Origin of the sequence: Azonexus caeni, from assembly GCF_048146105.1 — a bacterium.
Lineage (GTDB): Bacteria > Pseudomonadota > Gammaproteobacteria > Burkholderiales > Rhodocyclaceae > Azonexus > Azonexus aromaticus_B.
In genome coordinates, this window is record NZ_JBKJAD010000027.1 from 1 (window position 1) to 54,867 (window position 54,867).

Here is a 54,867-nt window from a genome sequence, read left to right on the forward strand (position 1 = left end):
AGTTCCGCAGCCGCCCGGCGCGCCGAGTAGCGCAAGGGACCGGGCGCAGCCCGGCGCCGACCTGGGGGTGGCTTTTTCTTTGGCTACTTTCTTTTTTCCACAAAAAAGAAAGTACGCCCGCCGGTCAGCGGCGGAAAACAGCGCTTCAGAAGCCAAAGCCGCTCCCTCAACAGCGGAACCCAGCGGTTCAGAAAACACGAACGCCCGCCCGTCAGACGCGAAAGTCAGAGGATCAGAACCTCCCATCCCCATCACATCCGGAAAATCCCGAACTTCGTCGCTTCCGCTGGCGCATTCATCGCCGCCGACAGCCCCAGTCCCAGCACGCGCCGCGTATCCGCCGGGTCGATGATGCCGTCGTCCCACAGCCGCGCCGAAGCGTAGTAGGGATGGCCCTGCGTCTCGTACTGCTCGCGGATTGGCGCCTTGAAGGCGGCTTCTTCCTCCGCCGACCAGCTGCCGCCCTTGGCCTCGATGCCGTCGCGCTTGACGGTGGCCAGCACACCGGCCGCCTGTTCGCCGCCCATCACCGAGATGCGCGCGTTCGGCCACATCCACAGGAAGCGGGGCGAGTAGGCACGGCCGCACATGCCGTAGTTGCCGGCGCCGAACGAGCCGCCGATGACGACGGTGAATTTCGGTACCTTGGCGGTGGCGACGGCGGTGACCATCTTGGCGCCGTCGCGCGCGATGCCGCCGTTTTCGTACTTGCGGCCGACCATGAAGCCGGTGATGTTCTGCAGGAAGACGAGCGGGATGCCGCGCTGGGCGCAGAGTTCGATGAAATGCGCGCCCTTGAGCGCCGATTCGGAAAACAAAATGCCGTTGTTGGCGACGATCCCCACCGGGTAGCCGTAGATGCGGGCGAAGCCGCAGACCAGCGTCGTGCCGTAGCGCGCCTTGAACTCGTCGAAGTCGGAACCATCGACGATGCGGGCGATGATCTCGCGCACGTCGAAGGGCTTCTTGGTGTCGGTCGGGATGACGCCGTATAACTCTTCCGGGCTGAACAGCGGCGCGCTCGGGGCGGTCAGGGTGACCGGCGGCGTCTTTTTCCAGTTCAGGTCGCGCACGATGCGCCGGGCGATGGCCAGCGCATGGGCATCGTTTTCGGCCAGATGGTCGGCAACGCCGGAGATGCGGGTATGCACGTCGGCGCCGCCGAGGTCTTCGGCGGTGACGACCTCGCCGGTCGCCGCCTTGACCAGCGGCGGGCCGCCGAGAAAGATGGTGCCCTGGTCGCGGACGATGATCGACTCGTCGCACATCGCCGGCACATAGGCGCCGCCGGCGGTGCACGAACCCATGACGGCGGCGATCTGCGGGATGCCGGCGGCCGACAGGTTGGCCTGGTTGAAGAAGATGCGCCCGAAGTGTTCCTTGTCCGGGAAGACCTCGTCCTGCATGGGCAGAAAGGCGCCGCCGGAATCGACCAGGTAGATGCAGGGCAGGCGGTTTTCCAGGGCGATTTCCTGGGCGCGCAGGTGTTTCTTGACGGTCAGCGGGTAGTAGGTGCCGCCCTTCACTGTCGCGTCGTTGGCGACGATCATGCATTCGACGCCTTCGACGCGGCCGATGCCGGCGATTACCGACGCTGCCGGCACGTCGCCGTCGTACATCCCGTAGGCGGCGAACTGGCCGATTTCGAGGAAGGGCGTGCCGGGATCGAGCAGGGCACTGACCCGTTCGCGCGGCAGCAGCTTGCCGCGCGCCAGGTGCTTCTGGCGCGCCGCTTCCGGGCCGCCGAGGGCGATCTTCTCGACTTTCTCACGGAGGTCGGCGACGACCGCCCGCATGGTCGTCGCGTTGGCCTGGAAGTCGGCCGAACGCGGGTTCAGTTGGGATTTCAGGATGCTCATGTCTCCTCGCTTCTTGTATTGGTGCGTTGCCTGAAAATGAAAAACGGAAAAGGCGCTACAACTGCCTTTCTTCCTTGAGCCATTTGCTGACCGGTTCGGGGCGGAAGGCTGCCATTGCCGCGAGCAGCGCTTCGGGGTCGCTGTCGCTGAGCGCCATCGCCCGGTTCTGTTCGCGCAGGAAGCCTTCTGCCGCGGCATGGTCGAACATCGCCAGCAGCGGGTCGTAGAAGCCGGCGACGTTGAGCAGGCCGATCGGTTTCACATGGAATCCGAGTTGCGCCCAGGTCAGGGTTTCGCAGTATTCCTCGAAGGTGCCGAAGCCGCCGGGCATGGCGATGAAGCCTTCGGCCAGCTCGGCCATCCGCGCCTTGCGGGTGTGCATCGAATCGACGACTTCGAGCCGGGTCAGTGTCCGGTGGTCCACCGGGCGACCTTCGACTTCCTTGCCCATCAAGGCTTGCGGGATGACGCCGATGACCGTGCCGCCGGCGTCGAGACAGGTATCGGCAACGGCACCCATGAGACCGACGTTGCCGCCGCCGTAGATGAGTTGGATGCCGCGGCCGGCGAGCAGGCGGCCCAGGTTTTCGGCCGCGGCGCGATAGACGGGTTTGTTGCCGGCGTTGGCGCCGCAGAAGACGCAGAGGCTTTTCATGAGGTTTCCTTGTTGGCGAGCCGCAGGACGACGAATTCCGGTGGGCAGTTGAAACGGATGGGCAGAATGCTGGTGCCGACGCCCGAACTCACCCAGGTCGGCACGGAGCTTCCGGGAATCCAGCCGTAAGCGTCTTCCCGGGCGGAGCGACCGGGGACGATCAGTGCGCCGACGAAAGGCAGGCGGATTTGTCCGCCGTGTGTGTGGCCGGCCAGGGCGACGCGGGTCGAGGCCGGCAGATCTGGTGCGTTGGCCGGGTCGTGCAGCATGGCGATGACGCCGGCGCCTTCCGGCACGGCGGCAAAGGCGGCTGCCGGTTCGGCATGGCCGGTCATGTCGTCGCCGATGCCGGCCAGCCAGAGTCCGCTTTCGGGCAGCTCGAGCGCTTCGTTTTCCAGCACGCGGATACCGACTTGCTCCAGCGCCCGCCGCACGCGCGGTCCATCGAAATGCCAGTCGTGGTTGCCGAGCGTTGCGAAAACGCCGAGCCTGGCATGCAGGCCGGCCAGGTCGGCGGCGAGATCTTCTGGGGCGACCTGGGTTCCGCCGAGGACGCCCTGGATCATGAAATCGCCCGGCAGCAGGATCAGGTCTGGGTTTGCCTCGTTGATGCGCTCGACCAGTCGACGCAGGGCGGCGCGCCCGACATGCGGGGCGCCGACGTGGAGGTCGCTGGCCATGGCGATGGTCAAGGGCTGCTTGAGCTTGGCTGTGCTCAGCGTCAGGTCGCGGCGCTGCACCTGGCCCGGCTCGATGGCCAGCGACCAACCGGCAAAAGCCAGCAAGCAGGCGTAGATGACCAGACGCAATGGCATCTCAGAAGCCGCCGCTTTCCAGCCAGCGCTCGATCTGCGGCAGGCGGTCGGCGCCGAAGAAGGCTTCGCCGTCGATGATCACGTGCGGCGAGCCGAAGACGCCGATGGCCAGCGCCTGCTCGCACTCGTCCTTGAGGCGGGCCTTGATTTCCGGGGCCTGCAGCGCGGCGGCAAGCGTTTCCCGGTCGATGCCGAGGCCGGCGGCGATGTCGAGAACGGTGTCGGGCGCGGAGATGTCGAGGTCGTCGACGAAGAAGGCGCGATAGACGGCGTGGGCAAAGCGCCGGGCCAGGCCGCAATCCTGGCCGTGCAGCCAGTAGTAGGCACGGGCGGCGTTCTGCGTCGGCAGCGGAAAGCGGCTGGGCGGGTTGTAGGGAACGCCGAGGAAGCGCGCCGAGCGGGCGAAGTCGTGCAGCATGTAACGGCCCTTGTTGCTGACGCCGTCGGCCGGCGGACGCGAGCCGGTGGCCTGGAAGATGACGCCGAGCAGGATCGGGTGCCAGCGCACTTTGCGCCCGAAGCGGGCGGCGACGTCGTCGATCTTCTCGGCCATCAGGTAGCCGTAGGGGCTGGAAAAATCGAACCAGAAATCGATAGTGTTCTTGTCGTTGGTTTCGCTCATCTTTGTCTCCTTGGGGTTGGGCGCGGTCGCCGGAATTCTCTGTCCGGTCGACCGCAGTTTGGCTTACTCGGCGGCGATCGAACGGCCGATCACCAGCCGCTGGATGTCGTTGGCGCCTTCGTAGATCTGGCAGATGCGCACGTCGCGGTAGATGCGTTCAACCGGAAAATCGCTGGTGTAGCCAACGCCGCCGTGGATCTGGATGGCGTCGGAAGCGATCTTCTCGGCGGCTTCGGAAGCGAACATCTTGGCCATCGAGGCTTCCTTCAGGCAGGGCTTGCCGGCGTCCTTGAGCTGGGCGGCGCGCCAGACCATCAGGCGGGCGGCGTCGAGCAGGGTGTTCATGTCGGCCAGCTTGAAGTTGACCGCCTGGTGCTCGATGATCGGCACGCCAAAGGTGACGCGCTCCTTGGCGTAGCGCACGGCAGCTTCGAACGCGGCGCGCGCCATGCCGATGCTCTGGGCGGCGATGCCGATGCGGCCGGCTTCGAGGTTGGAGAGGGCGATCTTGTAGCCTTCGCCTTCCTTGCCGAGCAGCGCGGAAGCCGGCACGCGGCAGTTTTCCAGGATGATCTGCACGGTGTCCGAGGCGTGCTGACCCATCTTGTCCTCGGTGCGGCCGACGACGAAGCCGGGCGTGCTGGTCGGGATCAGGAAGCAGGAAATGCCCTTCTTGCCGGCGGCCTTGTCGGTCACCGCGAAGACGATGGCCATGTGGGCGTGCTTGCCGGTGGTGATGAACTGCTTGACGCCGTTGAGCACGAAGAAGTCGCCATCCTTGTCGGCGCGCGTGGTGATCGCGGCGGCGTCCGACCCGGTGTGCGGTTCGGTCAGGCAGAAGCAGCCCCACTTCTCGCCGCGGGCCAGCGGCTTCAACCATTCTTCCTTTTGCGCGTCGCTGCCGTACTTCATCGTGATGCCGCAAGCCAGCGAGTTCTGCACCGAGACGATGGTCGAGGTGGCGCCGTCGCCGGCGGCGATTTCTTCCAGCGTCAGCACCAGCGACATGTAGTCCATGCCGGCACCGTCCCACTCTTCGGGCACGACCATGCCCATGGCGCCGAGTTCGCCGAGTTCCTTCAGGGCGTCGGCCGGGAAGGTATGGTTCTTGTCCCATTCGGCGGCGAAGGGGGCGAGGCGTTCCTGCGCGAAGGCGCGCATGGTGTCGCGGATCATTTCCTGTTCTTGCGTCAGAATCATGCTGTTTTCTCCAGAGTTGTTTTTTGTACGGTGGTCAGCCAGACGCCGGCAATCACCAGCAGGCCGCCAAAAAGTACCGGCAGGCCGAGCCGCTCGTCGAGCAGGACGGCCGCTTGCAGCACAGCGAAGACCGGTACCAGGTTGATGAAGACCGAGGCGTGGCCGGCGCCGAGTTGCTGCACGGCGGCGGTGAACCAGGTGTAGGCGATGGCGGTGCCGAAGACGGCGAGGAAGAACATGCTGCTCCACACCCGCCACGACCAGCCGGCCAGATCGACGTCGCCCTGGACCAGGGCGGCCAGGCCGAGCAGGAAGGCGCCGCTGAAGCTCGCGTAGAGCGTGGTCGCCAGCGCCGAGAAATGGCCGGTCGCCCGCCAGCCGATGAAGGTGTAGGCCGCCCAGCTCAGCACGCAGCCGACGATCAGCCACTCGCCGATGCCGACCGTGCCTTGAAGCAGGGCCAGCGGGTCGCCGTTGCCGATCACCGTCAGGCAGCCGGCGAGCGCGATTGCGCTGCCCAGCGCCTTGCGCCGGTTCATGCCTTCCTTGCCGATGGCCCAGGCGAGCAGCACGATGACCACCGGGTTGAGCGCGACAACGAGGGCGCCGCGCCCGGCCGGAATGTGCTGCAGCCCGAAAAAGAAGCACAGGCCGTAAAGGAAGATGCCAAAGAAACCGAGGGCCCAGACCAGTCCCCATTCCTGCCGGTCCTTGGGCAGCGCGATGCCGCCGCCGGAGACGAGCATGACGCCGCCGACCACCAGGCCGGCGACGACGAAGCGCAGCGCGGCGACGGCGAGCGGGGCACTGAGTTCCTGGGCGATCACTCGCCCGGCAATCCAGGTGCCGCCCCACATCGCCATCGCCGCCACCAGCTTGACGTAGGTCAGGGTCCGGGCCGCTTGCGGCACTTAGAGCATTTCCACGGCGAGGGCGGTCGCTTCGCCGCCGCCGATGCACAGCGAGGCGACGCCGCGCTTGAGCCCCTGTTTCTTCAATGCGCCAAGCAGGGTGACGACGATGCGGGCACCGGAAGCGCCGATCGGATGGCCGAGCGCGCAGGCGCCGCCATGCACGTTGACCTTGGCGGCGTCGAGCTTGAGATCGTGCAGCGCAGCCATCGTGACAACGGCGAAAGCTTCGTTGATTTCGTAGAGATCGACGCTTTCCGCGGTCCACCCGGTCTTGGCGAACAACTTCTGCATGGCGCCGACCGGTGCGGTGGGGAACAGTGCCGGAGCGTGCGCGTGGGTGGTGTGGGCGACGATACGGGCAAGCGGCGTGAGGCCGAGCTTTTCTGCTTGCGAGGCGCGCATCAGGACCATGGCGGCGGCGCCGTCGGAGATCGACGAGGAGTTGGCGGCGGTGACCGTGCCGTCCTTCTTGAAGGCCGGCTTGAGGGTCGGGATCTTGTCCACATTGACCGCGAACGGGCCTTCGTCCTTGTCGACGACGACATCGCCCTTGCGGCCGGCGACGGTGACCGGGGTGATTTCCCAGTCAAAGGAACCGTTGTTGCTGGCGGCGATGGCGCGGGTCGTCGATTGCATCGCATAGGCGTCCTGGGCTTCGCGGGTGAAGCCGTAAGTGGCCGCACACTCTTCGGCGAAGGTGCCCATCAGGCGGCCGCGGGTTTCCTTGCCGTAGGAATCTTCGAGGCCGTCGAGGAACATGTGGTCGAGCAACTGGCCGTGGCCGAGGCGATAGCCGCCGCGTGCCTTGGGCAGCAAGTAGGGGGCGTTGGTCATCGACTCCATGCCGCCGACGACGGCGATGTTGCAGGAACCGGCGAGCAGGCCGTCGTGACCGAGCATGGTGGCCTTCATCGCCGAACCGCAGACCTTGTGGATGGTGGCGCAGCCGGCCGACAGCGGCAGACCGGCCTGCAGCGCGGCCTGGCGGGCCGGGGCCTGGCCCTGGCCGGCTTGCAGGACGCAGCCCATGAGGACTTCTTCCACCAGGTTGGCGTCGATGCCGGCGCGGGCGACGGCGGCCTTGATCGCCTCGGCGCCGAGGTTGGCGGCGGTGAGGCCGGAGAAGCCTCCCTGGAAACTGCCCATCGCGGTGCGGGCGGCGGATACGATGACAATCGGTTCGTTCATGCTGTGTTCTCCTTGCGGATTGTTATGGGAATGGGGGTCAGTCCACCAGCGCCTTGAGCGCGGCGTCGTAGCGGGTCGGCAGGTCGTCCAGGCAGTCGACGGTGAAACCGAGGTCGTGCATCAGACCATCCTTGAGACCGTAGATCCAGCCATGGATGGTCAGTTTCTGGCCGCGCTTCCAGGCATCCTGGACGACGTAGGTCTGGCAGACGTTGGTCACCTGTTCGAGCACGTTGAGTTCGCACAGGCGGTCATAACGCTGGGTTTCGGGCAGGGTTTCGAGGTGGTTCGCGTGCTTGGCGTGCACGTCCTGGACGTGGCGCAGCCAGACATCGACCAGTCCGTTGCGATCCTTGTTCATCGCCGCCCGGACGCCGCCGCAGCCGTAGTGGCCGACGACCATGATGTGCTTGACCTTGAGCACATCGACTGCGTACTGCAGCACGGACTGGCAATTGAGGTCGGTGTGGACGACGATGTTGGCGATGTTGCGATGGACGAATACCTCGCCCGGCAGCAGGCCGACGATCTGGTTGGCCGGCACCCGCGAGTCGGAGCAGCCGATCCACATGAATTCGGGCGCCTGCAGCGTCGACAGCTTGTCGAAATACTGCGGGTCGACTTCCTGCATCTGGCGCGCCCAGGCGCGGTTGAAGTCGAACAGGTGGCAGAGGTTTTCGCTGCGGATTTCCTCTTCCGACCAGTTGTCGAGGTCGAGGGCGAGAAAGATCGTGCCTTCGATCGGCGTGTGGTAGTAGCTCGGCGCCTCAGTGAAACCCAGTTCGCGGTAGAGCCTGACCGCCATGCGCATGCTGGGCAGGGTATCGATCAGCAGCTTGCGGTAGCCGAGTTCCTTGGCCGCCTTGATCGCGGCCAGTGCCAGTCGGCGGCCGATGCCGAGACCACGGAAGTTCGGCTCGACGTAGAGGCGCTTCATTTCGCAGACCCCCGTCGCATCGGCGAGCGGCCGGATGCCGACGCAACCGGCGCCCTGACCGTCGTATTCGGCGAAGAACAGCCGGCCGTGCGGCGGTGCGTAGGCACCGGGCAACGAGGCCATTTCTTGGTCGAAATTCTGGAACGACAGGTCGACGCCCAGCCAGCCCGCGTAGTTGCGGAAGAATTGGCGGACGCGCTCGATTTCGTTGGCGTCGGCGGCGGTCATGGTGCGTAGGTTCAGTTTCATGCGGTGTGGCTCCTGATAGGGCGGCGCTGCGAAGACGCGCCGCGATGTGCGTTTACCCAGCCCGAGGCTGCGGTCAGGCGCACATTCTATCGTGCCGATAATTATGAATTCAGGAAGTCTCCAGCCATCTGTCAGGTCGTTTCGTTGAACAGCTCCCGGCCGATCAGCATGCGACGGATCTCCGAAGTCCCGGCGCCGATCTCGTAGAGCTTGGCGTCGCGCCAGAGGCGGCCGGTCGGGTATTCGTTGGTGTAGCCGACGCCGCCCAGTGTCTGGATCGCCTCGCCGGCCATCCAGGTTGCCTTTTCGGCGGAGTAGAGGATGGCGCCGGCAGCGTCCTTGCGCAGCGTCCGGCTGTGGTCGCTGCTGTCGCAGGCGCGGCCGACGGCATAGACATAGGCGCGGGTGGCCTGCCAGGTCGAGTACATGTCGGCGACCTTGCCCTGCATCAGCTGGAACTCGCCGATCGCCTGGCCGAACTGCTTGCGTTCGTGCAGGTAGGGGACGACGACGTCCATGCAGGCGGCCATGATGCCGAGCGGGCCGCCGCAGAGCACGGCGCGCTCGTAGTCGAGGCCGGACATCAGCACCCGGGTGCCGTTGCCGACGCCGCCCAGCACGTTCTCCTCCGGTACCTCGCAGTCGTCGAAGAACAACGGGAAGGTGTTGGAACCGCGCATGCCGAGCTTGTCGAGGTGGGTGCCGTGGGAAAAGCCCGGCATGCCTTTCTCGACGATGAAGGCGGTCATGCCCTTGGCGCCGGCCTCCGGATCGGTCTTGGCATAGACGACCAGGGTATCGGCGTCGCCGCCGTTGGTGATCCACATCTTGGCGCCATTGAGCACGTAGCGGTCGCCCTTCTTGTCGGCGCGCAGCTTCATCGAGACGACGTCGGAGCCGGCGTTCGGCTCGGACATCGCCAGCGCGCCGACGTGCTCGCCGGAAATCAGCTTGGGCAGGTATTTCTGCTTCTGCGCTTCGCTGCCGTTGCGACGGATCTGGTTCACGCACAGGTTCGAGTGGGCGCCGTAGGAGAGGCCGACCGAGGCGGAGGCGCGCGAGATTTCCTCAAGGGCGACGATATGCGCGAGATAACCGAGGTTGGTGCCGCCGTATTCTTCGCCGGCGGTCATGCCGAGCAGGCCCATGTCGCCGAATTTCTGCCACAGGTCGGCGGGGAATTCGTTGGCTCGGTCGATCTCGGCGGCGCGCGGCGCGATCTCGGCGTCGGCGAAGGCTTTCACCGCGTCGCGCAGCAGGTTGATGTCTTCGCCGAGGGCGAAGTCGAGGCTGGGAATGTTCATTGGTTTGTCTCCGGTTTGTTGTTGCTTGTCTTGCTATCCGATTTGCCGTGCATCGCCATGATCGTCTGCTGCATCAAGGCGCACAGGTTTTCCCTGCCGTCCCTGACGGCGAACACCTCGGCCTGGGTGACGATCAGCGTGCGCCCGGCGCGTACTAGCTTGCCGCGGGCGATCAGCTTGTCGCCGTCGGCCGGGGCGAGCAGGTTCATCTTGTATTCGACGGTGAGCACCGAGGCGCTGGCCGGCACCGTGGTCATCGCCGCGTAGCCGGCGGCCGAGTCGGCGATCATGCCGACGACGCCGCCATGGACGAAACCGTGCTGCTGCTCGATGCCGTCCCAGTGCGGAACGTGGATTTCGGTGCAGCCGTAATCGACGACCGGCATCGTCGCGCGGATCAGGTGCATGGCGCTTTGGCGCGCGAAACTGGCGAGAACGCGGGCAGCGAATCCGGGATCGGTCGGGGGGGCCATGGCGGTCAGGGTATTGAATTAATTTACGTTGACGTAAACGTAAACTAACCGGCAAAAAAAATCACGCATTTTTCCGGCGCGCCACTTCCTGCTGGCACTGCTGCTCGAACTGGCCAATCTCGGCGAGCACCGCCTCGATGTCTTCGCGCTGCTGTTCCAGTGCGGCGCGGCGCTTCTCGATGATGCGCAGGCATTCGAGCAGTTGCGGCGTTTCGTCCTCGGTCGAGTTGTACATGCCGATCAGGTCCTTGATCTCGGCCAGACTCAAGCCGAGGCGCTTGCCGCGCAGCGCCATCTTCAGGCGGGCGCGGTCGCGGCGGGTGAAGATGCGCTTCTGGCCCTCGCGCTGCGGCGCCAGGATGCCCTGGTCTTCCCAGAAACGGATGGTGCGCGGGGTGATCGCGAACTCGCGCGCGAGGTCGGAAATGCTGAAGGTGGCCGGCTGGCTCATCATGACTCCTTGGTTGCGGCGAAGTTAAGCAGATGGCGGGGCTTTTTTCAATCCGCTACCGTATGGTAACTTGCTCGAAAAACGAAAACGGAAAACCATGTCCCTGCATTATCCCTTTACAGAGATTCCCGCTGCCGGTGAGCAGCGTGAAGTCGCGCCCGGCATTTTCTGGCTGCGCATGCCGCTGCCTTTCCAGCTCGACCATATCAACCTCTGGCTGTTGCGCGACGGCGAGGGCTGGACCATCGTTGATACCGGCTTTCCCGACGACGGCGTGCGCGCCACCTGGCGCAGCATCCTCGATCGCCTTGATGGTCCGGTGAAGCGCTTGATCGTCACCCACTTCCATCCCGATCACCTCGGTCTGGCGACCTGGTTGATGGAACAGACCGGCGCGCCGCTGGCGATGACCAGCGCCGAGTTCCTGACCGCGCACGCGGTGTGGAACGAGGTCGGCGGCCATGGCGCCCAGTACATGGTCGAACAGTTCCGGCGGCATGGCCTGGACGCTGACCGCCTGGACAAGTTCGCCAGCCGTGGCTCGGGCTACCGGCGGGCAGTGCCGGGATTGCCGGCGCACTATCAGCGCTTGAAGGCGGGCGAGCCAGTAACGATCGACGGACAGGCCTGGAAAATTCTCATCGGCTATGGTCATTCGCCGGAACATCTGGCGCTTTACTGTGCCAAACTGGGCGTGTTAATTTCAGGCGACATGCTGCTGCCGAAAATCTCGACCAACATCAGCGTTTTTGCCGCGACGCCGGATGCCGATGCCCTGCGCTGGTATCTCGAATCGCTGACCGTGATGGCCGAGGAAATTCCGCCGCAGACATTGGTCCTGCCATCGCACGGTCTGCCCTTCACCGGGGTGCAGGCGCGTGTGGGTGCCTTGCATGCGCACCACGAAGAACGATTGCATGCGCTGGAGAATAGCTGTGAACAAGCGCCGCAGAGCGCAGCCGGGTTGCTTGACGTGTTGTTTGGTCGGGCGCTCGATACACACCAAACCATGTTCGCGATGGGTGAAGCGATTGCCCATCTGAACTATCTGGAACAGGCCGGACGATTGTCGAGGGAAATCGGCGACGACGGCGTGATTCGCTATTCGCGGTTGTCAATACAATCCGCCGCGCACTGACAGAGGGAGTTTCAAATGCCGCAGCAAACCGAAGAACAGGGCCTCAACCTGCCCAACCCGGCCGAAATGGCCAAGACCTATGCCGAAGTCGCCCAGCGCGCCTCGCGCATCATCACCCAGTACATGGAAAAGAAGGCCAAGGACGGGGTCGAGGCACCGTCCGACGAAATGGGTGTCGCCCGCGCCTTCATGGACCTGTCGGCTCGCCTGATGGCCAATCCCTACAAGCTGGCGCAGACCCAGATGAACATGATGTGGGATTACTTCTCGCTGTGGCAGGGATCGATGATGAAGATGCTCGGCATGCCGGGCGCCGCACCGGTTGCAGTGCCGCAGAAGGGCGACAAGCGCTTCAAGGACGAGGACTGGGAACAGCATTTCCTGTTCGATTTCGTCAAGCAGTCCTATTTGATCGCCGCCCGCCACATCCATGAGACGGTCTGCTGCACCGACGGCCTGGACGAAGCGACGCAGCAGAAGGTGAACTTCTTCACCCGCCAGTACATCGACGCGCTGTCGCCGTCCAATTTCGCCCTGACCAACCCGGAAGTCTTCCGCGAAACGGTCAAGAGCCACGGCCAGAACCTGATCAGGGGTCTGAACAACCTGCTGCACGACATGAACGAGGACGGTCAGTTGCGCATCCGGATGACCGACACCGCCGCCTTCGAGATGGGCCGGAACGTCGCGACGACGCCGGGCAAGGTGGTCTACCAGAACGAACTCTTCCAGCTGATCCAGTACAACCCGGGCACCACCGAGCAGTACAAGAAGCCCTTCCTGATCGTGCCGCCGTGGATCAACAAGTACTACATCCTCGATCTGCGCGAGAAGAATTCCTTCGTCAAATGGGCGACCGATCAGGGTCACACCACCTTCATCATCTCCTGGGTCAATCCAGACGAGAAGATGGCCCAGGTCGGCTTCGAAGATTACATGCTGAACGGTACGCTGGAAGCGATCACCCAGGTCTGCGCGCAGACCGGCGAGGACTCCGTTAACCTGGCCGCTTACTGCATCGGCGGCACGCTGACCATGTCCACGCTCGCCTACATGGCGGCGAAGAAGGACAAGCGCGTCAATTCGGCGACCTTCTTCACCACCATGCTCGATTTTTCCGAGCCGGGCGAACTCTCGGTCTTCCTCGACGAAGGGACGATCGAAGGTCTCGAGAAGAAGATGGAGAAGCGCGGCTTCCTCGAAGGTTCGGAAATGGCCGGCACCTTCAACATGCTGCGTGCCAACGACCTGATCTGGTCCTTCGTGGTCAACAACTACCTGATGGGCAAGGACCCCTTCCCCTTCGACCTGCTCTACTGGAACTCGGACTCGACGCGCATGCCGGCGGCGATGCACAGCTTCTACCTGCGCAACATGTACCTCGAGAACAAGCTCAAGGACCCCGGCGGCATCGAACTGGGCGGCGTCAAGATCGACATCCGCAAGGTCAAGACCCCGTGCTACTTCATCTCGACCATCGAAGACCACATCGCGCCGTGGAAGAGCACCTACATAGGCGCCCGTCTGCCGACCGGCAAGACCAAGTTCGTCCTCGGCGGTTCCGGTCACATTGCCGGCATCGTCAATCCGCCTGCAGCCAACAAGTACGGCTACTGGACCAACGACGCGACCGACGGCAACCTGCCGGAAAGCCCGGAGGATTTCCTGGCCGGCGCGACGCAGCACGCCGGTTCGTGGTGGACCCACTGGCAGGAATGGGTGACCGCACTACCCGGCGGTTCGGCCAAGGTGCCGGCCCGCGATCCGGCGGCCGGAGCGCTCAAGGCGCTGGAAGAGGCTCCGGGCAGCTACGTCAAGTTCCGTCTCGACGCGCAGAAGCAGGACTGAACCTTTCCGTCCTGCGGCAATCAACGAGGGAGGCGCAAGCCTCCCTTTTTGCTGGCTGTTACAACTGCTAACAGCCCGGATCGGTGGCCGTGCTAGTCTGCAAAAGCCGGACAGGACCGGCGACAGGAGGTAAAACGATGAAACGAACGATGATTGCCCTGTGTGCCGTCAGTCTGGCATTCACAGGTTGTGCCAACATGGATGAAACGCAACGCCATACCGGAACCGGTGCGGCGATTGGCGCCGTTGCCGGTGCCGTACTCGGCGCCGCCACGTCCAGCAGGTCTGACCGCGGCAAGGGCGCGGTGATCGGCGCCGCCGCCGGCGCGGCGATCGGTGCCGGGGGTGGTTACCTGTGGTCGAAGCGCATGCAGGAGCAGAAGGCGGCGATGGAGCAGGCGACACAGGGCACCGGCGTCGAAGTGACGCAGACGGCCGATAATCGCCTCAAGCTCGAGATTCCCAGCGATGTTTCCTTCGATTCCGGCAGCTACGCGATCCGGCCATCGTTGCGGCCGGTGCTCGACAAGCTGGCTGCCGGCCTTGCCGAACACGCGGTGACGCGGGTGACGATCGTCGGCCATACCGACAGTTCCGGCTCGGACAAGGTCAACAATCCCTTGTCGGTGAAGCGGGCGGAGGCGGTGCGCGACTATCTGGTACCGCGCGGTGTGGCGGCGTCGCGGATCGCAGTCGATGGGCGCGGAGCGCGTGAGCCGCTGGCCGACAACGCGACGGCGGAAGGCCGGGCGAAGAACCGGCGGGTTGAAATCTTCATTGCCGAGGGCCAGGCAGCCAACTGAGCCGAGCTTCCCCGGTCACCCGGCCCGCCGCGCGCGGGCCGCTCAGTTTCCGGGTAGCGGCAGGCGTGGCAGGGTTGGCCACTCGATCGCGTCGAGCATGTTCTTGACGATCAGGCCAAGCTCGGTGTCACCGGTGATTTCGAGTTCGCGGTTGAAGAACAGGGTGTCGGGGTCTTCCTGGCGTGCCAGCAGTTGCAGGTAGGCCGACAGGTTGGCGGCGAAGGCCAAGTCCGGTTCGCGTTGCACGCTGAAGACCGGCCGGAACAGGCCGTTGCGGAAGGTGTAGTGGGCCACGCCACCGGTGTCGAGGACGCTGACCCGGAACAGCTTGTCCTCCAGCGCGCCGAGTTCGCTTTCCGGCAGCAGCTTGAGCTTGAGGGCGGCGTTGAGTGCCGTCACCAGAGCCAGCGAATGCGGCCACTGCGGCAGCTTGTGGCCGATTTCGGCGATCAGCGCCGGCAGCCGGAAACGGGGAATGACGAAATGCGGGCTCATGCGGGGGCTCCGGTGCGGGCGGGTGGCGGGATGTGATGCGTGGCGATCCCGGCGTCGCCGAACCAGTAACCGTCGACCAGACCGCATTCGCTCCACGCCGCCGTATCGACGGTGGGCGTCTGGCCGTTCCGGGCGGCGGCGAAGGCGGCGATGATTTCGTCGATCCGGTTCTTCTGCGGGCTGAGACGGACGATGTCGATGCCAAGTTCGCGCAGCGTCGGCATCTCGCCGAGCAGGCAGTAGGTCTGCGCCGACATCGTCTGGATCCCGTTGATGGTCAGGAAGGCCTGGCCTTCGCGGGTCTTCAGCGTCAGTCCTTCGGCATGGTCGAGACACTTGAACTGGCAGTCGTCCTTGTTCAGCTCGTAATGGCGGGCGGTGAAGCAGCGTGCGGAGAAGGCGAGCGGAATCTTGCCGAAGGCGAACACTTCCGTTTCGACACCGGCCGGGCGGCTGGCGTGCAGCGTTTCGATCAGCGCGCGCGAGGCTTCCAGCGGCGGCACCCAGCGCTTCATGCCGTAGCGGGCGAAGGTGGCGAGGGTGGCTTCGTTGTAGATGTTGAGGTGCGGGCCGGCGACGAAATCCTGACCGGAGACCAGATTGATCGCCCCGAGATCGTTGGCTTCGACCTTGCAGCCGGCTTCATCGACGATACGGCGCAGCGCCTTGAGGTCGCTTTCCGATTCGAGCAGCGCCTGCGCCGAAATGACGACTTCCTTGCCGGCATCGGTCAGGTCGCGAGCCAGGCCAATCCAGTCGGCGGTGCGCAACTGCTGGCGGCGCGAGCAGACGACTTCGCCGACGTGGATGATGTCGAGTGCCGGGTTCTCCGCCATCGCCGCGTAGAACTCCATGACTTCTGCCTTGGGCCAGAACCAGAGCAGGGGGCCGAGCGACAGTTTCATGCTTATCTCCAGGGCCGGTTGTAGGCGCCCAGCGTTGCCTGGTTGCCTTCGGAAACCTTGGCCAGTTCGGCCTGCCAGGCCGGCTTGACGTGGTAGCGTTCGGCGCCGTCGCGCAGCGCGTCGAGCGCGGCGCGCAGGGTGCGGGTGACCTGGGTGACGTAGGTCGGGCTGCGCTGGCGGCCTTCGACCTTGATCGCGCGCACGCCGATCTTGACGATCTCCGGTAGGATTTCCAGGACGTTGAGGCTGGTCGGTTCTTCCAGCGCGTAGTAGGTTTCGCCGCGCACGTCGAAGCGGCCCTTGCACAGCGTCGGGTAGCCGGCCGGTTCGCTGTCGCCGAAACGGTCGATCAGAATGCCGTTGAGGCGGGTTTCCATGGCGCCCGGTTGCTTGTCCCACTTGACGTACTTGGCCGGCGAGCAGGCGCCGACGGTATTGGGCGATTCGCCGCAGGCGTAGGACGACAGCCAGCAGCGGCCCTCGTTCATCACGCACAGGCTGCCGAAGCCGAAGACCTCGATTTCCACCTCGGTGTTGCGGATGACGTTCTCGACCTGGGCCAGCGTCAGCACGCGCGGCAGGACGGCGCGGCGGATGCCGAACTCGCGGCGGCAGAAGTTGATTGCTTCGTAGCTGGTGGCCGAGCCCTGCACCGACAGGTGCAGGCGCTGCTGCGGGTGGCGCCGGCTGGCGTAGTCGAGTAGCCCGACATCGGCCAGGATGATCGCGTCGACGCCGAGGTCGACCGCGGCGTCGACCGCCTTGTGCCAGTCGCCGACACGGCCGGCCTGGGGGAAGGTGTTGATCGCCAGCAAGACCTCGCGGCCCCTGGCGTGGGCATAACGGACGCCGTCGCCCATGGTCTTCGGATCGAAGTTGAGGCCGGCGAAATTGCGCGCGTTGGTATCGTTCTTGAAGCCGAGGTAGACGGCATCGGCGCCATTGTCGACGGCGGCCTTGAGGGCCGGCAGGCTGCCGGCCGGACAGACGAGGTCGGGCAGTTGGGGCATGGCGGGTTCCAGGCAGGTGAAGCAGAGAAGTATAGCGGCTCGCATCCGGCTGCCGTTGATCCGCATCAAAAGCCAGGCTCGTGCTAGGATTGAGCAACGTAACGTTCGCCCGGAACTCAGCTTCATGTCCGACCATCGTGTTCTCGTCGTCGATGACGAAGCCATCAACCTGATGCTGATCGAGGATTTTCTCGAGCAGGAGAAGTTGGCGCTCGAGTTGTTCGCCGACCCGCTCGCCGCCTGGCAGCGTCTGGCGGCGCCCGACAGCGATTTCGCACTGGTCGTGCTCGATCGCATGATGCCGGGGATGGACGGCATCGAGTTCCTGCGCCGGGTCAAGGCGGAGAGGCGCTTCGCCGATGTGCCGGTGATCATGCAGACGGCAGCGTCGGCGCCGGAACAGGTGCGCGAGGGTCTGGAGGCCGGCGCCTACTACTACCTGACCAAGCCCTATGCGCCGGAAGCGCTGATCTCGATCGTCCGCGCGGCGCTCGAGGACCGTCGCGCCCGCGTTTCTCTGCGCACGCTCGCGGCGCACATCGAGGAAGCACAGAAGCTACTCGTCTGCGCCGAATACGGCTTTTCCACGCTGGAGGAAATCTCTTGTCTGGTGCCGGTGCTGGCCGGCATCTGCCCGGAGCCCGATCGCGTCGCCCCCGGTCTGTCGGACCTCATGGTCAATGCGGTCGAACATGGCAATCTGGGGATTTCCTACCGCGAGAAGTCGCTGCTCAAATGGGACGGCGACTGGGAAGGCGAAATCCGCAAGCGGCTCGTTCAGCCCGAATTCCGCGAGCGGCGGGCAAGCGTACGCATCGAGCGGACAGCGTCGGCGATTTCCTTCCGTATCGCCGACCAGGGGCGCGGTTTCGACTGGCGCAAATTCCTCGATTTCGACCCCGAGCGCGTCTTCGACCCCAACGGCCGGGGAATTGCCATGGCGCGGATGACCAGTTTCAGCCGCCTGCAGTACGAAGGTTGCGGCAACGTCGTCGTTGCCACCGTCGATTTGCCCGCGGCGGCGTAAGCGGCTTCAGCGGGTAACGATAGTCGGCTGGTAACCGAGGCTGCTGCGGAAGCGATCGGCGACCACCTGTGCCTCGGTGCGCGAGGCGTAAGGGCCGAGCTGCAGGCGGTGCAGCCCGTTGGCGCGCAGAATGTGCATGCGGGCATCGACCCAGTCGAGTTCTCTTTCCAGATGCAGTTTCAGATTATCGGCGTTGTCGGCATTGGCGAAAGCGCCAAGCTGCAGGTATACCCCGGACGGCAGGGCGGTTTCGACGACCGGTGCCGGAGGTGGTGCGGCACTGGGAGCGGCTGGCGGCGCCACCTGAGCATAGGTGGTGCTGGTTTCCTGGCCGGGGATGATCGCCTCGACTTCGACTTCACCGCTGCCGCCCTGAACCAGTCCGAGCTTGTAGGCGGCGGTGTAGGAGAGGTCGATGATGCGGCTGGCGTGGAAAGGACCGCGATCGATGACGCGGACCACCACCGAGCGGCCGTTCTGCACGTTGCTGACGCGCACGTAGGAAGGCAGGGCCAGCGTTGGATGGGCGGCGGTCATGGCGAACATGTCGTAGGGTTCGCCGATCGAGGTCTTCTGTCCGTGGAACTTCTTGCCGTACCAGCTGGCGATGCCGCGCGCCTTGTAAGGGCGCACGCTGGTGTTCGGCACATAACTGGTGCCGAACACTTCGTAGGGGCGTAGCGCCGGTTTGTGCAGCGGTTCCCAGCGCGGGACCGCGTCAGGGGTCTGTTCAAGGTTTTCCGGAATTTCGTCGCCCGGGCCGTCGTCCTTGTAATAGCCGCCGCCCCAGCGTCGGTTGGGCGCTGCCTGGCCGGTCGGTCGCGCGGTGCTGGCTGTTGGCCGCTCGTTCCTGGCCACGGGTTCGGGTGTGCTGCCGCAGGCGGCAAGTACGAAACACGGAAGAAGCAGGCGCCAGATGTTTTTCATTTCTTGACCAGCATGCGGTGGGTGTGAATGCTCATCAGGATGCCGATGCCCAGCATCAGTGTGATCAGCGCGGTGCCGCCGTAGCTGATGAAGGGCAGCGGTACGCCGACGACTGGCAGGATACCCGAGACCATGCCCATGTTGACGAAGGCGTAGATGAAGAAGACCAGGGTCAGCGCGCTGGCCAGCAGGCGGGAGAACAGGGTCGGTGCGGCGGCGGCGATCATCAGACCGCGGCCGATCAGCAGTGTGAACAGGAAGAGCAGGATGCCGTTGCCGAGCAGGCCCCATTCCTCGGAAAAAACGGCGAAGATGAAGTCGGTGTGCTTTTCCGGAATGAACTCGAGGTGGGTCTGGGTGCCCTTCAGCCAGCCCTTGCCGAGGCCGCCGCCGGAACCGATGGCGATCGTGGACTGGATGATGTGATAGCCGGCGCCGAGGGGGTCGGAACTCGGGTCGAGCAGGGTCAGCACACGCCGCCGCTGGTAGTCGTGCAGCATGTTCCAGGCGAAAGGCATGGCGGCGCCAGCGGCGGCGCCCAGCCCGAACATCACCTTCCAGGGCAGGCCGGCGAAGAAGATGACGAAGAAGCCGGCGGCGCCGATCAGCAGCGAGGTGCCGAGGTCGGGTTGCTTGAGGATGAGGGCGATCGGCAGGAGCAGGATGCCGCTGGCGATGGCGAAGTGCTTGGCGCGCAACATCGATTCGTACTTGTGGAAATACCAGGCGAGCATCAGCGGCATCGCGATCTTCATGATCTCGGATGGCTGGATGCGCACGAAGCCGAGCGACAGCCAACGCCGCGAGCCGTTGACGACGATGCCGAACAGCGCGACGCCAATGAGCAGCACCAGACCCAGCAGGTAGAGCGGTACCGCCCAGCGCATCAGCGACTGCGGTGGCGTGCGGGCGACGGCGAACATGACGGCGGTGGAAGCGGCGATATTGACCAGTTGCCGATCCAGCTTCCAGAAACCGTCGCTGGCGGTGGCGGAATAGATCGTCGCCAGGCCGATCGTCATCAGTGCCATGACGATCAGGAACAGTGGCATGTCGAGGTGCGCCGTCAGGTTCTGGATGATGCGCCGAAGCAGTTTCATTGCGCTATTCCTCGATCGTTGCGGCGCCTTCGTCGCCGTTTTCCTCGCCGGAATCGACTTCCGGCGCCGGGCCGCCCGGCAGTTTGCCGATCAGGTAGTAGTCGAAGACCTGGCGCGCGATGGGCGCCGCCGACTGGGCGCCGAAGCCGCCGTTTTCGACCATCACGGCGACGACGATCTTCGGCTTGTCCACCGGCGCGAAGGCGACGTACCAGGAGTGGTCGCGCAGGCGCTCGCGAAGTTGGCCGGCGACGTATTTCTGCCCGCCTTTCAGGCTGAAGACCTGGGCAGTCCCGGTCTTGCCGCCGGATTCGTAGGCCGCGCCAGCGAAAGCGCGGGCGCCGGTACCTTCGCGGACGACGCCGGCCATGGCGCGCTTGATGACTTCGACGTGCTCGGGTTTCAGGGGCGCCTGGCGGATCGGTTGCGGTTCGACGATGCGGACCTCGCCGCTGGTCGGGTTGGTGATGCTATGCACCAGGTGCGGGCGGAAGACCTTGCCGTAATTGACGATGTTGGCAAGCGCGTGCGCCATGTGCAGCGTCGAATAGGCGTTGTAACCCTGGCCGATGCCGACCGAAATGGTTTCGCCGGAGTACCATTTTTGCTGCTCGCGCTTCTTGAAGCGCTTCTGCTTCCATTCCGGTGACGGCAGGATGCCAGTCGCTTCGCCGGGAATGTCGATCTCGGTACGTCGTCCGAGGCCGATTTCACTCATGAAACGGGCGATGTTGTCGATCCCCATGTCGTTGGCCAGGGTGTAGTAGTAGGTGTTGCAGGAAACGACGATCGATTTGTGCATATCGACCATGCCGTGCCCGCCGACCTTGTCGTCCATGAAGCGGCGATTGCCGAAGTTGAAATAGCCCGGGTCGGCGATCGTCTGGTTCGGCGTGCGTTTGCCGGTTGATAACGCGGCCAGGGCCATCAGCGGCTTGAAGGTCGAGCCTGGGGGGTAGGTCGAATAGATCGCCCGGTTGAGCAGCGGCTTGTCCGGGTGGTTGTTCAGTTCGTCCCAATCGTCGTAGCGGATGCCGTCGACGAACAGGTTGGGGTCAAAGGCGGGTGAGGAGACAAGGGCGAGTACGGCGCCGTTGCTCGGATCGATCGCTGTCAGCGCGCCACGGCGCCCGCCGAAGGCCTGTTCGGCGACCGACTGCAGACGGGCATCGAGGGTCAGGGTCAGGTTGTTGCCGGGGATCGGCGCGGTTTGCGAAAGGACGCGCACGGCTCGGCCGCCGGCATCAACTTCGACCTGTTCGTAGCCTGCCGTGCCGTGCAGTTCGAACTCGTAATTGGCTTCCAGGCCGACCTTGCCGATGTGCTCGGTGCCCTTGTAATTGGCATCGTGCCCACTGGTCTCGATCATTTCCTTGTCCTTGGTATTGATCCGGCTGATGTAGCCGATGGCGTGGGCGGCCAGGGTGTTTTCGGGATACTGGCGGAACAGTCGGGCCTTCACCTCGACGCCGGGGAAGCGATAGCGCTGCGCGGCAAAGCGGGCGACTTCCTCGTCGGTGAGGCGGGTGCGGATCGGGATCGACTCGAAGTTCTTCGATTCCTCGAGCAGGCGCTTGAAACGGCGTCGATCCTTGAGCTGGATTTCGACGATTTCCCCCAGGCGGTCAATGGTTTCTTCGAGTCCGAGGGTTTTCGAAGGGGTGATTTCCAGCGTGAAAGCGGAGTAGTTGCGGGCCAGGATGACGCCGTTGCGGTCGACGATGTTGCCGCGATTGGGCATCACCGGGACCAGCGAGATGCGATTGCTTTCAGCCCGGGTGCTGTAATACTCGTGCTGCAGGATCTGCAGGTAGAAGAAACGGCCGAAGAGCAGGGCGAAACAGGTCAGGACGAAGGCGCCGGCGAACAGAACCCGGCGGCGGAAACGGTCGGGATCCTGTTCTCCCTGATGGAATTCGCTCATGGTCGGGGGTCAGAGCGGGCGGTTGGCGTCCCTTTCCACCGGCTGGTACTGGGGCAGCAGCAACAGGAAGGTGGCGGGAATCCAGAGCAGGGTGGCGCTCAGCGGGCCGATCAGGTAACCCCAGCCGGGGAAATCGGCGCCAGTCGGCAGGCGCATCAGCAACTGGATGACCTGGCAGGCGAGCAGCAGCGGAAAGATCTGCAGTGCCTGCTGGGCCAGCGGGAACCACAGGATGCGGCGCGATTGGCCGGCGGCGAAATAAGCGAGCAGGACATAGGCGAAACAGTGCTGGCCGAGGACCGCGCCATCAGCGACATCCATCGCCAGGCCGAGGAAGAAGGCCCAGCCCATGCCGACTCGACGGGTTTCGCGGATACACCAGAAACAGAGGACCAGCGCGACCCAATCCGGGATGCCTGGCCAATGGGCGGTCGGCAGAAAGTTGGCAAGGAGTGCGGCGAACAGGCTGGCGACGATGAACCAGGGGCGGACCGGCAGCAGGATGCGCGAGGAGGAGAAGGTCGGTTGCATCATTTCTTTTCCGCTTGGCCCGGCGTGCCGCTGTTGCCGGCGCGGCCCGGCGAATCCGGCGGTGGCGGCGGCTGGGAAGCGCGCGGGGCGAGGACCAGGACTTCGCCGAAGTTCTCGACGGCGGCGATCGGCGCGCAACGGATGCGGGCAAAAGCGTAGGAGTTGTCGCGCTCGATGCTGACCACCTTGGCCACCGGGAAGCCGGCCAGGTAGACGCCGTCCAGGCCCGAGGTGACGAGCAGGTCGCCTTCGCGGATGTCGGCGTTGGCGGGAATGTAGCGCAGTTCGAGTTCGCCGCTGCCGAGGCCGAAGACGACCGAGCGCTGGCCGCTGCGCACGACCTGAACGGGTACCGTCTGGTCCTTGTCGGTGATCAGGGTGATTTCAGCGGAGAACGGGAAGACCCGGGTCACCTGGCCGACCACGCCGGCCTCGTCGATCGCCGGCTGGCCAGCGACGATACCCGATTGCTGGCCCTTGTCGATGACGATGCGGCGGGTGAACGGATCGCGTGCCGTGTACATGATGCGCGCCACTTCGCCGCGCGCCGGTTCCCGCTCCTTGACGGCGAGGAGCTTGCGTAGGCGGTCGTTCTCGCTTTCCAGTTGCTCCAGGCGCAGCAGATTGGGGGCGGTCTGTAGCTGGGCCTGCTTCAGGCTACGGTTTTCCTCGAGCAACTTGTCCAGTCCGCGCAAATAGTCGCCGGCATTGTCGACCAGGCCGCCGGGCATCTGGGCGACGCGCTGGATCGGATCGGTGATCAGAGCGACGGTCTGGCGCAGCAGATCGAGGCTGCGCAAACGGAGGTCGACAAAAAACAGCGCCAATGACAGCGCCACGTAGAAAGTCAGAAGGGCCAGCGGTGCTGGCCCTCGCTTGAAGAAGGGAGGTGGTGCGTGGTCGGAGCCGGCCATCGCTTAGTCCTGCAAGCGGGTGGTTGACCGGTCAGTCCGAGGCAAAGATGCTGCCCAGCTTGTCCATCTTTTCCAGCGCCATGCCGCAACCACGGGCAACGCAGGTCAAGGGTTCGTCGGCAACGATCACCGGCAGACCGGTTTCTTCCATCAGCAGACGGTCAAGGTCGCGCAGCAGCGCGCCGCCGCCGGTCAGGACCATGCCCTTTTCGGCGATGTCGGCGCCGAGTTCGGGCGGCGTCTTTTCCAGGGCGGACTTGACCGCGGAAATGATCTGGTTGAGCGGGTCGGTCAGCGCTTCGAGGATTTCGTTCGACGAAATCGTGAACTTGCGTGGGATGCCTTCGGCCTTGTTGATGCCGGAGACTTCCATTTCCTTGATCTCGGCGCCCGGGAAGGCGGAGCCGATGTTCTTCTTGATGTTCTCGGCGGTGTTCTCGCCGATCATCATGCCGTAGTTGCGGCTGATGTAATTGATGATCGCCTCGTCGAGCTTGTCGCCGCCGACGCGCACCGAGCCTGCGTAGACCATGCCGCCGAGCGAGATGACGCCGACTTCGGTGGTGCCGCCGCCGATGTCGACGACCATCGAGCCGGTTGCTTCGGCGACCGGCAGGCCGGCGCCGATGGCGGCCGCCATCGGCTCCTCGATCAGATACACCTGACTGGCGCCGGCGCCGAGCGCCGATTCGCGGATGGCGCGGCGTTCGACCTGGGTCGAGCCCGACGGCACGCAGATGATGATGCGCGGGCTGGGCGAGAACAGCTTGGAATCGTGCGCCTTCTTGATGAACTGCTTGAGCATCTGCTCGGTCACCGTGAAGTCGGCGATCACGCCATCCTTCATGGGCCGGATGACAGTGATGCTGCCGGGTGCCTTGCCAAGCATTTCCTTGGCTTCGCGGCCGACGGCCTGGATGGTTTTCTTGGCGTTGGGGCCGCCTTCGAGGCGGATCGCAACGACCGACGGCTCATCGAGGACGATCGAGCGGCCACGCACGTAAATCAGCGTATTGGCCGTGCCGAGGTCGATGGCAAGGTCGTTGGAAAAATACTTGGAGAGGAATCCGAACATCTGTTGAGCTCCGCGTTGGGGGGTGCGGTAGATAAAGCTTTTATGATACCTTACAACGCTTTCGTTTATAAGGCTTTGTGCGCTGCAAAAAGCCTTTTTCAAGCCATGTCGCTCACTACAGAACAGGTTCTGCGGATTGCCCATCTCGCCCGCATCGAGGTCAGCGAAACCGAAGCGCTGACCACGCAAGCCCACCTCAACGGCATCTTCGCGCTGATCGAGCAGATGCAGGCGGTCGATACGCGGGGCATCGAGCCGATGGCCCACGCTCAGGATCTCGGCCAGCGCCTGCGCGATGACGTCGTCAGCGAGCCCGACCGGCGCGCCGCCTTTCAGGCCGTCGCCCCGGAAACCGAAGCCGGTCTCTACCTCGTGCCGAAGGTGATCGAATGATTAGCCGGAGTTTGAAACAACTGTCGCAAGCACTGGCGGCGAAGGAAATTTCCAGCGTCGAACTGAGCGCGCTGTTCCTCGACCGCATCGCCCGCCTCAATCCCGAGATCAACGCCTTCATCACCGTCGACCGGGAGAAGACGCTGGCCATGGCGGCGGCTGCCGACCAGCGCCTGGCGGCGGGTACCGGCGGTGCGCTGACCGGCATCCCGATCGCCCAGAAGGACATCTTCTGCGCCGAAGGCTGGACGACGACCTGCGGTTCGAAGATGCTCGCCAACTTCGTTGCTCCCTACGACGCGACGGTGATCGCGAAAATGCATGGCGAGGCTGGCCTGGTCTCGCTGGGCAAGACCAACATGGACGAGTTCGCGATGGGCTCGTCGAACGAAAGCTCGCATTTCGGTCCGGTGAAGAATCCCTGGGATCGCGCGCGGGTGCCCGGCGGTTCGTCCGGCGGTTCGGCGGCGGCGATCGCTGCACGACTGGCGCCGGCAGCCACCGGCACCGATACCGGCGGCTCGATCCGCCAGCCGGCGGCGCTGTGCAACCTGACCGGTCTCAAGCCGACCTACGGCGTCGTCTCGCGCTACGGCATGATCGCCTACGCCTCGTCGCTCGATCAGGGCGGCCCGATGGCCGGCTCGGCGGAAGACTGCGCGCTGCTGCTCAACGCGATGGCCGGTTTCGATTCCCGCGATTCGACGTCGCTCGACCGACCGGCCGAGGATTACACGCGCGACCTCGAACAACCGCTGGCCGGCCTGCGCATCGGCCTGCCCAAGGAGTTCTTCGCCGCCGGTTGCGATGCCGGCGTAATGGCCGCGGTGCAAGAAGCGATCCGCGAATACGAGCGGCTCGGGGCGACCGTCGTCGACGTCTCGCTGCCCAATTCCCACCTCTCGGTGCCGGCTTACTACGTGATCGCGCCGGCCGAGGCAAGCTCCAACCTGAGCCGCTTCGACGGCGTCCGCTACGGCTATCGCGCGCCGGACTACGGCAGCCTCGACGACATGTACGCGAAGACCCGCGCCCAGGGCTTCGGCGGTGAGGTAAAGCGGCGCATCCTGATCGGTACCTACGTCCTGTCGCACGGTTACTACGACGCCTATTACCTGCAGGCGCAACGCATCCGTCGTCTGATCGCCGACGATTTCACGGCCGCCTTCGCATCCTGCGACGTCATCCTCGGGCCGACTTCCCCGTCGACCGCCTTCCGTCTCGGCGAAAAGTCGACCGACCCGGTGCAGATGTATCTGTCCGACATCTATACCGTCGCCGTCAACCTTGCCGGCCTGCCCGGCATGTCGATTCCCTGCGGTTTTGCCGACGGCCTGCCGGTCGGTCTGCAACTGATCGGCAATTACTTCGGCGAGGCCCGTCTGCTCAACGTTGCACACCGCTTTCAACAGGCGACCGACTGGCACCTGCGTCGTCCGGCAGGCATCGAATGAAGCTGCGCTTCACTCTCGCCCTGGCGGTTGCCTTGCTGGCCGCTTGCGCGACGCCGCCGGAGCATGCTCCCGAGGCGACGCCGCCGGCACCGGCGGAATCCGCGCCGACCGCAGGAAAGTCGCCGGAGTTCAAGAATTCGACCTTGAAGTACCTGGCCAAGCGCAATCTGAAACCGCAGCCGACGCGCCCGCTCAACGTGCGTTCCCGTTGCTCGCACAAGGACGCGATCGGCACCGTGACCCGCCTCAACCTGCTGGTCAAGGAAGCCGACGTCAAGGCCTTCGATGTTCAGGTCAGCATGAAGGGGCGGGGTGCCTGTCGCTTCAATGCCCAGGATTTCAAGCAGGATGCCAGGCTGCCGCAGGTCCTGTTGCGGCACAAGACCCAGAACGATTGCACGGTGCGCATGTGGGAGCAGGGCAAGGAGGTGACGATCGCCTTCAACAGTTGTCCGCAGGCCTGCGAAGGCCAGGCGTTCCAGTACCTGTGGCCGGTCATCGTCGATGCGAAGACCGGACGTTGTCATTGAACGGATGAAACCATGAACCAGTGGGAAGTCGTAATCGGCATCGAGACCCATGCCCAGCTCTCGAGTGTTTCCAAGATATTCTCCGGCGCCTCCACCGCTTTCGGCGCTGCGCCCAACACCCAGGCCTGCGCCGTCGACCTGGCGCTGCCCGGCGTCCTGCCAGTGCTCAACCGCAAGGCGGTCGAATGCGCGATTCGCTTCGGTCTGGCGATCGGCGCGCATGTCGCACCGAAATCGGTGTTTGCGCGCAAGAACTACTTCTACCCGGATTTGCCGAAGGGTTACCAGATCAGCCAGTTCGAACTACCGGTGGTGCAGGGCGGGGCGATCACCGTCGCCGTCGGTAGCGGCGACAAGGCCTACGAGAAGACGGTCAACCTGACCCGCGCCCACCTCGAGGAGGATGCCGGCAAGTCGCTGCACGAAGATTTTCACGGCAAATCCGGCATCGACCTCAACCGTGCCGGTACGCCGCTGCTCGAAATCGTCACCGAGCCGGACATGCGCTCAAGCGACGAGGCCGTCGCCTACGCCCGGGCGTTGCACGCGCTGCTACGCTGGATCGGCATCTGCGACGGCAACATGCAGGAAGGCTCGTTCCGCTGCGACGCCAACGTCTCGGTGCGCCGCCCTGGCGCGCCTTACGGTACCCGGCGCGAGATCAAGAACCTCAATTCCTTCCGCTTCCTGAAGGAAGCGATCGATTTCGAAGTGCAGTGGCAGATCAACGAGATCGAGGAAGGTCGCGCCATCCAGCAGGCCACCGTGCTGTTCGACCCGGATAGCGGCGAGACCCGGATGATGCGCAGCAAGGAAGACGCGCACGACTACCGCTACTTCCCCGATCCCGACCTCCTGCCGTTGCTCATTCCGGCTGACTGGATCGACCGCGTGCGTGGCGAATTGCCCGAGCTGCCGAACCAGAAGCGGCAGCGCTTCATCGCCCTGTTCGGCCTCTCCGCCTACGACGCGACGACGCTGACTGCCAGCCAGGAGATTGCCGCCTATTTCGAAGCTGTCGTCGGCATTGCCGGTGCGGCCAACGCCAAGCCTTGCGCCAACTGGGTGATGGTCGATCTGGCCGCCCGCCTCAACAAGGAAGGTCGCGAGATCGGCGAGTCGCCGGTCAGTGCGGCGCAACTGGGTGGGCTGATCCAGCGCATCGCCGACAACACCATTTCCAACAACATCGCCAAGAAGGTTTTCGAGGCATTGTGGAATGGCGAGGGCGCGAGCGCCGACGAGGTGATCGAGAAACAGGGGTTGCGCCAGATTACCGATAGCGGGGCCATCGCCGCGCTGGTTGACGAAGTCATCGCCGCCAATCCGGGCAATGTCGCCGAATATCGGGCCGGCAAGGAAAAGGCGTTCAACGCCCTGGTCGGTCAGGTGATGAAGGCGGCCAAGGGCAAGGCCAACCCGCAGCAGGTCAACGCGCTGTTGAAGGAGAAACTGGCCGGCTGAGCGAGCGGCGGCCGGTCAGCTCGTAGTAGCGCTGGCGGTCGCCGTCGTATTTGGCGTGGATCTTGGCCAGTTCCTTGCGTTTGACCTCGATCAGTTCCTGCTGCAGACGGATCTCATGATTGACCGTGCGCAGGTCGCTGGCCAATCCCGATGGCATCGCTGAGCGCTTGTAGAATTCGGCCTCGGCGGTCAGCTTGTTGAGTCGCTTCTGCAACTCGGTGATTTTCTCGGTGGCATCGCGGATCGTCAGGTTGACGTCGCCTTCCGCCTTGCTCTGCGCCATGTCGATGTCTTCCGGCGTGGCGTAGGTGGAGAGCAAGGCGGCGTCCATGCGCCGTCGTTCCAGCCTTTGTTCCTCCAGTTGCTGCTGACGTTTCGCAGCGATTGCGGCGGCGGCCTTTTCTTCCGGCGTCATGGCGGCGGCGACTTCCCGGATCGGATTGCCGGCCCGGTCAAAAACGCGGTAAGCCCGTCCCCGACATTGCGCCGGCAGGGTGTCACCGCAGGCACGGCGACCGTTGCCCGGGTCGGTGCAGCAGTAGTACTCCTCAGCACCCCAGCTCGGGGCGCTCAGAACGATCAGCAGGAGGGCAAAGGGAAGTTTAGGCATCGACACCGTAGCGTTCACGGTAGAGGGCGACGGCGGCCCGGTGCGCGTCGAACTCCGGATGATTCCCAAGATAGGTCATCAAGTCGCGCAGGCCCGCGACTGCGATCACCGGGATGCCGTAGTCGCGCTGCACTTCCTGAACCGCGGACAGCTCGCCCTGGCCGCGTTCCTGGCGGTCGAGAGCGATCAGTACGCCTGCCGGTGTGGCACCGGCAGCGCGGATAAGTTCCACCGATTCGCGGACCGAGGTGCCAGCCGAGATCACGTCATCGACGATCAGCACGCGCCCGGCCAGCGGCGCGCCGACGATGCTGCCGCCTTCGCCATGATCCTTGGCTTCCTTGCGGTTGAAAGCGAACGGGTAATTGCTGCCGCCCGCAGCGAGCGCGATGGCAATGGCGGCGACCAGCGGAATGCCTTTGTAGGCCGGGCCGAACAGCATGTCGAAGGCGACGCCGCCGGTCTGCGCCGCTTTCGCGTAGAATCCGGCGAGCCGCCCGAGCGACGCGCCGTCATTGAACAGGCCGGCGTTGAAGAAATAAGGCGACTGCCGCCCGGCCTTGGTGGTGAATTCGCCAAAGCGGAGCACCTTGCAGGCGACGGCGAATTCGATGAATTCCTGACGAAAATCCATAAATCTCCAGTATCAGTCGGAAAAACGACCGAGAGTCCCGCAATGTTACGCATCATCTCCCTGAACCTCAATGGCATCCGCTCCGCGTGGAGCAAAAACGTCGAGCCCTGGCTGGCTGCGCAACAGGCGGATATTGTCTGCTTTCAGGAACTGAAGGCGCAAGCCGCCGATCTGAGTCCGGACATGCTGGCGCCGCAAGGCATGCATGCCTTCTATCACTGCGCCGAAAAGAAGGGTTACAGCGGTGTCGGCATCTGGACGCGGGCGGCGCCGCGCGGCGTCATCGAAGGCTTCGACGGCGGCGAATTCGATGCCGAAGGGCGCTATCTGCGCGTCGATTTCGGCAACCTGTCGGTCATCTCCCTTTACTTGCCTTCCGGTTCTTCGTCGCCCGAGCGCCAGGAGGCGAAGTTCCGCTTCCTCGACGTCTTCCTGCCGCAGATGCAGGCCTTGCGCGCGGAAGGGCGGGAAATCGTGCTCTGTGGCGACTGGAACATCGCCCACCGTGAGATCGACCTGAAGAACTGGAAGTCGAACCAGAAGAACTCGGGTTTCCTGCCGGAAGAGCGCGCCTGGCTGACCCGGGTGTTCGACGAACTCGGCTGGGTCGATGTCTATCGCCGCCTCTATCCCGAGCAAGGCGAGGCCGCCTATACCTGGTGGAGCAATCGCGGCCAGGCCTGGGCCAAGAACGTCGGCTGGCGGATCGATTACCAGATCGCCACCCCGGGGATCGCCGCCACTGCCCGTCAGGGCTCGGTTTACAAGGAGCAGCGTTTTTCCGACCACGCGCCGCTGGTTGTCGATTACGACTACCGGATTACGGACAATGCGATTTGATTTACGCCAGCGGAAGGGATAACCTGTAATCCCTGAACAACCGCTCCAAGACGAGGTTTCGAATGTCTGAACAAATGACCGCCGCGAACAAGGAAAAACTGGTTTCGGACCTGAAGGTCGTGATCGCCGATACCGAAGAACTGCTGCGTGCGACGACCGGCATGGCCGGCGAGAAGGTCGGGGAGTTGCGCGAACGCCTGGGGGTCCGCCTGCGTGACGCCAAGGACCGCATGCTCGACCTCGAACAGGCGCTGGTCGACAAGACCAAGGCAGCCGCTCGCGCCACCGACGACTTCGTACATGACCAACCGTGGAAGGCCGTCGGCGTTGCTGCTGCGCTCGGTCTGGCGCTGGGCGTGCTGATCGGCCGTCGCTGAACGGATGACCGGATCCGAAAGTGGCGAAGACGGCCGGGAAGGCCTCTTTGCCGCATTGAAGAACAGTGCCGCGACGCTGCTGTCGATCGGGCGGACGCGGGCCGAGTTGCTCGTCCTTGAAATCGAGGAGGAGAAATACCGGCTGATCGCGCTGTGGTCGAAGGCCATCGGCGCCGCCTTCCTGCTCACGCTGGCCGTGATCATGGCGGTGTTCAGCCTCGCCCTGGCTTTCTGGGAGCAGCGCGTCCTGGTTTTTGGTGCCTTCGCCCTGCTCTTCTTCCTCGGCGCGGCTGCGCTGATTCTCGCCCTGCGCCGCCAGGTCAGGGCGCCGAGCCAGTTGTTCCGCAGCAGCCTCGCCGAACTCGATACCGATCTTGCGCAATTGCGCGGTCAGCGCCGGGAATGAACGAGAAGCGGCTCGAACTGGCGGCTCGGCGGGGCGCTCTCGGTGTCCGCATCGCCGGCCAGCGGGAAGCCCTGGCCCGCCATGCGCGCGGCTTGTCTCCCCTGTTTGCCGGGGGCGATGCCGCCCTGCGCGGCATCGACTGGCTCAAGTTGCATCCGGGGGCGGTGTTCGCCGCCGTCGCTGCGGCTGTTGTCTTGCGTCCGCGCCGCGTTTGGCGCTGGGCGGCGCGCGGCGTTTTCGTCTGGCGGGGCTGGCAGAAGCTGCGCAGTCTGTTGCACTGACCGTGGCGGAGCGTGTCGCAGCGTCCAGTCCCGGCTGGTTCCGGCAACTGCTGTCTTCGCAACGGCGCGAAGCCCGGCGCGTGATCGTCGAATTGATGGCGACGCGTGGCCTGATGCCCTTGTTGATGAAGGCGCGCAACGGCGACCCCTGGACGGCCGAGGAACGCCGCATCCTGATCGAACATCTGCGCCGTCTGGCGCACCTGTCGCCCTACCTGATCGGTCTTTTGCTGCCAGGCTCCATTGTCCTGCTGCCGATCTACGCCTGGTGGCTGGATCGGCGCCGGATCAACCGGCGGGATTAGCTGCGGATTGGGCAGCTGGCGACTCGTTCCAGGGGGCGACGCGCAGCAACAGGAACATGCCGGGGAAGGCAAACAGGAAGCAGAGCCAGAAGAAGCTGTTCCAGCCCAGCGCTTCGACCAGCCAGCCGGCGCTGGCGTTGATGAAGGTGCGCGGCACGGCCATCAGGCTGGTGAACAAGGCCAGTTGGGTGGCCGTGTAGGCCGGGTGGGTGGTTCTTGCCATGAAGGCGACGAAAGCCGTCGTGCCCAGACCGGCGCCGATCGCTTCGCCGGCGATGACGATGGCCAGCGTCGCCAGGCGGGCCGGAGTCGATTCGCCGGGGCCGATCCAGGCCATCCAGACGAAACCGAGGATGGTGACGATCTGGACGACGCCGAACAGCCACAGGGCACGGTTGATGCCCAGTTTGACCATCCAGATGCCGCCCAGGATGCCGCCGGCGACCATCGGCCAGAGGCCGGCGTTCTTGGCGATGATACCGATCTCGGTCTTGCTGTAGCCCATCTCCAGATAGAAGGGGGTGGCCAGCGCCGTGCACAGCGAGTCGCCGAGCTTGTAGAAGAACAGGAAGGCGAGCACCAGCAACGCCGATTGCACGCCATGGCGGCCGAAAAATTCGCGGAAGGGCTCGACCACGGCGTCGCGCAGCGTGCGCGGTGTACCGGTGGCGGCGCGCGGTTCGCCGACGGCCAGCGTCATCAGCAGGCCGGGGATCATGAAGGCGGCGGTGATCATGAAAACCTGGCTCCACGGCAGGTGGTCGGCGAGGATCAGCGACAGCGAGCCGGGCACCAGGCCGGCGATGCGGTAGGCATTGACGTGGATCGCGTTGCCCAGGCCGAGCTCCTCGTCAGGCAGGATTTCGCGGCGGAAGGCGTCGAGGGCGATGTCCTGGGTGGCGGACAGGAAAGCCAGCGTCGCGGTCAGGCCGACGATCAACATCAGGTCGGTGCGCGGCGAGAGTTGGCCGAGCCAGCCGATGGCGGCGACCAGGCCGAGCTGCGAGACGAACATCCAGCTACGGCGCCGGCCCAGCCAGGGCAGGATGCCGTAGCGGTCGAGCAGCGGCGCCCAGAGGAACTTCCAGGTGTAGGGAAACTGGATCAGGGTGAAGGCGCCGATGGTGCGCAGCGACAGCCCCTCCGTCTTCAACCAGGCCGGTACCAGGTTGAGCAGCAGGTAGAGCGGCAAGCCGGAGGCGAAACCGGTGAAGATGCAGATTAGCATCCGCCTGTTCCACAACGCGGCCAGCCAGGCGGGCATCAGTGCGGGCGGGTCAGGCGGTAGACGGCGAGGCTGCCGAGGAAGTTCAGGTCGCGGGCCGTTTCGGCCTGGACAATCTCCCCGGCTTCGTCGAGCACCCGGCGCTCGACGATGATCAGCCCCATCTGTTCGCACAGCGCCTCGAAATCGAGCAGCGTGAAGAAGCGCACGTTGGGCGAGTCGTACCACTGGTAAGGCAGGTCTTCCGAGACCGGCATGCGGCCGTCGAGGACCGAACGCAGGTTGCGCCAGTAGGCGAAGTTGGGGAAGGAAACGACCGCTTCGCGGCCGACGCGCAGCATCTCCCGCAGGATGCCCTCGGTGTGGCGCACCGTCTGCAGGGTGCGCGACAACACGACGTGGTCGAAGGCGTCGTCGGCGAAATCCTTCAGGCCGTTTTCGAGGTTGCTCTGGATCACGTTGATGCCGTTGCGCATCGCCGCCAGCACGTTGGCGTCTTCGATATCGACGCCCCAGCCGTGCACGTTGCGGGTGTCGATCAGGTGCTTGAGCAGGGCGCCGTCGCCGCAGCCGAGGTCGAGCACCCGGTGACCGGGTTCGACCCAGGCGGCGATGACGTCGAAGTCGGGGCGGCCGAGGGTATGGGTCATGACTTGATGTTCCCCAGGAAGGCGGCGACCAGGCCGTGGTATTGCGGGTCTTCCATCAGGAAGGAGTCGTGGCCGAAGTTGAGGTCGATTTCGGCGTAGGAAACCTTGCGCCCGTTGGCCAGCAGCGCCGCGACGATTTCCCGCGAGCGGGCCGGCGAGAAGCGCCAGTCGGTGGTGAACGAGGCGACGAAGAAATTGGTGTCGCGATGCGTGCGCGCCATCGTCCTGACCAGATCGCCGTCGTCGAGGCGGGCCGGGTCGAAGTAGTCGAGCGCCTTGGTCATCAGCAGATAGGTGTTGGCGTCGAAGTAGCCGGCAAACTTGTCGCCTTGGTAGCGCAGGTAGGATTCGACCTCGAATTCGACGTCGTAGTCGAAGGAGAACGAGCCGTTCCTCAGTTCGCGGCCGAATTTCTCGCCCATCTGGTCGTCGGACAGGTAGGTGATGTGACCCAGCATGCGCGCCAGGCGCAGGCCGCGCACCGGCCGCGTGCCGTGTTCGTAGAAATGGCCGCCGTGGAAGTCGGGATCGGTGAGGATGGCCTGGCGGGCGACGTCGTTGAAGGCGATGTTCTGCGCGGTCAGTTTCGGCGCCGAGGCGATGATCAGCGCGTTGCGTACCCGTTCCGGGTAGGAAATGGTCCAGCGCAGCGCCTGCATGCCGCCCAGACTGCCGCCCATCACCGCTGCCCAGCGGTCGATGCCGAAGACGTCGGCGAGGCGTGCCTGGGCATTCACCCAGTCACTGACCGCGACGATCGGGAAATCGGCGCCCCAGGGCTTGCCGGTGGCTGGGTTGATCGACGACGGGCCGGTCGAGCCGTGGCAGCCGCCAGGATTGTTCAAGCCGACGACGAAGAAGCGGTCGGTGTCGAGCGGGCGGCCGGGGCCGATGATGTTGTCCCACCAGCCGATGTTGTGCGGCTGGTCCGCGTAGTGGCCGGCGACGTGGTGATGGCCGGAAAGCGCATGGCAGACCAGGATGGCGTTGGATTTGTCAGCGTTCAGCGTGCCGTAGGTCTCGACGGCCAGGTCGTAGGACGGCAGGACGCCGCCGCTGCGCAGGTGTAGCGGTTCGCTGAAATGGATGCGTTGCGCCTCGACGACGCCGACGGACTGTCCCGGCATGATGCTCCCGAAAACAAAAAACCCAGTTGGCCGAAACGCGAACTGGGCGGTTCCCGTTTTAGCTGCATTTTTGAGCGCCCGCAATCAGAGTACAAATCGGCGCTGCCGGATGATTTCGGCAGAAGGAAGATAACCAGCCCTCCGGCAAATGTCAATTCGAGGCAATTGCCGGGTTCAGGCGTCGTGACGGCTTATCCGGTCGCGTACTTTTGGTACCATTGTCACCCGGGGATTGATGAAGATTGGGGAGAAGCATGATCGAGCAGCGGCGACATCAGCGCATCCGTTTCGGGGTTTCGCCCCCGGTCAGGATCGGCTTTGGGGGTAAGGCTGGCGAGGGTTCCGTCGAGAACCTGTCGATGTCCGGCTTGATGTTGCGCAGCCCGGAGCCGCTCGAGATCGGCCGTCTGGTCGGCTGCGAGTTTTCGCTGTTCGGTTCGCCGTTGATCGACATTGCGGTCAATATTGTCAGCCGGATCGGCGATGGGCTGTATGGTGCCCGCTTCCAGATCGGCTTGATCAATCAGGTGCTGATCGAGGATGCGATCCGCGATGCCCTGGCTTCCGGAAAGGCTTCAGTGCTTTCTGTCCACGAACTGAGTGGGCGCAAGGTGATGCGTATCGTCGGCGGCCTCAATGGTGCCCTGCGCAATGACTTCATGCATGCCTTGATCCGGGTCGGCGTCGAGGAGCTCGATGTCGGGGGGGTGACGCTGGTCGAGCAGGCAGGACTGGCGCTCTGTCTGGTGGCGACCGACCGGCACGGGGTAAGCATCACCAGTCGTTCCGACTGCTTTGCCGACGCCTGGGCGCAGGCCGTGCCGACGTCGGGAAGCCACTGATCCGTGCACATGAAGCGGCGGCGCTATCTTTCCGTGCTGGTTTGCATGCTGCCGTTTGGCACGCTGCTGGCCGAGGACGAGTTGTTTTTCGCCGAGTTGCCGGTGGTCGCCTCGGTCAGCCGCCTGCCGCAGCGGCTCGCCGATGCGCCGGCTTCGGTGACGGTGATCGACCGGGAGATGATCCGTGCTTCCGGCTATCGCTCGCTCAACGATCTGTTCCGTCTGGTGCCGGGTTTCCAGACCTTTGCCCACAGCGACGTCGGCGCCCGGGTCAATTACCACGGCATCACCGACGACAACGATTTTTCACCACGGGTCCAGGTGCTGATCGACGGTCGCTCGCTGCATTCGCCGTTGTTCCGGGGTGGGGTCAATTGGGCACTGATTCCCGTCGCCCTCGAGGATATCGAGCGCATCGAGGTGGTGCGCGGCAGCAACAGCGTTTCCTACGGGACCAATGCCTTCCTCGGCGTCGTCAATATCGTCACCATCGATCCCTCGCTGGTACGCGGTGTTTCGGTTTCCGCCAGCCGTGGCACGCAGGGGGTCAACGATTACTCGGTGCGTGGCGGTGGCAAGCTGGGTGAGACCGGGAATTTCCGCCTGAGCTACCAGCAGACCAGCGACGATGGCCTGAAAGGCAATTACGACTGGGAGGATAGCTACCGCAATCGTCGCTTCGACGCCCGTTTCGACTACGCGGTGAATCTCCGGGACAGCCTGGAGTTCTCGCTGGGCAAGGTCGAGGGACGCTTCCTGTCTGGCTCGCTCGACAAGGTCACCCGCCTTTCGGATCCCTGCGACGATCCCCTGCGCAACCGCGACGAATCCTCCACCTGGATGCAGGCGCGCTGGCTGCGGGCGCTTTCCGAAACTGCCGATTTCTCGCTGCGCTACACCTTCAGCGAAGATCGCGGCGACAATGCCTATCGTATCGATCCGGTCACTTGCGGCGTGGTTCCCTACCCTAAGGTGAACGAATCCGGTGACTGGGGGCGGCGGCACGAAATCGAGGCCACCCACAATTTCGTGCCAATGGCAAAGACGCGTCTGGTCTGGGGGGCGAGTTGGCGACATGACGAAATGTCCTCGCAGACCATGATGCGCGGGCGGGGGACGGAGGCGCGCCAGGTCTGGCGCGCCTTCGCCAACGGCGAGTGGAAGCCCTCAACTTGGCTGACCGCCAATCTCGGTGCGTCGAACGAATACGACACGCTGGCCGGCAACCACTTGTCGCCGCGCGCCAGCATCGCCTTCCACCTGACGCCGGAAAATACCCTGCGGCTTGGTTACACCCAGGCTTGGCGGACGGCGAGCATCCTGGCCTATCGCGGCAATTATGTGGCAGTCGATGGCAGCGAGACCATATTCAGCGGAAATTCAAGGCTTCCCGCCGAACGCCTGGATAGCTGGGAAGTCGCTTATCTCGGCAACTGGCGCCAGTGGCGGATGAGCCTGGATGTCCGGCATTTCCGGGAAACCGTCCGCGATCGGTTGATGGCGGTACGGCCGGCGAAGGACGCGCCGGACTCCGAGCAATCGATTCAGGACATCCGGATTGCCGGCTACGAGTTGCAGTGGCGCTGGCAGCCGCTGGAGTCGACGCGGCTGCTGATAAATCATGCGAGCTTGCGGGTAAACAGCGAACTGTCGGGCAACGGTTGGGTGCTGGTGGCGACCGAGGACAGCAGTTTTCATGGCCTCGCCGCGATCAAGGGCGGTGGCGGTTTCGAACCGGAGTACGCGGTCTACCAGCGCCTTGCCGAGGGTTCTGCGCCGCGTCGCTCCTCATCGCTGATGTGGATGCAGAAACTGCCGGCCGGCTTCGATTTCTCGGTGATGCGCTACTGGGTCGATGCGATCAAGTGGACCCGCAATACCGACGCTGAAAAGTACCAGCGGACCGACGCCCGTCTGGCTTACAACTTCAAGTTTGCCGGGCAGCGCGGCGAACTTGCCTATACCGCGCAGTCGCTCGAGGGCAGGCACGCCGAGCAGCGCAAGAGCGGCACGAAGCCGAATGGCCGTTACGTAGACCAACGGCACTGGATCACCCTGCGCCTCGATTTCTGAATTTGCCCCTCAGGCACGCATGCCGCGCATGACGGCGCCTTCGAACCAGGCTTCGAAAGGTTCGCGTGGGCCGACCGCCTTGCCCAGCGCGTAGGCGATGCCGAGTTTGCGCAGGTGCTCGAGCGACGGGGTGTCGTCCACATCCTCGGCAATCGAGAAAATCTGCTGTTCGGCGGTGATTTCGAGGATGGCTCGCAGCAGCGCGGTCGAACTGAGACCGTCGCTGATGTCCCGGGTCAGGCTCTGGCTGAGCCTGACATAGGCCGGCTGGAGGGTGCGGAGCTGGGTGAAGGAGGCGACCCCGCCGCCGAATTCGGTCAGCGCGACCTGACAGCCAAGTTCGCGCATGCGCCGCGAGAACTCGATCAGCAGGCTGGTATGGTGGGTGCTGACTTCCTCTGGGAACATCAGGCATAGCCCTTCTCCCCGGATGCCGGCGGCGGCCAGGTTGCCGGCAATGAAGTCACCGGTCCTGGCGCTGGTGATGGCAGCCCGCGACAGCGGCACCATGCACTGCATCTTCAGTTGCTGGCCCTGTGCCCTGGCCAGCGAGCGGATTGCCGTCTCCAGGAAATGATGGTCGAAGACCGTTGCCATGTCGTAGCGCTCGGCGGCGTCGATCAGCGCGCTCAGAGCGATCGGTGCCTGCCCCGCCTCGTTGAGGCGGGCGCTGATTTCGGCCATCGGCCCGTGCGGTACGCCCGGTTGCAGCGGACGGACGGGAATCGCCTCGACGATCAAGCGGCCTTCGGACAGGGCGCTGGCCAGCCGGCTGGCCCAGTTGCCACGGTCGCGCCGGCGGTCGGTCGGCGCCGCAGGCGCCATCTCGCAGACCCGGTTGCGGCCGCTTTCCTTGGCCTGCAGGCAGGCCGCGTCGCTCAGGGCGAAGATTTCATGAACGTCGCGCACGTCGCGGGTGACCGGCGTCAGACCGATGCTGGCACCGATGGCGAAGATCTTGTCCTGCCAGACGAAGCGGTATTCGGCCGAGAGCGCGCAGATGTCCTGCGCCACCTGGCGAGCCTTGGCCAGGCTGCAGTTGGCCAGCATGATGCCGAATTCGTCGCCGCCCAGGCGGGCCAGCGTGTCTTCCTCGCGCAGGCGTCCCTGGAAGAGGAGGGCGATCTGGCGCAGCAGTTCGTCGCCGGCGATATGGCCGCAGGCATCGTTGACCGCCTTGAAGCGGTCGAGGTCGATGTAGAGCACGCTGAATTCGTCGCCGCCGGCATGGACGGCGGCCAGCGCCTTGTCGAGGCGCAGTTCGAATTCGCGCCGGTTGACCAGCCCGGTCAGCGCGTCGTGGCGAGCCTGGAAGACAAGTTGGGCGGTGGCTTCCTCGATCCGTGTCTGCATCGACTGATGGGCTTCCTCGATATGGCTGGCCATCTCGTTGAAGCCATCTTCGAGTACCCGCAGCTCGCCGCTCGAACTGGCCTGGACGCGGGTGTCGAAGCGTCCAGCCGACATGTTGCGGACGGCGGCGGCGAGTCGTTGCAGCGGGCGCGCCAGGTGGTCGGCCATGGCGATGGCGAGGGCGCCCATCAGGCCGAGGCCGCAGAGTACGGCGATGAAACCTTGCAGCACCAGTTCCTGCTGGCGGACCTGCAGCTCTTCCTTGTCCAGTTCAATGAAGACGTGACCGATGGTTTCCTGGGGGTTCTCGTCGAGGCCGGCGATGTCGAACAGCGGGTCGCTGTCGCTCTGGCTGCGCACGACCGGCGCACCAAAGGCAATCCAGGTGTCGCCCTCGCCGACCAGGGCGGGGGCGTTCAAGCGTTGACGAATGGTTTCAGCGGAAAGTGAGACGCGTCCGCTGACGGCCAGGGTGCGTCCCTTCGGATTGACGATGATCGCCGCTTTGATCCCGGGTTCCTGCATGGCGGCCTGGACCAGACCGTAAACGCTGTCCATCTGACCGGCAATGATGCCGTATTCACTGATCGGCGCCAGGTAGCGGACGGTGGCCAGCCCTTTGGCGCGTAGTTGGTTTTCCAGGGTGTTGATGCCGGTGATGGCGAAATAGACGACGAGCAGCGTGGTGATCAGGGCGCTGGGCAGCAGCGTCAGAACCAGCAGGCGTTGGCGCAGGGTCAGGTTCTTCATGGATTGACTTCACTGGCAAGCAGTTTCTGGAACAGATCGCTCTCCTCCGGCAGGCGGAGGCCGAAGGCGTCGGCGACGCTGCGGTTGATGTCGATCGAGAATTTTGATGGGGTGGCCGGTAACGGCAGGTGGGTACCATGTGCGATGAGCAGTTCGGCGGCCTGGCGGCCAATCTGCAGTGGCGTCGAGTACAGCGCGGCGAGCGCGCCAGCCTTGACCATCGCGGGCGAGAAGGCGATCACCGGTCGCCGGTGGCGGTACGAGGTGATCAGGATGGGTTTGATCGTGTTACGCGAATAGAGCAGAGGATCGGGCAGGGCGAGCAGTACTTCGCTGCGCTGCATCAGCGCTTCCAGTGTCGGCAGGATGTACTCCTCGCCGTTGGCGAACTCGCTGACCGGTTGCAGGCGCTGGCCGGCGAGGGCGGTGCGCAGGCTGTCGGCCTGTTGGCGCGACTGCTCGCTGAGCAGCAAACCGACCCGCTGCAGCTCGGGAAAGAGCAGGCGCAGCAGGCGAGCCTGGCGCTGCGCCGGTTGATCGAGATAGATCGCCGAGACCGCCGGCGGGCGGCTGGTGCCGATTTGATTCTGATAGGCGTGCTCGGTCAGCAGGGTGGCGAGGACGGGCACCTTCGGCGAACTCGCCAGCGTCTTGCGCAAAGCCTCGCTGCCAGCGGTGACGATCAGTGCGACCGGTTGGCGCTCCGGAGCATGTGGTTCGGTATCGACATAACTGATCTGCCAATTGCTGCCTTTGAGCCGCTGTTGCAGGCCGCTCGCGAATTCCTGATAGGGGGCGCTGCTGTCGGCCAGGACGATGGCGATCTCCCCTGCCCGCGCAACCAGCGCAAGCAGGGAAAAAATCAGGAGAATCAATGCCGAACGCAACATGCAATAACTATAGGGGTTTGCGTGATGCCATGGCAATAAGCGTTTACCGTCAGGCGCTTGCCGGCCAGAGGATCTTTTCCAGCAGTGGCAGGCCTTCGCTGATCGCCACCGGTCCCGGGGTCAGGACGATTGCCGACTTGATCTCGTGCAGGCGCCCCTGCTTGACCGCCGGGATGGCTTCCCAGCCCGGGCGGGCGGCGACGCGTTCGGGGCGGAAGTGCTTGCCGCACCAGGAGCCGACGATGATGTCCGGGGCGGCGGCGATCACTTCTTCCGGCGTCGGCCGCCGGTCGGCGGCGAGCGGCGAGCGGGCGCGTTCGGCGAAGACGTCCTCGCCGCCGGCGATTTCGATCAGTTCGGAAACCCAGCGCAGGCCGCTGATCAGCGGTTCGTCCCATTCCTCGAAGTAGACGCGCGGCCGCTGGCCGCCGCGGGCGATACGCTCGGCGGCGAGTGCCCGGGCTGCGGCAATCTGTGCTTCCAGTCCGGCGACCAGCGCCTGCGCGCGATCCTCGGCGCCGACCAGACGGCCGAGCGTTTCGATCATCGCCAGGATGTCGTCGACGCTGCGCATGTTCAAGGCGTAAACCGGTATTCCGGCCTTGATCAGGTCGCGGGCGATGTCGGCCTGCAGGTCGGAGAAGGTCAGCACCAGGTCGGGTTCGACGGCGAGGATCTTGGCGATGTCGCCGCTGGTGAAGGCGAAGACCTTGGGCTTTTCCTTGCGTGCCTGCGGCGGCCGCACGGTGTAGCCGCTGATGCCGACGATGCGCTCCTGTTCGCCCAGGGCGTAGAGGACTTCGACGGTTTCGGTGGTCAGGCAGACGATGCGTTGGGGGAGGCGGGACATGATGTTCTCACTTGGGGCGACGGCTGCGTGCGACATCGAGGTGGTCGCAGAGTTTCGCCGTACCGTCGAGAATGCGCGGCGTGTGCCGCTGCATGATGTCCGGGTTGATGTGGAAGAGGTTGCCGCGCTGGACGGCGGTCATCCGCTTCCACTGCCGCCAGTCGTCCAGCCATTCCGGTTTGGCGTCGCCCATGCCGGTGGCGACGATGGCTTCCGGATCGGCTTCGATCACGGCTTCTAGGCTGACCCGCGGCGCCATCTGGTCGAGTTGGCCGAAAACGTTGTCGCCGCCGCAGATGCGCATCGCGTCGCTGATGATTTGCGGACCGCCGACGGTGACCAGCGGCGCCTTCCATACCTGGTAGAAAGTCCGCACCTTGGGTTTGCCCGCGTTGGCCGCGCGCAGTGCCGCCAGGCGCTCGCGGAAGCGGCGGGCTTCCGCGTTGGCGATGGCCTCGGTGCCGGCCAGTCGGCCGTAGCGTTCGACCTGGCCGGCAATATCGTCCATATGGTTGGGCTGCGAGACGAAAACGGTCAGGCCGAGCGCCCGCAGCTTGTCGGCCTGCGCCATGTTGTTGCCGCTTTCCCAGACCAGCACCACGTCAGGCTTGAGGGCGACGACGGCTTCCAGGTCGATGCGCGAATAGCCGCCGACGCGCGGCACCTTTTTCGCCGCCGCCGGGTAGTCGCTGTAATCGACGGTGCCGACCAGCTTGCCGCCGGCACCGGCGGCGTAAAGGGTCTCGGCGATGTGCGGGGCGAGGGCGACGATGCGCCGTGCCGGCTCACGCAGGTAGACGTCGCGGCCGCTGTCGTCACGCACGACGATTTCGGCGTGGGCGCCGCCCAGGCAGGCGGCGGCAAGCAGGGCAAAGAGACGATGTTTCATGCAGGCTTCCACGCCTTGAGCGCGTCGGCCAGACGTTGCCAGCCGGCTTCGTCGGGCGGTAGGCCGACGCGTAGTAGCGGGTTCGATTCGTAACGGCGGCTGAGGATGGCGCGGCGCGCCAGGTGTTCGTGCAGTTCGGCGGTGCTCGGCGCGTTCAGCGTCGCGAACAGCGGCGTCGCCTTGACCTCGCCGAGCGGCGCCAGCAACTGGCGCAGACGTTCGCCGTCGGCCTGCAGGCGTTGGCGCGTTGCCGTTTGCCAGTCACAGTCGGCCAGCGCCAGCATTGCCGCCGCCCGCGACGGGCCGGCGATGCTCCATGGGCCGATCGCCTCGGCCAGCTTCGCCAGCAGCTCGGGGGCAGCGAACAGGAAGCCGACGCGCAGTCCGGCCAGGCCGAAGAACTTGCCCAGCGAGCGGAACACGATCAGGTTAGGGGCGTCCGCCGTGCCGGCCAGCGGCGTCAGGCTATGCTCGGGTGTGGCGTCGACGAACGCCTCGTCGACGATCAGCCAGCCGCCGCGCTTTTTCAGCTGCGCCGCGGCGTCGACCGCCAGCTCACGCGGATGGCGGTCGGCGGTCGGGTTGTTCGGGTTGCACAGCAGCACGTAAGGGGTTGCCGCCGCCAGCGCGCGCGGCAGCGTCGCGTTCTGCAGGAAGCGCAGCTTGTGGCCGGCGCGCTGCCAAGCCTGCGGATGTTCGTTGTAGAGCGGCGCGATGCAGGCCACCGCGGCGCGCGGTAACAGCGCCGGCAGCCACTGGATGGCGGGCTGCGAACCGGCCACCGGCAGCAGGTTGGCGTTGCCGTAGTAGGCGGCAGCGGCGGCCTCCAGGCCGTCGTTGTCTTCCGGCAGGCGCTGCCAGGCTGCCGCCGGCAGCGGCGGCACCGGCCAGCCCTGCGGGTTGATGCCGGTGGACAGGTCGAGCCAGTCGGCGAGCGGGATGTCGTAGTGGGCCGCGGCTTCGCGCAGGCGGCCGCCATGGTCAAGCATGCAGGGCTCCGATCAGGAAAAGGACAGCCAGCCACAGCCACAGGCTGCGCCGGATCAGCGTGATCGCCCGGCCGAGGTCGGCGGCGACCGGTGCCGGGCCGCGGCCGAGCGGCGGGCGGATTTCCTCGCGGCCGTGGTAGATGGCGGCGCCGCCGCATTGCACACCGAGGCTGCCGGCGCCCGCCGCCATCACCGGGCCGGCGTTCGGGCTCTCCCAGCCGGGCGCCTGGGCGCGCCAGCAAGTGAGCGCGTCGCGCCAGCGGCCGAGCAGGGCGTAGCTCAGCGCGGTCAGTCGGGCCGGCAGCCAGTTGAGCGCGTCGTCACAGCGGGCGGCCCAGCGGCCGTACAGGTTGTAGCGTTCGGTGCGGTAGCCCCACATCGCGTCGAGCGTGTTGGCCAGCCGGAAAAGCAGGGCGCCGGGGCCGCCGAGCAGGGCGAACCAGAACAGCGCGCCGAAGATCGCGTCGTTGCCGTTTTCCAGCACCGATTCGACGCCGGCCTTGGCGACGCCGGACTCGTCGAGTGTTGCGGTATCGCGGGAAACGATCCAGCCGACGCGCTGCCGCGCTTCGTCGAGCCGCCCCTCGCGCAGCGGCCGGGCGACCGCTTCGGCGTGCTCGCACAGGCTGCGCGCGCCGAGCGAAAAATAGAGCAGCAGCACGTCGACCGCGAACGGTGCCAATGGCCGCAAGGCCAGCGCCAGCACCACCCAGGGCAGCACCGCCAGCGCCCAGCCGAGGACACCGCCGGCAATCGTGCGCCGGTTCAGCCGTCTTTCGATCGCCGCCGCCAGCGTGCCGAAGCCGACCAGCGGGTGAAAGCGTCGCACTTCGCCGAACAGGCGGTCGAGCAGCACCGCGGCGAGCGCTGCCAGCGGCATGGCGTAGGGGCCGGCGAGCAGGTTCAGTTCGGCCATTGGCGGGCCAGGGCGATGGCGGCGTCGATCGCCGCGCGCGCTTGTGGACTGTTGTGCCAGCAGGTCGAGCCGATCATGCGGGCGATGTGCAGCGTGACGACGGCGGTTTCCTCGCCGGCCAGGCGGGCGAGCGGCGCGTAGCCGGCCTCTTCGAGGCGGCGGATCACCGTCGGCCCGACGCCGGGGAGGGCGAGCAGCGCGGCGCGCTGGTCGGCCGGGAAAGTGCCATTCATGCGCCACGCTCCGCCGCGGCGAGCGCCGACAGGGCGGCGGTCAATCCGGCATTTTCCGGTAAATCGCGCGTCCCCCATTGTTCGTGGAAGACCAGTTCCTCGACCGGCAGGCGCGGCAGCCAGCCGGCACTTTCCAGTTCCGGGCGGTCCTTGAAATGGCTGACGTGGCCAATGCACAGGTAGGCAATCGGCACGATGTGCTGCGGAATGCCGAGCGCGTCCTGCAGCGCCTTCTCGTGGAAGATGCTGACCCAGCCGACGCCCAGCCCCTCGGCGCGGGCGGCCAGCCACAGGTTCTGCACGGCGCATACGCTGGAATAGAGGTCCATGGTCGGCATGTGGGTGCGGCCGAGCACCACCGGGCCGCTGCGCGAGCGGTCGCAGGTGATGCACAGGTTGATCGGTGCGTCGAGGATGCCCTGCAGCTTGAGCTTGCTGTAGATCTCGCGCTTCTCGTCGGGGAACATTCGTTCGGCCTCGGCGTTGGCTGCGCGGAAGATGTCATGTACCCGCTGCTTCACGTCCGCCGAGCGGACGACCAGGAAATTCCATGGCTGCATGAAGCCGACCGAAGGCGCGTGATGCGCCGCCAGCAGGATGCGCGCGAGTTGCTCGTCGGCGACCGGGTCGGGCAGGAACTGGCCGCGCACGTCGCGGCGGTTGAAGATGGCACGATAGACGGCGGCCCGTTCGGCGTCGGAAAAAGCGAGCTGGTTTTCCATGGATTCCCCTTCTGGAAACGCGAAGGCGCCCGTCCACGGCGCCGTGTTACGTCTCCCGGCCGGTCTTCTGACTCGGATTCCCCCGCACGATGCGCCTTCCCGCCGCGGCAGTGGCCTGTGCATCGCCCGTCATCCTTACAGCGCTGGGCACGTGGCGGATTCGCACCGCCTTCCCGATTCTCCTGCCGGCAAAGCCGGAAGGCACCCGGAGACTTCAAGGCGGGGATGCTAAGCGAGGGGCCGGGCAGAAGCAAGGGAAGCCGAACGGGCGTTCAATGCGTTTCGGCGCGGCGGGCGAGGAGTCTGCCGTCCTGCGTCTCGAAGCGCAACCCTGCAATCCGCGCCAGCGCCAGCGGCGCGGTCGCTTCGTCAGCGATGAGGAAGACACCGCTGATGCGTTGGCGGCCGGCCTGCGGGTCGCCGAGCACAATGGGCGTCTTGCGGAAGCGGTTGAGCGCCGCGACGACTTCGCTCAACGGTGCTTCCTCGAAAATCAGCTGGCCCTTGGTCCACGCCAGCAAATTGTTGCGGTCGACGGCCAGAACCGGGCGGATTTCTCCATCGACGATAGTCAGCGCTTCGCCGGCCCGCAGTATCTGCCTGGTCTGTTGCGCATCGCCGGGGCTGACTTCGACCATGCCTTCGGCAACGCCGACGCGCAATTCGTTGGCGCGGCGGTCCACGGTGAAACGGGTGCCGATGTCGCGAATCCGGCTGCTGCCCGCCAGGACCTCGAACGGCCGTTGCGCATCGGCGGCGACGCTGATGGCGATGCTGCCCTGCGCCAGTTCGAGCTGCCGCTGCCCCTTGCCGAAACGCACGCTAACCTGCGTCTGCGGTGCCAGATCGAGCTCGCTGCCGTCGTCGAGCTGCACATGCCGCCGTTCACCGGCGACGGTGCTCAGCAGGGTGTCGGTCGGCGGCGCAAGGTTGAACCAGCCGAGGAACAGTGCCGCCGCGGCCAGGGCAGCCGTCGCCAGCGCGCGGCCGGACTTGCGCGGGCGCGTTTGCAGGCGGGCGGCGTTATCCCAGAGTTGTTCCAGCAGCGAGTATTCCTCGGCGTGTGCCGGGTCGGCCGCCAGCCAGGCGGCGAATTCCGCGCGCGTGCTGGCGGCTACCTCATCGCCACGCAGGCGGGCAAACCACAGGGCGGCGGCTTCCTGCACCTGTTCCGGGGTAGAGGTGGCGGCGGTGGGTGACATGCGCCGCATTGTCGGCAGCGGGGCGGGGGCAGTCAATTCAGGCCGAATGCTTCGCCCACAGCCGGCGCAGGTGGAGCATGGCGTTGGCCAGGTGTTTTTCCACCATCTTGGCGGAAATGCCCAGCCGGCCGGCAATCTCGCCTTGCGTCAGGGTATCGAAGCGATGCAGGAAGAAGACTTCGCGGCATTTGGCCGGCAGTGCTTCGATACCCGTCGCGAGCAGGCGCAATTGCTGGCGGGCCATGACGATGCGGGCGGGGTCGGCGAGCGGGTCGACCAGGCCGGGGTCCGTCTCATCGACCACCACCAGTTGCGGCCGGCTCTGGGCGGCGCGGCCGAGGTCGATGAGGAAGTTGCGTGCCGAGCGGAGCAGGAAGGCGCGCGGATTGCGGATGTCGACAGCCGGCGGATTGATCAGCAGGCGCAGGAAGATTTCCTGCGCGGCATCGCGGCCGGCCTCCGGACAGTCGAGCCGGCGCCCGAGAAAATGCCGCAACTCGTCGAAATGCCTGCGATAGAGATCAAGTACCAGCGGCTCGGTAGGCGGACAAGTGGTGGCATTCATGGCCGCATGCTAATCGGCGATGCCGCCCCACTCCATGCGGCATATTGTCGCGTTTGGCCCGGCAGAGGTAGGGAGAGGGCAAATTCATCCGTCTTGGTGGGGAGAGGCGAGCGCATCGCCAGACAACCAAGGGGGAAATCACGTGTTTCAAAAAGCCTTCGCCGGCGAGCGCCGGCCTCTTCTCAGCACCATCGCCACGGCCTTGTTCCTGGCCTTCCAGAGCAGCGCCGTCTTCGCCGTTCCGGTCGACGTTGCCGCCCAGCCGCTAGGCAGCGCATTGCGCGCCCTGGCCAGCCTGGCCGGCGTGCAGATCGCCCACGCCAGCGATGTCGTCGGCACGCTCCAGGCCAGCGCAGTCAAAGGCGACATGCGCCTGGAAGAAGCCCTGCGCCGCCTGCTCGCCGGCACCGGGCTGGAGTTCCGCAAGGATGGCGACAGCAGCTACGTCATCGTGCGCGCCGGGCACAGCGAAAAGGTGCTGCCGGAAATGGTGGTCACGGCGACACGGACCGAGCGCTGGGTCGAGGATGTACCGGCCAGCGTGACCGTGGTCGGACGCAAGGACATTGCCACCCAGCAGGTGCAGAGTCCGCTGGACCTGTTGCGTAATGTCGAGGGGGTGGATGTTGCCGGTTACGGTTCGCCTGCCTCCCTGCCGAGGATTACCCTGCGCGGTGTCGGTGGTTCCTTCGGTGGGTCGACCAGCCAGATACTTATCGACGGGATGCCGATCGAGTCGCCGGTCGCGGGCATTCATCAGGGTATCCAGGTGCTCGACCTGCAGGATCTGGAAAGGGTCGAAATCGTCCGGGGGCCGGCTTCCGCGCTTTACGGACCGAGCGCGGTGGGCGGCGTGGTGAACTTCGTCCCCAAGCGCTGGCGAGGTGCTCCCGGGGCCGAGGTGAGTATCGGGGCGGGGTCTCACGACGCCAGACTGTTCTCGGCGGCGGTTGGTGCGGCCTGGGATGTGGTCGATTTCCGTCTTTCCGCGAGCGATTACCGCACCGATGGCTATGTTGCCCAACCGGATTCCGATCCATGGGGTTCCAGGGATTTGGCGTCGCGCGATGGCAGGGACAAGAAATTTGGTCTCACGCTTGGTCTGCGGCCCGCTGCCAACCAGGAAATCACTTTCTCGGCGCGCAAGGGCGATGCCAGTTCCGCCTGGTTGGGCGGGCATCCGAACTATCGTTTTGACAACGATTCGGAAAATTACGACCTTGGCTATCGCTTCGAACTGGGGGAGCGCGCAGTGTTCAAGGTGCGGCTTCGTCATACCCGGCAAAGCACGCACATGTTGTTCGATGACGAATACGTGAACGGCAATGCCGGCAGCCTGGTTCTGGCCGAGGTCGATGACCGGATCGAGAGTCATGACTACCTCGACCTGCAGGCTGACCTGCGCCTGAGTGCGGCCAATCTGCTGACCCTGGGTTACGCATACGGGGTCGGAAAATTCACCAGTCGCTGGGAAGATGTAATCTGGGGTGGCAGCGGCGAAAGCATTTCCAAGAGCAAGCTGACCGGCATCTTCGTGCAGGATGAGCATCAGCTATCCGAGAACCTGACCATCCTCGCCGGTGGTCGTTGGGATCGCTACGAATTCGCCGGGGATAGCCAGAATGGCGTCGCAACCGGCAAGGACTCCAAGGACAAGGTTTTCAATCCGCGCCTGGGTCTCCGCTATCGGCTGAGTGAACCGACTTCCCTGTATGCGACAGTGGGAACTGCGTATGTGCCGGCCTTGAATTTTCTCAAATTTCGTGGCGGTGGTGCCTGGCTGGACAATCCCGACCTGAAACCGGAAACCTCGATTTCCTACGAACTTGGCGTCAAGCATCGTCAGCTTAACTGGTCGGCACGGGCGGCACTGTTTCATTCCGACTACGAGGACAAGATTTCGTCGATCCGGGTCGGACCGCAGTGGCAGTTCCAGAACATCGGCAAGGTGGCCATTGATGGTCTGGAGCTGGCGTTCGAGGGCAAGCTTGGCGATTGGCAACCGTACCTGAACTACACCTATACGGATTCGCGCATCAAGGAAAACCCGAGCGATCCCCTGACCGTTGGCAAACAGGTGCAGCGCATTGCACCGCACAAGCTTAACGCAGGTGTCGTTTATTCCCCGTCGGAACAGTACTACGTCCGCCTTTCCGGTCGTTATGTCGATGACTACTACTTCAATGATCGAAACACCGACGAGGCGCGCAAGGCCGGCCATTTCGTTGCGGATGCCAAGATCGGCTGGCGCTTGCCCGTGAGTGGGCCACTTCGCAGTGCGGAACTGAGTCTGGCGGTGAACAACATCTTCGACCGGCGTTATCGCGAACAGCAATACGAATACATGGATCGTCGCAATGTCTGGCTCGGGCTGAATGTGCGCTTCTAGAACGGCGGTCCTGCTGCTGCTGTTGGCCAGTCCGGCCTGGGGCGGGGAGGCGGCCGAAACCGACGTCTCCCTGATCACCGCCGCCGACATCGCCCGCGAGAAGCCGGCCAGTCTGCTGGAGATGCTCAAGCGGCGGGTCGGGCTGGACGAGAACAACAGCGTCATCAGCATGCGCGGGGTGCGCGGCATTGCCGTGGTGGTCGATGGCTTCGTTTCTTCCGTCAGCGAGTTGTCGGCCTTGCGCCCGGAACAGGTGGAGCGCATTGAGGTATTGCGCGGCGCGGCGTCGGCGCGCTTCGGGGCCGAGGCGATGGGCGGGGCGATTGCGGTGACGACGCGGCGGGCCGGCGGTCGGCAGAATCCTGCGCTCAACCTGACGCAGGGGGTGGATTCCCGGGGCGGCAACTACACCCGTCTGGGTGGCAGCGGCGAGCGGGGTGAACTGGCCTGGTCACTGCTGGCGGAAAACCGCGAAGACCAGGGTTTCCGCACCGTGCCGCGCTCGCCTTTTCCCTACCAGATCACGGTCGCCGACGAGCACGGCCGCAGCACTGCCGTGGACGGCAAGCTGGCCTGGACCGGGCGCGATTTCGCCGCGTCGCTGAACCTCAAGCACTCGGACAACCATTCGTTTTTCGGCCGTCCGAACTGGGTCTTCGACTGGCAAACCGATACCGTGCGCAGCCAGTTTTCCTGGCAGGTGAACGAACGCTGGTCGCTGGAAGCGGCGCTGGGTGAAGACCGCAATGCCACGGCCGGCGTGCGTGATCGCGGCAGCGGTATCGACGCCGCCGGTCTGGCGGCGGACCAATGGCTGACTCAGGATACCCGCCAGCGCGAGGCCTCGGCGGCGCTGGCCTGGCAGGACGGCGGCTGGCAGGGACGGCTGGGCGGCAGCCTGATCGAACTGTCGGAACAATTCAGCGCCAGCGATTACGCCAGCCGCGTCACGCGCACGCAGGCCGATTCGCTGATCCGCAAGGAGGCGCTGTTTGCTTCCGGCGAAATGCCGCTCGGCGCCGGCCGCCTGGAATTGGGGCTGCGCCACGACTGGCAACGCTATATCTCGTCACGCGTGTTCGATGCCGGCCCACCCGGGCAGGAAACGCGCGGCGGCGGCGTGGTCAAGGCGGCGACCAGCCCGAAGATCGCGCTGTCCTGGCCGCTGGGCGCGACCACCCGCCTGCGCGGCAGTTTGGGCAGCGGCTTCTCGCCGCCACAGGCGACGCAGTTGTACAACGGTTTTGTCAGCGCCGGCTCGGTGACGCTGGCCAACCCGGCGCTGAAGCCGGAACGCTCGACCACCGCCGACCTCGCCCTGCTCGGCAGCGCGGCGGGTGGCAACGGCGGCGTCACCCTGTTCGCCACCCGCTGGCAGGACAAGATAGCCGTGCGCATCCTCGATTACGGTTCGCCGGTCGTGCAGCAGCCGCAGAACGTTGGTGAAGTGCGAGCGCACGGGCTGGAAACGCATTGGTCGCAGCCGCTCGCCGGGCATTGGCAGCTCGACGCCAATTACACCTACACCCGCACCCGCATCGTCCGCGACCAGTCGGCGCCGCAACTGGTCGGCAACGTCCTGCCGGACATGCCCCGGCACAAGGCAAATTTTGTGCTGAATTACGCGTCGACCGCAGGATTTTCCGCCCGCGCCAAATGGCGCTTGGTCGGCAGCGCCTACACCGACGAAGCCAACACCGTGGTCGACAGCCGGGGCTATCGCTGGAAAAAGGCGGCCTACGACGTCCTCGACCTGGCGGCAAGCTGGCGGGCCAAGGGCTGGGAAGCAACGCTGGCGCTCGACAACGTCTTCGACCGCGACTACGTCAGCGGTTTCTTCTGGCATGGCGAGCCGCGCACCCTGCGCGGCGAATTCATTTTGCGTTTCTGACTGGCAAGGAGTTATGCATGCGCAAGCAAGCGATTTTCCCCGTTCTCTTCGGCCTGGCCGTGCTGCTGGCGACGCCGGCCCTGGCTTGCCGGCCTTTCGGTTCCTACCAACTGGTCGAGGACAAAACCGGCGGCATCTGGTTTACCGAGGGCGACAACAACGCCGTGTCGCGGCTGGCGCCGGACGGTAGCGTCAAGGCCTATGCGCTGCCGACGAAGAACGCCGAGCCCAGCGCTCTGGCGCTGGATCGCCGGGGCAACGTCTGGTTCGTCGAAATGGACGGCGGCAAGATCGGCCGTCTGGCGCCGAACGGGCGCATCCGGGAATTCCCCACGCGCGACGGCCACCCCGGCATGGTCGCCGTCGATCGCCGGGGCGAAGCGTGGTTCACGCAGATGTCCGGGCATGAAAACGACAGCGACGAACACGCCGGCCACGGCAGCGCGATGATCGCCAAGGTCGGTCGCATCGACCGCCAGGGCCGGATGCACGATTTTCCCCTGCGCGAAGGTTGGCCGACCTCGCTGGCCTTTGACCGCCGGGACCGCGCCTGGGTGACGATCCTGGTGCCGGGGCGCAATGGCGCCCAACCCAAGGGCCGGTTGGCGACGCTGTCGCGCGATGGCCAATGGACCACGGTGGCGGCCTGGGACAACAGTTGCCCGAGCAACCTGACGCCGGCCGCCGGCGGCCTCGCCTTCTCCGACCACTGCCGTTTCGTGTTGGGCCGGGTTGCCGTCGATGGCAAACTCAGCGAACAGAAACTGCCCGACGCCACCTACATCCAGCAAATGTCGGCGGCGCCAGACGGCGTGCTGTGGTTTTCCGGCGACCAACGCGGCCGTATCGGGCGCATCGCCGCAGACGGCGCAGTCGCCTATCTGCCGGAACGGCCCGCCAGCGACGATCAGGCCATGGCCATCAAGGTGCTGCGCAACGGCGACGTCGTGTTCTCCGAGTTCTACAACTACAACATCAACCGCCGGACGAAGGACGGCGACTACGTCGAACACCTGGTCAATATCGAGGAACGCCGGGGCAGCCGCGAAGTGCGCGACGGCGAAGTCTGTTACGTCCAATTCGCCGCGCGCATCGCCGGCAAGGCGGAGATGGACCAAAAGCGCGCCGAGGAAGTGCGCAGCGGCCGTTTCAAGGCCGACGGTGCCGGCACGGAAAAGCTGGTCGAACAGAAATGCCTGGCCTGCCACGACGCCCGCCGCCTGCTACTCTCGCGGCGCAGCGACTGGACGCCGAGCCTGACGCGCATGCACTCCTACCGCCAGCTACGCGGCGTAGCGCCGCTGACGCCGGAGGAGACGACACGGCTGGTGCGTTACTTCAATAGCTATTACGGGTTGGCGCGCTGAGATCAGGGCAATGCGATAATGCGCCTCCCGTTTTCCGAGGCTGCCATGTTCGCTTCCGCCCTGATGGTGCAAGGCACCACTTCCGACGCCGGCAAATCAACGCTGGTCGCCGCGCTGTGCCGCATTTTCAAGCGCCGTGGCATCAAGGTGGCGCCGTTCAAGCCGCAGAACATGGCGCTCAATTCGGCGGTCACCGTCGATGGTGGCGAAATTGGCCGGGCGCAGGCGCTGCAGGCGCTGGCCTGCGGGCTGGAACCGCATACCGACTTCAACCCGGTGCTGCTGAAGCCGACCACCGACCGCAGGGCGCAGGTGATCATCCACGGTCAGGTTGCCACCGACCTCGATGCCAAGGCCTACCATGAGTACAAGCCGCGCGCGATGGGCGCTGTGCTCGAATCCTGGGCGCGGCTGACCGCGCACTACGACTGCGTTCTCGTCGAAGGCGCCGGCTCGCCGGCCGAGATCAACCTGCGCGACCGCGACATCGCCAACATGGGCTTTGCCGAGGCCGTCGATTGCCCGGTGATCATCGTCGCCGACATCGACCGCGGCGGCGTTTTTGCCCACCTGGTCGGCACGCTGGAACTGTTGTCGGCGTCCGAGCAGGCGCGCGTTGTCGGTTTCGTCATCAACCGTTTTCGCGGCGACATCGCACTGCTCGAGCCCGGTCTCGACTGGCTCGAACAGCGCACCGGCAAGCCGGTGCTTGGTGTTCTGCCCTACCTGCACGGGCTGATGCTTGACGCTGAGGACGCGATCGCGACGGCTGCGGTGGACGGGAAGCAAGCAGCAAAAATCCGCGTTGTTGCGCCGGCCTATCCGCGCACCTCGAACCACAACGATCTTGATCCGCTGCGCCTGCACCCGCAAGTCGACTTCCGCTGGATCGCGCCGGGCGAGGCGCTGCCGCCGGCCGACCTGATTGTCCTGCCTGGATCGAAAGCGGTGCGCGCCGACCTCGACTGGCTGCGCACTCAGGGCCACGATCAGGCCATTGCCCGCCATCTGCGCTACGGCGGCAAGGTGATCGGCTTGTGTGGTGGCTACCAGATGCTCGGGCGCAGCATCGCCGACCCGCTCGGTCTCGAAGGATCACCGGGAACGACGCCCGGTCTCGGCTTCCTGGCGGTTGATACGACGCTCGAATGCGAAAAGCAGTTGCGCAATGTGAGCGGTCACTTGCGTCTCGAAGGACAGCCGGCGATGATCGGCTACGAAATCCACCTTGGCGTCACTCAGGGCGATGGCCTGACGCGGGCCGCCGTGCAGCTTGCCGACGGCCGTGCCGACGGAGCCATCTCGGCTGATGATCAGCTACTCGGCACCTACTGTCACGGCGTCTTCGAGCATCCCGAGGCGTTGACCGCGCTGTTGCGCTGGGCCGGTGTCGGCGAGGTTGATCGGGTCGATTTCGCGGCGCGCCGCGAAGCCGATCTGGAACGTCTGGCCGATTCAGTCGAAGCGGCATTCGACTGGCAAAAGCTGAGCGTCGTGCTACCCCTGCTTGCTGTGAATACGCCATAGAAACATCCGGTAGCAATCTGTCGAGATTCGTTCATGTTTGGTTAAGGGGGAGGCCTCTAGTATCCGGGTTCGCAGATACCCGGATATCCTCCATGAGCCAAGCAGGACCGATCGAACTCGAGTTCTCCCGCAAGTACGACCGAAAGCACGCCCAGCAGTATTTCGACAAGCATCGGGCTGGCCCGATGCGCCGTCTTTCCGACTGGCGCGAGCAGCGGATCGCGCGGGCGGCGCTGGCCATGGCTGGAGACCCGGCCAGCGTGCTTGATCTGCCCTGCGGCGCCGGGCGCTTCTGGCCGATGCTGGCGGAACGGAGCGAGCGTCGCATCCTCGCCGCCGACAACTCGGCCGACATGATTGCCGTGGCCCAGGCCACGCAGGCGCCGGAGATCGTTGCCGGCGTCGAGGCCTTCCAGACCTCGGCCTTCGCCATCGATCTGGGCGACGGCGCTGTTGACTGCGTGTTCAGCATGCGCCTGCTGCACCATATCGCCGAACCGGCGCACCGGCTGGCGATGCTGCGCGAATTTCACCGAGTTTCCTGTGAAAGCGTCGTCCTTTCGCTTTGGGTGGACGGCAATTTCAAGGCCTGGCGGCGGGCCCGGCTGGAAGCGCGGCGGCAGGTCAACAACAACCGCTTCGTCGTGCCGCGCCGCGTCATTGAGGCGGAGTTCGCTGAGGCCGGCTTCGACATCGTCGGCCATCGGGATTTTCTGCCCGGCTACGCGATGTGGCGGGTTTATACGTTGCGCAAGCGCG

56 protein-coding genes and 1 riboswitch (1 of these 57 only partly in view) are annotated in these 54,867 nt (G+C 65.0%); of the genes, 20 read left to right on the forward strand and 36 right to left on the reverse strand.

From position 1 onward, the window contains the following. The 12 genes from ACLIIZ_RS18650 to ACLIIZ_RS18705 form a co-directional block, all read right to left on the reverse strand. On the reverse strand, nt 1-246 hold a 246-nt coding region (locus tag ACLIIZ_RS18650; protein ID WP_416694666.1), incomplete at its 3' end, for a hypothetical protein. Between the two features lie 5 nt (nt 247-251). Further along, a complete protein-coding gene (locus tag ACLIIZ_RS18655) occupies nt 252-1,859 on the reverse strand; it encodes a carboxyl transferase domain-containing protein (protein ID WP_416694668.1) in 1,608 nt (535 codons plus the stop codon). A 55-nt stretch (nt 1,860-1,914) separates the two neighbouring features. After that, nucleotides 1,915-2,514, reverse strand: a complete 600-nt coding sequence (locus ACLIIZ_RS18660) for an LOG family protein (protein ID WP_416694670.1) — start codon at nt 2,512-2,514, stop codon at nt 1,915-1,917. Further along, nucleotides 2,511-3,329 carry a metallophosphoesterase gene (locus ACLIIZ_RS18665; RefSeq protein ID WP_416694673.1) on the reverse strand — a complete coding sequence of 273 codons (819 nt, stop codon included), beginning with the start codon at nt 3,327-3,329 and terminating at the stop codon, nt 2,511-2,513. The genes ACLIIZ_RS18660 and ACLIIZ_RS18665 overlap by 4 nt, the downstream gene beginning before the upstream one ends. 1 nt (nt 3,330) lies before the next feature. Then, nucleotides 3,331-3,951, reverse strand: a complete 621-nt coding sequence (locus ACLIIZ_RS18670) for a 2-hydroxychromene-2-carboxylate isomerase (protein WP_416694675.1) — start codon at nt 3,949-3,951, stop codon at nt 3,331-3,333. Between the two features lie 63 nt (nt 3,952-4,014). Then, the gene (locus ACLIIZ_RS18675; protein WP_416694678.1) at nt 4,015-5,151 is read right to left on the reverse strand and encodes an acyl-CoA dehydrogenase; all 1,137 of its coding nucleotides are present in this window, start codon (nt 5,149-5,151) and stop codon (nt 4,015-4,017) included. Next, nucleotides 5,148-6,062 carry a DMT family transporter gene (locus ACLIIZ_RS18680; RefSeq protein WP_416694680.1) on the reverse strand — a complete coding sequence of 305 codons (915 nt, stop codon included), beginning with the start codon at nt 6,060-6,062 and terminating at the stop codon, nt 5,148-5,150. The genes ACLIIZ_RS18675 and ACLIIZ_RS18680 overlap by 4 nt, the downstream gene beginning before the upstream one ends. Further along, nucleotides 6,063-7,253 carry an acetyl-CoA C-acyltransferase gene (locus tag ACLIIZ_RS18685; protein WP_416694682.1) on the reverse strand — a complete coding sequence of 397 codons (1,191 nt, stop codon included), beginning with the start codon at nt 7,251-7,253 and terminating at the stop codon, nt 6,063-6,065. Between the two features lie 37 nt (nt 7,254-7,290). Further along, nucleotides 7,291-8,439, reverse strand: a complete 1,149-nt coding sequence (gene can / locus ACLIIZ_RS18690) for a carbonate dehydratase (protein WP_416694684.1) — start codon at nt 8,437-8,439, stop codon at nt 7,291-7,293. Between the two features lie 131 nt (nt 8,440-8,570). Then, nucleotides 8,571-9,743 carry an isovaleryl-CoA dehydrogenase gene (locus ACLIIZ_RS18695; protein WP_416694686.1) on the reverse strand — a complete coding sequence of 391 codons (1,173 nt, stop codon included), beginning with the start codon at nt 9,741-9,743 and terminating at the stop codon, nt 8,571-8,573. After that, on the reverse strand, nt 9,740-10,216 hold the full coding sequence (locus ACLIIZ_RS18700) for a PaaI family thioesterase (RefSeq protein ID WP_416694688.1): 477 nt from the start codon (nt 10,214-10,216) through the stop codon (nt 9,740-9,742). The genes ACLIIZ_RS18695 and ACLIIZ_RS18700 overlap by 4 nt, the downstream gene beginning before the upstream one ends. 61 nt (nt 10,217-10,277) lie before the next feature. Then, nucleotides 10,278-10,667, reverse strand: a complete 390-nt coding sequence (locus ACLIIZ_RS18705) for a MerR family transcriptional regulator (RefSeq protein ID WP_416694690.1) — start codon at nt 10,665-10,667, stop codon at nt 10,278-10,280. Nucleotides 10,668-10,764: 97 nt separating this feature from the next. Between ACLIIZ_RS18705 and ACLIIZ_RS18710 the strand changes: the two genes are divergently transcribed. The 3 genes from ACLIIZ_RS18710 to ACLIIZ_RS18720 all read left to right on the forward strand — a co-directional run bounded on the left by ACLIIZ_RS18710 (nt 10,765) and on the right by ACLIIZ_RS18720 (nt 14,456). Beyond that, complete coding sequence (locus tag ACLIIZ_RS18710; protein WP_416694778.1) at nt 10,765-11,805, forward strand: MBL fold metallo-hydrolase; 1,041 nt, start codon at nt 10,765-10,767, stop codon at nt 11,803-11,805. A gap of 15 nt (nt 11,806-11,820) precedes the next feature. Further along, nucleotides 11,821-13,653, forward strand: a complete 1,833-nt coding sequence (locus ACLIIZ_RS18715; protein ID WP_416694692.1) for a PHA/PHB synthase family protein — start codon at nt 11,821-11,823, stop codon at nt 13,651-13,653. Nucleotides 13,654-13,790: 137 nt separating this feature from the next. Further along, the gene (locus tag ACLIIZ_RS18720) at nt 13,791-14,456 is read left to right on the forward strand and encodes a YiaD family glycine zipper/OmpA-like lipoprotein (protein WP_416694694.1); all 666 of its coding nucleotides are present in this window, start codon (nt 13,791-13,793) and stop codon (nt 14,454-14,456) included. Between the two features lie 42 nt (nt 14,457-14,498). Here the strand turns inward: ACLIIZ_RS18720 and ubiT are convergent, their stop codons facing one another. Genes ubiT through ubiU form a run of 3 tightly spaced genes read right to left on the reverse strand, consistent with a single transcriptional unit; the run spans nt 14,499 to nt 16,866 of the window. Continuing rightward, nucleotides 14,499-14,951 carry a ubiquinone anaerobic biosynthesis accessory factor UbiT gene (ubiT, locus tag ACLIIZ_RS18725; RefSeq protein ID WP_416694696.1) on the reverse strand — a complete coding sequence of 151 codons (453 nt, stop codon included), beginning with the start codon at nt 14,949-14,951 and terminating at the stop codon, nt 14,499-14,501. Continuing rightward, nucleotides 14,948-15,856, reverse strand: coding sequence for a U32 family peptidase (locus ACLIIZ_RS18730; RefSeq protein WP_416694698.1), 909 nt, complete (start codon nt 15,854-15,856; stop codon nt 14,948-14,950). Before ACLIIZ_RS18730 ends, ubiT begins: the two co-directional genes overlap by 4 nt. Before the next feature lie 2 nt (nt 15,857-15,858). Further along, nucleotides 15,859-16,866, reverse strand: a complete 1,008-nt coding sequence (ubiU, locus tag ACLIIZ_RS18735; RefSeq protein WP_416694700.1) for a ubiquinone anaerobic biosynthesis protein UbiU — start codon at nt 16,864-16,866, stop codon at nt 15,859-15,861. A 124-nt stretch (nt 16,867-16,990) separates the two neighbouring features. On the opposite strand from ubiU, the gene ACLIIZ_RS18740 reads away from it, so the two are divergent. After that, nucleotides 16,991-17,893: a response regulator gene (locus ACLIIZ_RS18740; protein ID WP_416694702.1), complete on the forward strand. Its 903-nt coding sequence runs from the start codon at nt 16,991-16,993 to the stop codon at nt 17,891-17,893. Between the two features lie 6 nt (nt 17,894-17,899). Here ACLIIZ_RS18740 and ACLIIZ_RS18745 read toward each other — a convergent pair whose 3' ends face one another. Genes ACLIIZ_RS18745 through ACLIIZ_RS18770 form a run of 6 tightly spaced genes read right to left on the reverse strand, consistent with a single transcriptional unit; the run spans nt 17,900 to nt 24,364 of the window. Next, nucleotides 17,900-18,820, reverse strand: a complete 921-nt coding sequence (locus tag ACLIIZ_RS18745; protein ID WP_416694705.1) for a septal ring lytic transglycosylase RlpA family protein — start codon at nt 18,818-18,820, stop codon at nt 17,900-17,902. After that, the gene (gene rodA / locus ACLIIZ_RS18750; protein WP_416694707.1) at nt 18,817-19,920 is read right to left on the reverse strand and encodes a rod shape-determining protein RodA; all 1,104 of its coding nucleotides are present in this window, start codon (nt 19,918-19,920) and stop codon (nt 18,817-18,819) included. Before rodA ends, ACLIIZ_RS18745 begins: the two co-directional genes overlap by 4 nt. Before the next feature lie 4 nt (nt 19,921-19,924). Beyond that, nucleotides 19,925-21,844 (reverse strand): penicillin-binding protein 2, encoded by a 1,920-nt coding sequence (gene mrdA, locus ACLIIZ_RS18755; protein WP_416694709.1) that lies wholly within the window; start codon nt 21,842-21,844, stop codon nt 19,925-19,927. A gap of 9 nt (nt 21,845-21,853) precedes the next feature. After that, on the reverse strand, nt 21,854-22,375 hold the full coding sequence (gene mreD, locus ACLIIZ_RS18760; RefSeq protein WP_416694780.1) for a rod shape-determining protein MreD: 522 nt from the start codon (nt 22,373-22,375) through the stop codon (nt 21,854-21,856). Next, a complete protein-coding gene (gene mreC, locus ACLIIZ_RS18765) occupies nt 22,375-23,289 on the reverse strand; it encodes a rod shape-determining protein MreC (RefSeq protein ID WP_416694712.1) in 915 nt (304 codons plus the stop codon). The genes mreD and mreC overlap by 1 nt, the downstream gene beginning before the upstream one ends. Nucleotides 23,290-23,320: 31 nt before the next feature. Continuing rightward, on the reverse strand, nt 23,321-24,364 hold the full coding sequence (locus ACLIIZ_RS18770) for a rod shape-determining protein (RefSeq protein ID WP_374325816.1): 1,044 nt from the start codon (nt 24,362-24,364) through the stop codon (nt 23,321-23,323). A gap of 105 nt (nt 24,365-24,469) precedes the next feature. Here ACLIIZ_RS18770 and gatC point away from each other — a divergent pair, with 105 nt between their 5' ends. From gatC to gatB, 4 genes are read left to right on the forward strand one after another with little or no spacing between them, the layout of a single operon-like run. Further along, nucleotides 24,470-24,757 (forward strand): Asp-tRNA(Asn)/Glu-tRNA(Gln) amidotransferase subunit GatC, encoded by a 288-nt coding sequence (gatC, locus tag ACLIIZ_RS18775; protein WP_416694715.1) that lies wholly within the window; start codon nt 24,470-24,472, stop codon nt 24,755-24,757. Further along, complete coding sequence (gatA, locus tag ACLIIZ_RS18780; protein ID WP_416694718.1) at nt 24,754-26,211, forward strand: Asp-tRNA(Asn)/Glu-tRNA(Gln) amidotransferase subunit GatA; 1,458 nt, start codon at nt 24,754-24,756, stop codon at nt 26,209-26,211. The genes gatC and gatA overlap by 4 nt, the downstream gene beginning before the upstream one ends. Beyond that, on the forward strand, nt 26,208-26,741 hold the full coding sequence (locus ACLIIZ_RS18785) for a hypothetical protein (protein ID WP_416694720.1): 534 nt from the start codon (nt 26,208-26,210) through the stop codon (nt 26,739-26,741). Before gatA ends, ACLIIZ_RS18785 begins: the two co-directional genes overlap by 4 nt. Nucleotides 26,742-26,753: 12 nt before the next feature. Next, nucleotides 26,754-28,205, forward strand: a complete 1,452-nt coding sequence (gene gatB / locus ACLIIZ_RS18790) for an Asp-tRNA(Asn)/Glu-tRNA(Gln) amidotransferase subunit GatB (RefSeq protein ID WP_416694722.1) — start codon at nt 26,754-26,756, stop codon at nt 28,203-28,205. Here the strand turns inward: gatB and ACLIIZ_RS18795 are convergent. Next, nucleotides 28,171-28,815 (reverse strand): hypothetical protein, encoded by a 645-nt coding sequence (locus ACLIIZ_RS18795; protein WP_416694725.1) that lies wholly within the window; start codon nt 28,813-28,815, stop codon nt 28,171-28,173. The genes gatB and ACLIIZ_RS18795 overlap by 35 nt on opposite strands. Next, entirely contained in the window at nt 28,808-29,449 is a 642-nt protein-coding gene (gene pyrE, locus ACLIIZ_RS18800; RefSeq protein ID WP_416694727.1) for an orotate phosphoribosyltransferase, read from the reverse strand. The genes ACLIIZ_RS18795 and pyrE overlap by 8 nt, the downstream gene beginning before the upstream one ends. A 42-nt stretch (nt 29,450-29,491) precedes the next feature. Between pyrE and ACLIIZ_RS18805 the strand changes: the two genes are divergently transcribed. The 5 genes from ACLIIZ_RS18805 to ACLIIZ_RS18825 all read left to right on the forward strand — a co-directional run bounded on the left by ACLIIZ_RS18805 (nt 29,492) and on the right by ACLIIZ_RS18825 (nt 31,658). Then, entirely contained in the window at nt 29,492-30,289 is a 798-nt protein-coding gene (locus tag ACLIIZ_RS18805) for an exodeoxyribonuclease III (RefSeq protein WP_416694730.1), read from the forward strand. A 62-nt stretch (nt 30,290-30,351) separates the two neighbouring features. Continuing rightward, a complete protein-coding gene (locus ACLIIZ_RS18810; protein ID WP_374325835.1) occupies nt 30,352-30,666 on the forward strand; it encodes an ElaB/YgaM/YqjD family protein in 315 nt (104 codons plus the stop codon). A gap of 4 nt (nt 30,667-30,670) precedes the next feature. Next, the gene (locus ACLIIZ_RS18815; protein ID WP_416694733.1) at nt 30,671-31,072 is read left to right on the forward strand and encodes a phage holin family protein; all 402 of its coding nucleotides are present in this window, start codon (nt 30,671-30,673) and stop codon (nt 31,070-31,072) included. Further along, nucleotides 31,069-31,353 (forward strand): YqjK family protein, encoded by a 285-nt coding sequence (locus tag ACLIIZ_RS18820; RefSeq protein ID WP_416694735.1) that lies wholly within the window; start codon nt 31,069-31,071, stop codon nt 31,351-31,353. Before ACLIIZ_RS18815 ends, ACLIIZ_RS18820 begins: the two co-directional genes overlap by 4 nt. 2 nt (nt 31,354-31,355) lie before the next feature. Next, nucleotides 31,356-31,658 carry a hypothetical protein gene (locus ACLIIZ_RS18825; RefSeq protein WP_416694737.1) on the forward strand — a complete coding sequence of 101 codons (303 nt, stop codon included), beginning with the start codon at nt 31,356-31,358 and terminating at the stop codon, nt 31,656-31,658. Here ACLIIZ_RS18825 and ACLIIZ_RS18830 read toward each other — a convergent pair. Genes ACLIIZ_RS18830 through metX form a run of 3 tightly spaced genes read right to left on the reverse strand, consistent with a single transcriptional unit; the run spans nt 31,642 to nt 34,663 of the window. Next, complete coding sequence (locus ACLIIZ_RS18830) at nt 31,642-32,886, reverse strand: AmpG family muropeptide MFS transporter (protein WP_416694739.1); 1,245 nt, start codon at nt 32,884-32,886, stop codon at nt 31,642-31,644. The two genes, ACLIIZ_RS18825 and ACLIIZ_RS18830, sit on opposite strands and share 17 nt — an antisense overlap. 35 nt (nt 32,887-32,921) lie before the next feature. Next, nucleotides 32,922-33,533: a methionine biosynthesis protein MetW gene (gene metW, locus ACLIIZ_RS18835; RefSeq protein ID WP_374325846.1), complete on the reverse strand. Its 612-nt coding sequence runs from the start codon at nt 33,531-33,533 to the stop codon at nt 32,922-32,924. Next, a complete protein-coding gene (metX, locus tag ACLIIZ_RS18840; protein WP_416694782.1) occupies nt 33,530-34,663 on the reverse strand; it encodes a homoserine O-succinyltransferase MetX in 1,134 nt (377 codons plus the stop codon). Before metX ends, metW begins: the two co-directional genes overlap by 4 nt. Before the next feature lie 251 nt (nt 34,664-34,914). Between metX and ACLIIZ_RS18845 the strand changes: the two genes are divergently transcribed. Both ACLIIZ_RS18845 and ACLIIZ_RS18850 read left to right on the forward strand, forming a co-directional pair. Beyond that, the gene (locus ACLIIZ_RS18845; RefSeq protein ID WP_416694741.1) at nt 34,915-35,502 is read left to right on the forward strand and encodes a PilZ domain-containing protein; all 588 of its coding nucleotides are present in this window, start codon (nt 34,915-34,917) and stop codon (nt 35,500-35,502) included. Nucleotides 35,503-35,511: 9 nt separating this feature from the next. Beyond that, nucleotides 35,512-37,575, forward strand: a complete 2,064-nt coding sequence (locus ACLIIZ_RS18850) for a TonB-dependent receptor plug domain-containing protein (protein WP_416694743.1) — start codon at nt 35,512-35,514, stop codon at nt 37,573-37,575. Nucleotides 37,576-37,584: 9 nt separating this feature from the next. Here the strand turns inward: ACLIIZ_RS18850 and ACLIIZ_RS18855 are convergent, their stop codons facing one another. From ACLIIZ_RS18855 to ACLIIZ_RS18900, 10 genes are all read right to left on the reverse strand, one after another. After that, nucleotides 37,585-39,678, reverse strand: a complete 2,094-nt coding sequence (locus tag ACLIIZ_RS18855) for a diguanylate cyclase domain-containing protein (RefSeq protein WP_416694746.1) — start codon at nt 39,676-39,678, stop codon at nt 37,585-37,587. Next, nucleotides 39,675-40,553 carry an ABC transporter substrate-binding protein gene (locus ACLIIZ_RS18860; RefSeq protein WP_416694748.1) on the reverse strand — a complete coding sequence of 293 codons (879 nt, stop codon included), beginning with the start codon at nt 40,551-40,553 and terminating at the stop codon, nt 39,675-39,677. The genes ACLIIZ_RS18855 and ACLIIZ_RS18860 overlap by 4 nt, the downstream gene beginning before the upstream one ends. A gap of 64 nt (nt 40,554-40,617) precedes the next feature. After that, the gene (locus ACLIIZ_RS18865; RefSeq protein WP_416694750.1) at nt 40,618-41,418 is read right to left on the reverse strand and encodes a cobalamin-binding protein; all 801 of its coding nucleotides are present in this window, start codon (nt 41,416-41,418) and stop codon (nt 40,618-40,620) included. A gap of 7 nt (nt 41,419-41,425) precedes the next feature. Continuing rightward, a complete protein-coding gene (locus ACLIIZ_RS18870) occupies nt 41,426-42,307 on the reverse strand; it encodes a cobalamin-binding protein (RefSeq protein ID WP_416694752.1) in 882 nt (293 codons plus the stop codon). Continuing rightward, nucleotides 42,304-43,296, reverse strand: coding sequence for a threonine-phosphate decarboxylase CobD (gene cobD, locus ACLIIZ_RS18875; protein WP_416694754.1), 993 nt, complete (start codon nt 43,294-43,296; stop codon nt 42,304-42,306). The genes ACLIIZ_RS18870 and cobD overlap by 4 nt, the downstream gene beginning before the upstream one ends. Next, a complete protein-coding gene (cbiB, locus tag ACLIIZ_RS18880; protein WP_416694757.1) occupies nt 43,289-44,212 on the reverse strand; it encodes an adenosylcobinamide-phosphate synthase CbiB in 924 nt (307 codons plus the stop codon). Before cbiB ends, cobD begins: the two co-directional genes overlap by 8 nt. Then, nucleotides 44,200-44,445, reverse strand: a complete 246-nt coding sequence (locus ACLIIZ_RS18885; protein WP_416694759.1) for a hypothetical protein — start codon at nt 44,443-44,445, stop codon at nt 44,200-44,202. The genes cbiB and ACLIIZ_RS18885 overlap by 13 nt, the downstream gene beginning before the upstream one ends. Beyond that, complete coding sequence (bluB, locus tag ACLIIZ_RS18890) at nt 44,442-45,167, reverse strand: 5,6-dimethylbenzimidazole synthase (RefSeq protein ID WP_374325862.1); 726 nt, start codon at nt 45,165-45,167, stop codon at nt 44,442-44,444. Before bluB ends, ACLIIZ_RS18885 begins: the two co-directional genes overlap by 4 nt. A gap of 40 nt (nt 45,168-45,207) precedes the next feature. After that, nucleotides 45,208-45,391: riboswitch (cobalamin riboswitch) on the reverse strand. A gap of 48 nt (nt 45,392-45,439) precedes the next feature. Next, the gene (locus tag ACLIIZ_RS18895) at nt 45,440-46,369 is read right to left on the reverse strand and encodes a FecR family protein (RefSeq protein ID WP_416694761.1); all 930 of its coding nucleotides are present in this window, start codon (nt 46,367-46,369) and stop codon (nt 45,440-45,442) included. Between the two features lie 37 nt (nt 46,370-46,406). After that, nucleotides 46,407-46,934, reverse strand: coding sequence for an RNA polymerase sigma factor (locus ACLIIZ_RS18900; protein WP_416694764.1), 528 nt, complete (start codon nt 46,932-46,934; stop codon nt 46,407-46,409). A 142-nt stretch (nt 46,935-47,076) separates the two neighbouring features. Here ACLIIZ_RS18900 and ACLIIZ_RS18905 point away from each other — a divergent pair, with 142 nt between their 5' ends. The 5 genes from ACLIIZ_RS18905 to ACLIIZ_RS18925 form a co-directional block, all read left to right on the forward strand. Continuing rightward, nucleotides 47,077-49,323 (forward strand): TonB-dependent receptor, encoded by a 2,247-nt coding sequence (locus tag ACLIIZ_RS18905; RefSeq protein ID WP_416694766.1) that lies wholly within the window; start codon nt 47,077-47,079, stop codon nt 49,321-49,323. Then, nucleotides 49,310-51,214: a TonB-dependent receptor gene (locus ACLIIZ_RS18910; protein WP_416694768.1), complete on the forward strand. Its 1,905-nt coding sequence runs from the start codon at nt 49,310-49,312 to the stop codon at nt 51,212-51,214. The genes ACLIIZ_RS18905 and ACLIIZ_RS18910 overlap by 14 nt, the downstream gene beginning before the upstream one ends. Nucleotides 51,215-51,231: 17 nt before the next feature. Continuing rightward, nucleotides 51,232-52,581, forward strand: a complete 1,350-nt coding sequence (locus ACLIIZ_RS18915; protein WP_416694771.1) for a virginiamycin B lyase family protein — start codon at nt 51,232-51,234, stop codon at nt 52,579-52,581. A 45-nt stretch (nt 52,582-52,626) separates the two neighbouring features. Beyond that, nucleotides 52,627-54,108 carry a cobyric acid synthase gene (locus ACLIIZ_RS18920; protein WP_374325873.1) on the forward strand — a complete coding sequence of 494 codons (1,482 nt, stop codon included), beginning with the start codon at nt 52,627-52,629 and terminating at the stop codon, nt 54,106-54,108. A gap of 92 nt (nt 54,109-54,200) precedes the next feature. After that, nucleotides 54,201-54,867 carry the 5' portion of a class I SAM-dependent methyltransferase gene (locus ACLIIZ_RS18925; RefSeq protein WP_374325875.1) on the forward strand. 5 nt of this gene lie beyond the right edge of the window, so only the first 667 of its 672 coding nucleotides appear in the window; the start codon lies at nt 54,201-54,203; its stop codon lies off the right edge, out of view.

Coding starts and splice junctions, on each gene's coding strand:
- ACLIIZ_RS18655 (WP_416694668.1), bottom strand. CDS start 1,859: ATGAGCATCCTGAAATCCCAACTGAACCCGCGTTCGGCCGACTTCCAG.
- ACLIIZ_RS18660 (WP_416694670.1), bottom strand. CDS start 2,514: ATGAAAAGCCTCTGCGTCTTCTGCGGCGCCAACGCCGGCAACAAACCC.
- ACLIIZ_RS18665 (WP_416694673.1), bottom strand. CDS start 3,329: ATGCCATTGCGTCTGGTCATCTACGCCTGCTTGCTGGCTTTTGCCGGT.
- ACLIIZ_RS18670 (WP_416694675.1), bottom strand. CDS start 3,951: ATGAGCGAAACCAACGACAAGAACACTATCGATTTCTGGTTCGATTTT.
- ACLIIZ_RS18675 (WP_416694678.1), bottom strand. CDS start 5,151: ATGATTCTGACGCAAGAACAGGAAATGATCCGCGACACCATGCGCGCC.
- ACLIIZ_RS18685 (WP_416694682.1), bottom strand. CDS start 7,253: ATGAACGAACCGATTGTCATCGTATCCGCCGCCCGCACCGCGATGGGC.
- can (WP_416694684.1), bottom strand. CDS start 8,439: ATGAAACTGAACCTACGCACCATGACCGCCGCCGACGCCAACGAAATC.
- ACLIIZ_RS18695 (WP_416694686.1), bottom strand. CDS start 9,743: ATGAACATTCCCAGCCTCGACTTCGCCCTCGGCGAAGACATCAACCTG.
- ACLIIZ_RS18700 (WP_416694688.1), bottom strand. CDS start 10,216: ATGGCCCCCCCGACCGATCCCGGATTCGCTGCCCGCGTTCTCGCCAGT.
- ACLIIZ_RS18705 (WP_416694690.1), bottom strand. CDS start 10,667: ATGAGCCAGCCGGCCACCTTCAGCATTTCCGACCTCGCGCGCGAGTTC.
- ACLIIZ_RS18710 (WP_416694778.1), top strand. CDS start 10,765: ATGTCCCTGCATTATCCCTTTACAGAGATTCCCGCTGCCGGTGAGCAG.
- ACLIIZ_RS18715 (WP_416694692.1), top strand. CDS start 11,821: ATGCCGCAGCAAACCGAAGAACAGGGCCTCAACCTGCCCAACCCGGCC.
- ACLIIZ_RS18720 (WP_416694694.1), top strand. CDS start 13,791: ATGAAACGAACGATGATTGCCCTGTGTGCCGTCAGTCTGGCATTCACA.
- ubiT (WP_416694696.1), bottom strand. CDS start 14,951: ATGAGCCCGCATTTCGTCATTCCCCGTTTCCGGCTGCCGGCGCTGATC.
- ACLIIZ_RS18730 (WP_416694698.1), bottom strand. CDS start 15,856: ATGAAACTGTCGCTCGGCCCCCTGCTCTGGTTCTGGCCCAAGGCAGAA.
- ubiU (WP_416694700.1), bottom strand. CDS start 16,866: ATGCCCCAACTGCCCGACCTCGTCTGTCCGGCCGGCAGCCTGCCGGCC.
- ACLIIZ_RS18740 (WP_416694702.1), top strand. CDS start 16,991: ATGTCCGACCATCGTGTTCTCGTCGTCGATGACGAAGCCATCAACCTG.
- ACLIIZ_RS18745 (WP_416694705.1), bottom strand. CDS start 18,820: ATGAAAAACATCTGGCGCCTGCTTCTTCCGTGTTTCGTACTTGCCGCC.
- rodA (WP_416694707.1), bottom strand. CDS start 19,920: ATGAAACTGCTTCGGCGCATCATCCAGAACCTGACGGCGCACCTCGAC.
- mrdA (WP_416694709.1), bottom strand. CDS start 21,844: ATGAGCGAATTCCATCAGGGAGAACAGGATCCCGACCGTTTCCGCCGC.
- mreD (WP_416694780.1), bottom strand. CDS start 22,375: ATGCAACCGACCTTCTCCTCCTCGCGCATCCTGCTGCCGGTCCGCCCC.
- mreC (WP_416694712.1), bottom strand. CDS start 23,289: ATGGCCGGCTCCGACCACGCACCACCTCCCTTCTTCAAGCGAGGGCCA.
- ACLIIZ_RS18770 (WP_374325816.1), bottom strand. CDS start 24,364: ATGTTCGGATTCCTCTCCAAGTATTTTTCCAACGACCTTGCCATCGAC.
- gatC (WP_416694715.1), top strand. CDS start 24,470: ATGTCGCTCACTACAGAACAGGTTCTGCGGATTGCCCATCTCGCCCGC.
- gatA (WP_416694718.1), top strand. CDS start 24,754: ATGATTAGCCGGAGTTTGAAACAACTGTCGCAAGCACTGGCGGCGAAG.
- ACLIIZ_RS18785 (WP_416694720.1), top strand. CDS start 26,208: ATGAAGCTGCGCTTCACTCTCGCCCTGGCGGTTGCCTTGCTGGCCGCT.
- gatB (WP_416694722.1), top strand. CDS start 26,754: ATGAACCAGTGGGAAGTCGTAATCGGCATCGAGACCCATGCCCAGCTC.
- ACLIIZ_RS18795 (WP_416694725.1), bottom strand. CDS start 28,815: ATGCCTAAACTTCCCTTTGCCCTCCTGCTGATCGTTCTGAGCGCCCCG.
- pyrE (WP_416694727.1), bottom strand. CDS start 29,449: ATGGATTTTCGTCAGGAATTCATCGAATTCGCCGTCGCCTGCAAGGTG.
- ACLIIZ_RS18805 (WP_416694730.1), top strand. CDS start 29,492: ATGTTACGCATCATCTCCCTGAACCTCAATGGCATCCGCTCCGCGTGG.
- ACLIIZ_RS18810 (WP_374325835.1), top strand. CDS start 30,352: ATGTCTGAACAAATGACCGCCGCGAACAAGGAAAAACTGGTTTCGGAC.
- ACLIIZ_RS18815 (WP_416694733.1), top strand. CDS start 30,671: ATGACCGGATCCGAAAGTGGCGAAGACGGCCGGGAAGGCCTCTTTGCC.
- ACLIIZ_RS18820 (WP_416694735.1), top strand. CDS start 31,069: ATGAACGAGAAGCGGCTCGAACTGGCGGCTCGGCGGGGCGCTCTCGGT.
- ACLIIZ_RS18830 (WP_416694739.1), bottom strand. CDS start 32,886: ATGCTAATCTGCATCTTCACCGGTTTCGCCTCCGGCTTGCCGCTCTAC.
- metW (WP_374325846.1), bottom strand. CDS start 33,533: ATGACCCATACCCTCGGCCGCCCCGACTTCGACGTCATCGCCGCCTGG.
- ACLIIZ_RS18845 (WP_416694741.1), top strand. CDS start 34,915: ATGATCGAGCAGCGGCGACATCAGCGCATCCGTTTCGGGGTTTCGCCC.
- ACLIIZ_RS18850 (WP_416694743.1), top strand. CDS start 35,512: ATGAAGCGGCGGCGCTATCTTTCCGTGCTGGTTTGCATGCTGCCGTTT.
- ACLIIZ_RS18855 (WP_416694746.1), bottom strand. CDS start 39,678: ATGAAGAACCTGACCCTGCGCCAACGCCTGCTGGTTCTGACGCTGCTG.
- ACLIIZ_RS18865 (WP_416694750.1), bottom strand. CDS start 41,418: ATGTCCCGCCTCCCCCAACGCATCGTCTGCCTGACCACCGAAACCGTC.
- ACLIIZ_RS18870 (WP_416694752.1), bottom strand. CDS start 42,307: ATGAAACATCGTCTCTTTGCCCTGCTTGCCGCCGCCTGCCTGGGCGGC.
- cobD (WP_416694754.1), bottom strand. CDS start 43,296: ATGCTTGACCATGGCGGCCGCCTGCGCGAAGCCGCGGCCCACTACGAC.
- cbiB (WP_416694757.1), bottom strand. CDS start 44,212: ATGGCCGAACTGAACCTGCTCGCCGGCCCCTACGCCATGCCGCTGGCA.
- ACLIIZ_RS18885 (WP_416694759.1), bottom strand. CDS start 44,445: ATGAATGGCACTTTCCCGGCCGACCAGCGCGCCGCGCTGCTCGCCCTC.
- bluB (WP_374325862.1), bottom strand. CDS start 45,167: ATGGAAAACCAGCTCGCTTTTTCCGACGCCGAACGGGCCGCCGTCTAT.
- ACLIIZ_RS18895 (WP_416694761.1), bottom strand. CDS start 46,369: ATGTCACCCACCGCCGCCACCTCTACCCCGGAACAGGTGCAGGAAGCC.
- ACLIIZ_RS18900 (WP_416694764.1), bottom strand. CDS start 46,934: ATGAATGCCACCACTTGTCCGCCTACCGAGCCGCTGGTACTTGATCTC.
- ACLIIZ_RS18910 (WP_416694768.1), top strand. CDS start 49,310: ATGTGCGCTTCTAGAACGGCGGTCCTGCTGCTGCTGTTGGCCAGTCCG.
- ACLIIZ_RS18915 (WP_416694771.1), top strand. CDS start 51,232: ATGCGCAAGCAAGCGATTTTCCCCGTTCTCTTCGGCCTGGCCGTGCTG.
- ACLIIZ_RS18920 (WP_374325873.1), top strand. CDS start 52,627: ATGTTCGCTTCCGCCCTGATGGTGCAAGGCACCACTTCCGACGCCGGC.